The organism is Roseobacter sp. FCG-D35, assembly GCF_033436665.1.
In the GTDB taxonomy this organism is placed as follows: Bacteria; Pseudomonadota; Alphaproteobacteria; order Rhodobacterales; family Rhodobacteraceae; genus JAWQFO01.
Genome location: NZ_JAWQFO010000006.1, coordinates 111166 through 168220, shown reverse-complemented (window position 1 = coordinate 168220; position 57055 = coordinate 111166). Strand labels below are relative to the sequence as shown.

General features: G+C 66.2%; 49 protein-coding genes (2 of these 49 running past the window's edge). 28 read left to right on the top strand and 21 right to left on the bottom strand.

Annotated elements, in window-relative coordinates; all coding sequences use genetic code 11:
- The 6 genes from R5H30_RS15090 to R5H30_RS15065 form a co-directional block, all read left to right on the top strand.
- Nucleotides 1-918 carry the 3' portion of an ABC transporter substrate-binding protein gene (locus R5H30_RS15090; protein ID WP_318329327.1) on the top strand. 315 nt of this gene lie to the left of the window's left edge, so 918 of the gene's 1233 nt are visible here — the last part of the coding sequence; the start codon falls outside the window, past its left edge; it ends in the stop codon at nt 916-918.
- A gap of 81 nt (nt 919-999) precedes the next feature.
- A complete protein-coding gene (locus R5H30_RS15085; RefSeq protein ID WP_318329326.1) occupies nt 1000-2031 on the top strand; it encodes a carbohydrate ABC transporter permease in 1032 nt (343 codons plus the stop codon).
- A gap of 2 nt (nt 2032-2033) precedes the next feature.
- Nucleotides 2034-2915: a carbohydrate ABC transporter permease gene (locus R5H30_RS15080; protein ID WP_318329325.1), complete on the top strand. Its 882-nt coding sequence runs from the start codon at nt 2034-2036 to the stop codon at nt 2913-2915.
- Nucleotides 2916-2919: 4 nt separating this feature from the next.
- The gene (locus R5H30_RS15075; RefSeq protein ID WP_318329324.1) at nt 2920-4074 is read left to right on the top strand and encodes a nuclear transport factor 2 family protein; all 1155 of its coding nucleotides are present in this window, start codon (nt 2920-2922) and stop codon (nt 4072-4074) included.
- The gene (locus R5H30_RS15070; RefSeq protein ID WP_318329323.1) at nt 4061-5068 is read left to right on the top strand and encodes a nuclear transport factor 2 family protein; all 1008 of its coding nucleotides are present in this window, start codon (nt 4061-4063) and stop codon (nt 5066-5068) included. Before R5H30_RS15075 ends, R5H30_RS15070 begins: the two co-directional genes overlap by 14 nt.
- Nucleotides 5065-6054 carry a nuclear transport factor 2 family protein gene (locus R5H30_RS15065; protein WP_318329322.1) on the top strand — a complete coding sequence of 330 codons (990 nt, stop codon included), beginning with the start codon at nt 5065-5067 and terminating at the stop codon, nt 6052-6054. The genes R5H30_RS15070 and R5H30_RS15065 overlap by 4 nt, the downstream gene beginning before the upstream one ends.
- A gap of 16 nt (nt 6055-6070) precedes the next feature.
- Here R5H30_RS15065 and R5H30_RS15060 read toward each other — a convergent pair whose 3' ends face one another.
- The 3 genes from R5H30_RS15060 to R5H30_RS15050 all read right to left on the bottom strand — a co-directional run bounded on the left by R5H30_RS15060 (nt 6071) and on the right by R5H30_RS15050 (nt 9568).
- Nucleotides 6071-7507: an MFS transporter gene (locus R5H30_RS15060; RefSeq protein WP_318329321.1), complete on the bottom strand. Its 1437-nt coding sequence runs from the start codon at nt 7505-7507 to the stop codon at nt 6071-6073.
- Nucleotides 7508-7575: 68 nt separating this feature from the next.
- Nucleotides 7576-8589, bottom strand: a complete 1014-nt coding sequence (locus R5H30_RS15055) for a nucleotidyltransferase family protein (RefSeq protein ID WP_318329320.1) — start codon at nt 8587-8589, stop codon at nt 7576-7578.
- Between the two features lie 103 nt (nt 8590-8692).
- Nucleotides 8693-9568, bottom strand: a complete 876-nt coding sequence (locus R5H30_RS15050) for a LysR family transcriptional regulator (RefSeq protein ID WP_318329319.1) — start codon at nt 9566-9568, stop codon at nt 8693-8695.
- Nucleotides 9569-9662: 94 nt separating this feature from the next.
- Between R5H30_RS15050 and R5H30_RS15045 the strand changes: the two genes are divergently transcribed.
- From R5H30_RS15045 to R5H30_RS15030, 4 genes are all read left to right on the top strand, one after another.
- Nucleotides 9663-11222 (top strand): proton-conducting transporter transmembrane domain-containing protein, encoded by a 1560-nt coding sequence (locus R5H30_RS15045; protein WP_318329318.1) that lies wholly within the window; start codon nt 9663-9665, stop codon nt 11220-11222.
- Nucleotides 11223-11226: 4 nt separating this feature from the next.
- A complete protein-coding gene (locus tag R5H30_RS15040; RefSeq protein ID WP_318329317.1) occupies nt 11227-13620 on the top strand; it encodes a YbcC family protein in 2394 nt (797 codons plus the stop codon).
- A gap of 141 nt (nt 13621-13761) precedes the next feature.
- Nucleotides 13762-14898, top strand: coding sequence for an Acg family FMN-binding oxidoreductase (locus R5H30_RS15035; RefSeq protein ID WP_318329316.1), 1137 nt, complete (start codon nt 13762-13764; stop codon nt 14896-14898).
- Nucleotides 14895-15344, top strand: coding sequence for a MarR family winged helix-turn-helix transcriptional regulator (locus R5H30_RS15030; protein ID WP_318329315.1), 450 nt, complete (start codon nt 14895-14897; stop codon nt 15342-15344). Before R5H30_RS15035 ends, R5H30_RS15030 begins: the two co-directional genes overlap by 4 nt.
- A 79-nt stretch (nt 15345-15423) precedes the next feature.
- Here R5H30_RS15030 and R5H30_RS15025 read toward each other — a convergent pair whose 3' ends face one another.
- Nucleotides 15424-16446, bottom strand: coding sequence for a LacI family DNA-binding transcriptional regulator (locus tag R5H30_RS15025; protein ID WP_318329314.1), 1023 nt, complete (start codon nt 16444-16446; stop codon nt 15424-15426).
- 186 nt (nt 16447-16632) lie between these two features.
- Here R5H30_RS15025 and R5H30_RS15020 point away from each other — a divergent pair, with 186 nt between their 5' ends.
- From R5H30_RS15020 to R5H30_RS14980, 9 genes are all read left to right on the top strand, one after another.
- Nucleotides 16633-17955 carry an ABC transporter substrate-binding protein gene (locus R5H30_RS15020; RefSeq protein WP_318329313.1) on the top strand — a complete coding sequence of 441 codons (1323 nt, stop codon included), beginning with the start codon at nt 16633-16635 and terminating at the stop codon, nt 17953-17955.
- Between the two features lie 132 nt (nt 17956-18087).
- Nucleotides 18088-19035, top strand: coding sequence for a carbohydrate ABC transporter permease (locus tag R5H30_RS15015; RefSeq protein ID WP_318329312.1), 948 nt, complete (start codon nt 18088-18090; stop codon nt 19033-19035).
- The gene (locus tag R5H30_RS15010) at nt 19032-19970 is read left to right on the top strand and encodes a carbohydrate ABC transporter permease (protein ID WP_318329311.1); all 939 of its coding nucleotides are present in this window, start codon (nt 19032-19034) and stop codon (nt 19968-19970) included. The genes R5H30_RS15015 and R5H30_RS15010 overlap by 4 nt, the downstream gene beginning before the upstream one ends.
- Nucleotides 19967-20155 (top strand): hypothetical protein, encoded by a 189-nt coding sequence (locus tag R5H30_RS15005; protein WP_318329310.1) that lies wholly within the window; start codon nt 19967-19969, stop codon nt 20153-20155. Before R5H30_RS15010 ends, R5H30_RS15005 begins: the two co-directional genes overlap by 4 nt.
- Nucleotides 20156-20158: 3 nt before the next feature.
- Nucleotides 20159-21256, top strand: a complete 1098-nt coding sequence (locus R5H30_RS15000) for an ABC transporter ATP-binding protein (RefSeq protein ID WP_318329309.1) — start codon at nt 20159-20161, stop codon at nt 21254-21256.
- The gene (locus tag R5H30_RS14995; RefSeq protein WP_318329308.1) at nt 21249-22244 is read left to right on the top strand and encodes an ABC transporter ATP-binding protein; all 996 of its coding nucleotides are present in this window, start codon (nt 21249-21251) and stop codon (nt 22242-22244) included. The genes R5H30_RS15000 and R5H30_RS14995 overlap by 8 nt, the downstream gene beginning before the upstream one ends.
- 11 nt (nt 22245-22255) lie before the next feature.
- On the top strand, nt 22256-23878 hold the full coding sequence (locus R5H30_RS14990) for a dihydroxyacetone kinase subunit DhaK (RefSeq protein WP_318329307.1): 1623 nt from the start codon (nt 22256-22258) through the stop codon (nt 23876-23878).
- Between the two features lie 80 nt (nt 23879-23958).
- Nucleotides 23959-24306 (top strand): TraR/DksA family transcriptional regulator, encoded by a 348-nt coding sequence (locus tag R5H30_RS14985; protein WP_318329306.1) that lies wholly within the window; start codon nt 23959-23961, stop codon nt 24304-24306.
- Nucleotides 24307-24311: 5 nt separating this feature from the next.
- A complete protein-coding gene (locus R5H30_RS14980; protein WP_318329304.1) occupies nt 24312-24797 on the top strand; it encodes a flavodoxin family protein in 486 nt (161 codons plus the stop codon).
- A gap of 10 nt (nt 24798-24807) precedes the next feature.
- Here R5H30_RS14980 and htpX read toward each other — a convergent pair whose 3' ends face one another.
- Both htpX and R5H30_RS14970 read right to left on the bottom strand, forming a co-directional pair.
- Nucleotides 24808-25716, bottom strand: a complete 909-nt coding sequence (gene htpX, locus R5H30_RS14975) for a zinc metalloprotease HtpX (protein ID WP_318329303.1) — start codon at nt 25714-25716, stop codon at nt 24808-24810.
- Nucleotides 25717-25807: 91 nt separating this feature from the next.
- Nucleotides 25808-28891 carry a Hint domain-containing protein gene (locus R5H30_RS14970; protein ID WP_318329302.1) on the bottom strand — a complete coding sequence of 1028 codons (3084 nt, stop codon included), beginning with the start codon at nt 28889-28891 and terminating at the stop codon, nt 25808-25810.
- Between the two features lie 208 nt (nt 28892-29099).
- On the opposite strand from R5H30_RS14970, the gene R5H30_RS14965 reads away from it, so the two are divergent.
- Genes R5H30_RS14965 through R5H30_RS14950 form a run of 4 tightly spaced genes read left to right on the top strand, consistent with a single transcriptional unit; the run spans nt 29100 to nt 33282 of the window.
- Nucleotides 29100-29735 carry a paraquat-inducible protein A gene (locus R5H30_RS14965; RefSeq protein WP_318329301.1) on the top strand — a complete coding sequence of 212 codons (636 nt, stop codon included), beginning with the start codon at nt 29100-29102 and terminating at the stop codon, nt 29733-29735.
- Nucleotides 29702-30352: a paraquat-inducible protein A gene (locus R5H30_RS14960; RefSeq protein ID WP_318329300.1), complete on the top strand. Its 651-nt coding sequence runs from the start codon at nt 29702-29704 to the stop codon at nt 30350-30352. The genes R5H30_RS14965 and R5H30_RS14960 overlap by 34 nt, the downstream gene beginning before the upstream one ends.
- Nucleotides 30345-32711 (top strand): MlaD family protein, encoded by a 2367-nt coding sequence (locus R5H30_RS14955; protein ID WP_318329299.1) that lies wholly within the window; start codon nt 30345-30347, stop codon nt 32709-32711. The genes R5H30_RS14960 and R5H30_RS14955 overlap by 8 nt, the downstream gene beginning before the upstream one ends.
- 4 nt (nt 32712-32715) lie before the next feature.
- Entirely contained in the window at nt 32716-33282 is a 567-nt protein-coding gene (locus tag R5H30_RS14950; RefSeq protein ID WP_318329297.1) for a PqiC family protein, read from the top strand.
- Nucleotides 33283-33361: 79 nt separating this feature from the next.
- Here the strand turns inward: R5H30_RS14950 and R5H30_RS14945 are convergent, their stop codons facing one another.
- Entirely contained in the window at nt 33362-34489 is a 1128-nt protein-coding gene (locus R5H30_RS14945; protein ID WP_318329296.1) for a pyridoxal phosphate-dependent aminotransferase, read from the bottom strand.
- Between the two features lie 49 nt (nt 34490-34538).
- Between R5H30_RS14945 and R5H30_RS14940 the strand changes: the two genes are divergently transcribed.
- Nucleotides 34539-35291, top strand: a complete 753-nt coding sequence (locus R5H30_RS14940) for an N-acyl homoserine lactonase family protein (RefSeq protein WP_318329295.1) — start codon at nt 34539-34541, stop codon at nt 35289-35291.
- 7 nt (nt 35292-35298) lie between these two features.
- Here the strand turns inward: R5H30_RS14940 and R5H30_RS14935 are convergent, their stop codons facing one another.
- The 9 genes from R5H30_RS14935 to R5H30_RS14895 form a co-directional block, all read right to left on the bottom strand.
- Complete coding sequence (locus R5H30_RS14935) at nt 35299-36420, bottom strand: CaiB/BaiF CoA transferase family protein (protein WP_318329294.1); 1122 nt, start codon at nt 36418-36420, stop codon at nt 35299-35301.
- A gap of 354 nt (nt 36421-36774) precedes the next feature.
- Nucleotides 36775-38100, bottom strand: coding sequence for an aspartate aminotransferase family protein (locus tag R5H30_RS14930; protein WP_318329293.1), 1326 nt, complete (start codon nt 38098-38100; stop codon nt 36775-36777).
- Between the two features lie 19 nt (nt 38101-38119).
- The gene (locus R5H30_RS14925) at nt 38120-38473 is read right to left on the bottom strand and encodes a VOC family protein (protein ID WP_318329292.1); all 354 of its coding nucleotides are present in this window, start codon (nt 38471-38473) and stop codon (nt 38120-38122) included.
- The gene (locus tag R5H30_RS14920; protein WP_318329291.1) at nt 38473-39444 is read right to left on the bottom strand and encodes a C45 family autoproteolytic acyltransferase/hydrolase; all 972 of its coding nucleotides are present in this window, start codon (nt 39442-39444) and stop codon (nt 38473-38475) included. The genes R5H30_RS14925 and R5H30_RS14920 overlap by 1 nt, the downstream gene beginning before the upstream one ends.
- A gap of 21 nt (nt 39445-39465) precedes the next feature.
- Entirely contained in the window at nt 39466-40926 is a 1461-nt protein-coding gene (locus R5H30_RS14915) for a biotin carboxylase (RefSeq protein WP_318329290.1), read from the bottom strand.
- 21 nt (nt 40927-40947) lie between these two features.
- The gene (locus tag R5H30_RS14910) at nt 40948-43701 is read right to left on the bottom strand and encodes an aminotransferase class I/II-fold pyridoxal phosphate-dependent enzyme (RefSeq protein ID WP_318329289.1); all 2754 of its coding nucleotides are present in this window, start codon (nt 43699-43701) and stop codon (nt 40948-40950) included.
- A gap of 78 nt (nt 43702-43779) precedes the next feature.
- The gene (locus tag R5H30_RS14905) at nt 43780-44820 is read right to left on the bottom strand and encodes a carbon-nitrogen hydrolase family protein (RefSeq protein ID WP_318329288.1); all 1041 of its coding nucleotides are present in this window, start codon (nt 44818-44820) and stop codon (nt 43780-43782) included.
- A 180-nt stretch (nt 44821-45000) separates the two neighbouring features.
- Nucleotides 45001-47769 carry a TRAP transporter permease gene (locus R5H30_RS14900; protein ID WP_318329286.1) on the bottom strand — a complete coding sequence of 923 codons (2769 nt, stop codon included), beginning with the start codon at nt 47767-47769 and terminating at the stop codon, nt 45001-45003.
- 105 nt (nt 47770-47874) lie between these two features.
- Nucleotides 47875-48831 carry a TAXI family TRAP transporter solute-binding subunit gene (locus R5H30_RS14895; RefSeq protein ID WP_318329284.1) on the bottom strand — a complete coding sequence of 319 codons (957 nt, stop codon included), beginning with the start codon at nt 48829-48831 and terminating at the stop codon, nt 47875-47877.
- 457 nt (nt 48832-49288) lie between these two features.
- Here R5H30_RS14895 and R5H30_RS14890 point away from each other — a divergent pair, with 457 nt between their 5' ends.
- A complete protein-coding gene (locus R5H30_RS14890; RefSeq protein ID WP_318329283.1) occupies nt 49289-50914 on the top strand; it encodes an FMN-binding glutamate synthase family protein in 1626 nt (541 codons plus the stop codon).
- Between the two features lies 1 nt (nt 50915).
- Here the strand turns inward: R5H30_RS14890 and R5H30_RS14885 are convergent, their stop codons facing one another.
- Together R5H30_RS14885 and gabT are read right to left on the bottom strand one after the other, a co-directional pair.
- Nucleotides 50916-51335 (bottom strand): DUF1801 domain-containing protein, encoded by a 420-nt coding sequence (locus R5H30_RS14885; protein WP_318329281.1) that lies wholly within the window; start codon nt 51333-51335, stop codon nt 50916-50918.
- Between the two features lie 165 nt (nt 51336-51500).
- A complete protein-coding gene (gabT, locus tag R5H30_RS14880) occupies nt 51501-52823 on the bottom strand; it encodes a 4-aminobutyrate--2-oxoglutarate transaminase (protein ID WP_412105144.1) in 1323 nt (440 codons plus the stop codon).
- A gap of 277 nt (nt 52824-53100) precedes the next feature.
- On the opposite strand from gabT, the gene R5H30_RS14875 reads away from it, so the two are divergent.
- Nucleotides 53101-53667 (top strand): cupin domain-containing protein, encoded by a 567-nt coding sequence (locus R5H30_RS14875; protein ID WP_318329279.1) that lies wholly within the window; start codon nt 53101-53103, stop codon nt 53665-53667.
- 3 nt (nt 53668-53670) lie between these two features.
- Here the strand turns inward: R5H30_RS14875 and R5H30_RS14870 are convergent, their stop codons facing one another.
- Both R5H30_RS14870 and R5H30_RS14865 read right to left on the bottom strand, forming a co-directional pair.
- On the bottom strand, nt 53671-54699 hold the full coding sequence (locus R5H30_RS14870; protein ID WP_318329278.1) for a YihY/virulence factor BrkB family protein: 1029 nt from the start codon (nt 54697-54699) through the stop codon (nt 53671-53673).
- Nucleotide 54700: 1 nt separating this feature from the next.
- Nucleotides 54701-54889, bottom strand: coding sequence for a PLDc N-terminal domain-containing protein (locus tag R5H30_RS14865; RefSeq protein WP_318329277.1), 189 nt, complete (start codon nt 54887-54889; stop codon nt 54701-54703).
- Between the two features lie 130 nt (nt 54890-55019).
- Here R5H30_RS14865 and R5H30_RS14860 point away from each other — a divergent pair, with 130 nt between their 5' ends.
- Nucleotides 55020-56276 (top strand): aminotransferase class V-fold PLP-dependent enzyme, encoded by a 1257-nt coding sequence (locus R5H30_RS14860; RefSeq protein ID WP_318329276.1) that lies wholly within the window; start codon nt 55020-55022, stop codon nt 56274-56276.
- 3 nt (nt 56277-56279) lie between these two features.
- On the opposite strand, the gene R5H30_RS14855 is transcribed toward R5H30_RS14860, so the two are convergent.
- The gene (locus R5H30_RS14855) at nt 56280-56735 is read right to left on the bottom strand and encodes a GFA family protein (RefSeq protein WP_318329275.1); all 456 of its coding nucleotides are present in this window, start codon (nt 56733-56735) and stop codon (nt 56280-56282) included.
- 125 nt (nt 56736-56860) lie between these two features.
- Here R5H30_RS14855 and R5H30_RS14850 point away from each other — a divergent pair, with 125 nt between their 5' ends.
- Nucleotides 56861-57055: the 5' portion of an acetylornithine deacetylase/succinyl-diaminopimelate desuccinylase family protein gene (locus tag R5H30_RS14850; RefSeq protein WP_318329273.1), read on the top strand. It continues 1095 nt past the right edge of the window; the window shows 195 of its 1290 coding nt (coding positions 1-195); the start codon lies at nt 56861-56863; the stop codon falls past the right edge of the window.

Sequence of the window (57055 nt, the reverse complement as noted above, 5' to 3'; positions counted from 1 at the left end):
CTTGTCGAGAAGTACGGCCAGGACCTCGCCAGGAACCAGCTGATCACCATCAACGGTCAGGTCATGGCCATCGCCTTCATGGCCAACGCCCAACACCTGTTCGTGCGCCAGGATATCCTCGACGAGGTCGGCAAGCCGGTGCCCACGACCTGGGAGGAAGTGGTCGAGACCGGTCAGGCGATCAAGGACGCCGGGATCATGGATCACCCCTTCGCCTTCCTGTCGATGTCCGACTGGAACCTCGGCGAGGAATTCGTGAACATGTACCTCGGCCACGGCGGCGAGTTCTTCAAGCCCGGCACCGCCGAGCCGTCGATCAACAACGAGACCGGCGTCGCCACGCTCAACATGATGAAAGAGCTGGTCAGCCTCTCCAACCCCGACTTCCTGACCTACAACACCGCGACCGTGGTGCCGATTTGGAAATCTGGCAACCTCGCCATCGCCCAGCTCTGGGGATCGAGCGGCGGTGAACTGGTCGGCGGCGAAGGATCCGAGCCGGGCGTGGCCGAGAACACCGTGCTTGCCGCAGCGCCTTCGGTCGGTGGCGGCTCGACTCCCTCCTCCACGCTGTGGTGGGACGGCTTCACGATCGCCAAGAACGTCTCTGACGAGGACGCCGAGGCGACCTTCAAGGCGATGGTCCACGGCATCTCGGACAAGATGGTCGAGGCCAACAACGACGCCGCGGTCTGGCTGATGGAAAGCTACAAGCCAGGTCCGGCGGCGGTCGGCGTGGCGGCGACAGCACAGGCCGGGGCCAAGCCCTACCCGATGCTGCCCTACATGGGCCTGCTGCATCAGGCATTCCAGGAAGAGCTGCCCGACTTCCTGCAGGGCAGCGAGAGCGCAGAACAGACGCTGCAGGACATCGAGGCCGCCTACACCACGGCCGCCAGGGAAGCGGGCTTCCTCTGAGCCGACAGATCCGGGGCCGGTCCGCCGGCCCCGGGATTTCGAACTTCCGACGACTTCACTCTGACACGGGGCGCGGGGCGCGTGAAACACAAGGCATTCCTCTGGTTCATCCTGCCGTCGCTGGCGGCGATGATCCTCTTCATCGCGCTGCCGATCGTCTCGGTCACGATCCAGTCCCTCTTCGTCGAGCACGAACAGGTGATGGTCGAGGTCGAGAATTGCGGCCCCTTCACCTGCGAGAAAGTTCTGCAGGTCGACCGGGCCGCCACCGAGGCGATCCGCGAGGAGGCGCCTCTGGGCCGCTTCAACGGGCTTGGAACCTACACCAACCGCAAGCACCTTGCCTTCGAGGAGGTCGGCGCGGCCTGGAACACCACGGAAAGCTGGGGTGCCTTCCTGGGCGAACTGCTGAACCTGCCGTTCTACAAGGCGCTGATCTTCACCCTGACTTACACCGCCGTCGTCACGCCCTTCGTCATCGTGTTGGGCCTTGCCGTGGCGCTTGCCGTCAACGGCATCCCGCGGGCCGTGAAGGGGCCGACCATCTTCGTGTCGCTGCTGCCGATGATCGTGACGCCGCTGATCGGCGCGCTGATCCTGTTCTGGATGGTCGATGCCGACGGCATCATCGGGGCGACGCTGCAACGCATCTTCGACGACCCCAACCTGTCGCTGAAGGCCTCGACGCCGCTGACCTGGACGATGCTGATCGTCTACGGTATCTGGAGCTCGATCCCGTTCAGCTTCATCGTCTTCTACGCCGGCCTGCAAACCGTGCCCAGCGAGACTCTGGAGGCCGCCAAGATCGACGGCGCCAGCCGCTGGCAGGCAGTGCGCTACGTCGTCGTGCCCTACATGATGCCGCTGGTGGTCTTCATCACGCTGATGCAGCTGATGGACAACTTCCGCGTCTTCGAGCCCATCGTCAGTTTCTCGGCCTCGGCCAAGGCGACGTCGCTCTCCTATATCATCTTCAACGACCTGCGCGGCGGTGACGTCCAGCTTTTCGGCTCGGCCGCCGCGACATCGATGCTGACGATCCTCGGCATCATCCTGCTTCTGACGCCCGTGCTGTTCCGCACCTGGGCCGACTTCAACCGCAAGAGGGTCTGAGAATGGCCAAGAGCATCAACAAGCGCTCGCCCGCGCTGACCTGGTTCATGACGAGCTTTGTCGTCCTGTGGGTCCTGATCGCCGCCGGGCCGTTCCTCTGGACCGTCTGGGGTTCGTTCAAGGTGCAGGCCGATTTCTTCTCGAAATCGGACTGGCGCAACGCGATCTACGGCGTGCAGACCCTTGCCGAGACCGGCGGGCGCTTTACCGGCGACGGCTACTACGGTGCCTGGGTTCAGCAGGAATTCTGGCGCAACACGCTCAACACTTCGATCGTGGTGTTCTTCACCGTGCTGATCTCGCTGACCCTTGGCACCCTTGGGGGCTACGCGCTGGCCCGCTCGGGCTACCGCTATTCCTTCTGGCTTCTGATGGCGGCGCTGGTGTTCCGCGCGATGCCGCATATCACGCTGGTCTCAGGCTATCTTCTGCCCTTCTTCGAATGGAACGTCTGGGGCCATCTCGCCACGACGATCATCGTGCTGGTGGCGATCAACCAGCCCTTCACGCTGTGGATGTTGCATTCGTTCTTCCTCAACATTCCCAAGGACATGGACGAAAGCGCGATGGTCGACGGCTGTACCCGCTTCCAGGCCTTCCGCCACGTGATCATCCCGGTGATGTGGCCGGGCGTGATCACCACCGGGCTTTTCAGCTTCCTGCTGGCTTACAACGACTTCGCCGTGACCTCGATGCTGCTCAATGCCGAGAACCAGACCATGATACCGCGCATCGCGAGCTTCCTCGGGACGGTGCGCGAGACCGGCGACGTGATGTTCGCCGTGGCCGCCGTGGTCAGCGCGATTATCCCGCTCTTCTTCCTCATCCTCTTCTTCCAGCGACAGATCGTCAGCGGACTGACCGCGGGAGCCGTGAAAGGATAAATCCATGAGTTTCAAACACCCCGAGCCCCGCGCCTCCCACCACCCGGCGCGGGCCCTCACCCGTGCGCACATGCCGACCGGGTTCGACATCTCCCTTGCCGACTACACGGACGGCCGCACCGTGCGCATTCCGGACGACTTCGGGCCCGCGCAGAAGCTCGAAGGGTTCGACCCGGAGTATCGCAACATCGTCGATTACATCGTGCGCATAACCTACAAGATCTGGGAGACGGACAAGGCCGGCGTGGAATATATCCTCGATTGCTACGCGCCTGACAGCCTGGTCTTCGACGACTACGGGTTGCAGCGCGGCAACGAACGCATCGTCGGAGACACCCACCACACCACCGGCGCGTTCGAGGACATCATCCTCGACGCCGAAGAGGTGATCTGGGCCGGTGACGACACGGTCGGGTTCCACACCTCGCACCGGACCCGCATCCTCGGCACCAACACCGGCGACAGTCGCTACGGCCCGGCCACCGGGGCCAAGGTGGATGTGCTCGTCATTGCCAACTGCGTGGCGCTCGGCAACGACATCTTCCTCGAGCATGTGCTCTACAACACCTCCGCGATGCTGATGCAGCTCGGGCTCGATCCCTGGGCGGAGGCCGAGCGCCTCGCCGCCGACCCGCAATCCGGCTGGCCGCGCACGGCCGAGGTCTGGGACGCATTGCGCGAAGGCGCACGGCCCGCCAAGCCCTTGTCAGAGGCCGAACCGGTGAACGGTTTCGATCCCGACAGTTTTGCCCGCGCGGTTCACGACGACATCTGGAACGGCGACGGCGCCCGGATCGACACCGACTACGCCGAGGACCTGCCCTTCGAAGGCACCTCGACGCGGGCGTTCACCGGGCGCGACGCCTATCGCGCCTACGTGGCCGAATTGCGCGCCGCCTTTCCGGACCTCGCGTTGCAGGTCGACGAGGTCTACTGGATGGGCAACGAGACCGATGGCTACCTCGTCTCGACCCGCTGGAGCGCCGAGGCCACTCACTCCGGCGGCACGCTCTACCGCGAACCCACCGGTGCGCACTGCCAGATCTGGGGCATCACGCAATGGGAGGTCCGCGACGGCCGCGTGATGCGCGAGTGGCAGCTTTTCAACGAGTTCGACCTGATGATGCAGATCGCCAAGGCCCGACATGACGCAAACTGACTTCCAGGCCGAGAAAAAGATCGTTCTCGACTACACCCGGGCGCTCGACGCCGCCACGCCCGAAGCCGTCGCAGATACATTGACGGCACACACCACCCCCGGATTTCGCTGGCGCGGCGTGCATCCCTTCAACGAATTGCCTGATGCCGCTTCGATCGCCGACCGCCTATGGAGCCCTCTCAAGGAGGCGATCGGCCCGTGGCAGCGTCGCCCGGATGTCTTCTTCGCGGGGCAGAACATCCTCGACGACGCGGGCGGGGTCTGGGTCGTCGAGATGGGTCACCTCATGGGCCTGTGGGAACGGCCCTTCCTCGACCTCCCCCCGACGCGCAAGATCGCCTTTCTGCGCTACGCCGAGTTCCATCGCGTCGAAGATGGCCGGATCGCAGAGACCGTGAGCTACCTCGACCTGCTGCACCTGATCCACCAGGCCGGGCTGCGACCCTTCCCCGGCCAGACCGGGGCCGACATCCTGACGCCCGGTCCGCGCACCCACGACGGGTTGCTCCATGATCCGCAGGACCCGGAGGACGGCCACGTAACGATGCAGCTCATCATGGACATGGTCGAAGAGTTGCGCAGCGCCGGGGTCAGCTCACCCGCCGATCATATCGACCGGTTCTGGACACCCGACATGTGCTGGTTCGGCCCCGCCGGCATCGGCGCCAGCGCCTTCCGCGACGGCTACCGGCGCGGCCACACCGGCCCCTTCGAGGCGGGACTCGAATTCGTGCGGTCCGATGGCCACGGGGCCGAACTGGCCGAAGGCCGCTACGGCGGGTTTTTTGGCTACCCGTCGATCACGATGCGACCCACGGGGGGCTTCATGGGCATGCCCGCGAACGACACCGAGGCCGAGATGCGCATCGTCGACATCTACCGCCGCGACGGCGACAAGCTGGCCGAGAACTGGATCTTCATCGACATGCTGCATTTCTTCGCAATGCAGGGGCTCGACGTATTGGAACGCCTCAAGAAACACCCACGAACATGACCGACCTGCAATCCGCCAAGGCGCTCGTCCGAGAGTTTCACGCAGCACTCGACCGCGACCCGGCCCACGCGATGCGCGACTTCTGCGCCCCCGACGCGCTCTGGCGCGGCTTTCATCCCTTCAACGAGATCCGCAAACCAGCCGCAGTAGCCGACACCTTCTGGATTCCGCTGCAAACCTCCCTGACCCATCTGCAACGGCGCATGGACGTGTTCATGGCCGGCGACAACGGCCTTGCCGACGGCGGCACCTGGGTCTCGTCGATGGGTCACCTGATCGGCCTTTTCGACGCGCCATTGCTCGGCATTCCGCCAACGGGCAAGATCGCCATGCTGCGCTATGCCGAGTTCCTGCGGGTGGAAGCAGGCCGGATCACCGACACGGCGATGTTCTTCGACCTGCCGCACCTGATGCTGCAGGCCGGAGTGAACCCGTTTCCGCCCCAGACTGGCGCACATCTGGTGCAGCCCGGTCCCGCGACCCATGACGGTCTGATGTACGTTCCGCAGGACCCTGCCGAGGGTCAGCGCACGCTCGACGCCATCGAGCGCATGATCGGCGACCTCCGGACCTGGAAAGACCGGACGGAAGGCGGATTGCTCGAAGAATTGCCGCGCTCGTGGCACGACGACATGATCTGGTGGGGCCCGGCCGGGATCGGCGCGACCTACACCATCGAACGCTACGCGCGCCAGCATGCCGGGCCGTTCCGCCAGGGCTTTGCCGATCGCAGCTTCAACGGCCACGTCGCCCGCATCGCCGAAGGCCATTACGGCGGGTTCTTTGGCTGGCCGAACCTGACCCTGCGCCCCTCGGGCGGGTTCATGGGCATGCCGGGATCGGAACAACCCTCGGACATGCGCGTGATCGACATCTACCGGCGGGACGGCGACAGGCTGGCCGAGAACTGGATCTTCATCGACATGCTGCATTACCTTTTGGGACAGGGTCTCGACGTGCTGGCACGGCTCGACCCCATTCCTTGACGCGCAACATCGGCGCTCAGCTTGCGGCGACCGTTTCCGGGTCGACCAGCATCCAGGCGCTGAGCGCGCTTGCCGCCGACAGCGCCGCCCCGGCCCAGGCCGCGGCGGCGAACCCCGCGGTAAGGCTGTCCGCCGAGCCGATCAGAACCACGCCCAGCAAAGCGGTCGCAATCAGCCCCGCGATCCGCGAGATCGCGTTGTTGACGCCCGAGGCGACGCCCGAATACCTGTCTCCCGCGCTGGCCAGCACCGCCGAGGTCAGCGGTGCGACGCAGGCGGCCATCCCCAGCGCCAGGACGCTTAACGCGGGCAGGATGTCGCGCCAGTAGTTCACGTCCTCCGCCGGAACCCGCGTGAAGAGCAAAAATCCGCAACCGACCAGCAGCGAGCCCACGGTCAGGATGCGGCGGGTGCCGACGCGGTCGGTCACGACGCCTCCCACCGCTCGCGACAGCAGCCCCAGGATCAGCGGGAACGGCAGGATGGCGGCCCCTGCAGCCGTCGCGCCGTAGCCGAGATCGCGGATCAGCACGTAAGGAAGCAGGACCAGCAGGCCACCGAGGGCCATGTAGAGAAACAGCGTCAGCAGCGAGAGTCCCGAGAAGGTGGCGCTGCCGAAGAGCCGCAGCGGCGTCATCGCGGCATCGCCCTTGCGATATTCGACCGCGAGAAAGGCCGCCACCAGCACGACGCCGCAGGCCCCGGCCGCCATCACGGCGGGGGTGGCCCCACGCTCGGGCAGGGCGATCAGCGCCCAGATCAGCGCCAGTAGCCCTGCCCCGATCAGTCCCGCCCCCAGCCAGTCGAGCGGCGCGCGATCGTCGCGCGCGGCGCGGCTTTCCCGGACCGAGCGGCGGGCCACCCACAGCGCATAAAGCGACAGCGGCATCACCGCCGCGAAGGCCCATCGCCACCCCGCGACGTCGACGATGAGCCCGCCGACAAGCGGTGCCGCTGCCCCCGCGGCGGCCCCGGCCGCGGCCCAGGTGCCGATGGCCTGCCCGCGCGCGCGGCCCGTGAAGCCGTCGGCGATGATCGCAAGCGATGTCGGCGCGACCATTGCCGCGCCGATCCCTTCCAGCGCGCGCCCGATCATCAGGACCGGAAAGCTCCAGGCCACGGCGCACAGAAGGCAGGCAGCGGTGAACACGACCAGACCCGCCTCGAACACCCGCTTGCGCCCGTAGTGATCGCCCGCGGCCCCGCCGATCAGCACCAGCGCACCAAGCGGCAGCAGATAGGCGTTCACGATCCATTGCGCGCCCGTCGCGCCTGTTCCGAATTCATCCTGCATCGCCGGCAGGGCGACGTTGATGATCGAACCGACCACGAAGGCCAGGCTCGACCCGAGGATCGTCGCGACCAGCGTGCCGCGCTGGTCCGGGCAGCCGGCATCCTGCGCGTCGCGTCCGCCGCGGCGGTCCGGACAGGGCATCGGCAGGGCGTTCGACATCGGCTTTTTCCTTCGGTTCTGCGCGACTATCTTGCGCGGTAGCGCGGCACGACCAGCCCCGTGCCCGCTCAGAGCGCGTCGAGCCGGCGCGCTGTCTGCGGCATCCGCGCAAGGCTCGCGGCGATGCGCGTCCGCCAGGCGGGCCCGCTCTCCAGCGCCGTCTGGTAAGCGTCGGCCAGTTCGACGGGGCGCTCCTCGGCCAGCACCTCGACGAGAAAGGCCGCCTGCGCACGGTCCTTGGCGGCCTTGCCCGAGTCCGGTCCGTCGCGCCTGCGGTCGGCCACGATCAGCTTGTGAATGGCAAAGCGTTCGGGCCGCGGCACCTGCACCAGCGATCCGTAGCGGTAGAGGAACGGAACCTGGATCGGTTCGGCGATCAGGTAGTTTAGGTGATGCAACCCTTGCGCGCTGACGCCCAGGGCCTCCAGCGTCCGCAGCCCCTCGTCGCCGCTGAAGGACGGGGTCAGGAACTCTACCATGGTCTGCCGGTCAGTCTGCCGCCAGCGCCAGACGTGGCGCCGGTCGAGCGACGGCACGGGATCGAATTTGAGATCGCCGAAGACCTGCGCCAGCGGCGTGTCGACGCGGTCCTCGATGACCAGCGACAGGCGCTCGAAGCTGGCGATGTCGATATCGTCGGTCTGCGCCGCCGCGTCGAAGCCGATCCGCACGCCAAGCTCGCCCTCGTAACACAGGAAGGCGGTCGTGCCGACAAGCGTCCCGCCCAGCCGGAAAACCCCGGTCTTCGCCATTGCCGAGACGATCTGCCCGGTGTTGACGTCCGACATCCGGAACCCTTCGGCGCGCAGGATCCGCATCAGCCGCGCGCGTGTGCGTTCGCGGGTCTTTTCCTCCGCCGCCAGCTTCCGGTGACGTGCCAGCCGCGCGCGCAGCTCATCGCTGTCCTCGCCGATGTAGCGATCGACCGTCCGGCTGCCGAGCCGGTAGTGATCGTACCAATACTGCCGCGCCCCGACCGTCTTTTTCTTCGGCGTCCCGATCAGACCGGAGAGCGCGCTGTCCTTGAGCGTGCGCAACAGATCGATCCACGCGCTGCGGCCCACCGCGCTGAGGGTTTCCATCGCGTCTGCCCCACAAAAAATTTTCCGTGGGGTATCCTATCGCGAAGCGACCTACCCCACAACTTATTTTCTGTAGGGTATGACGCCGACACGATCGTCCGCCTCAGCCCGTTCCCAGAACCTCGGAAAGCAGCGGGTTCGGGAATTTCCGGGCGATCGTGACGGCCGAAAAAACTTCGCGAACATCTTCGAGACGGGCGAACTCGGTCAATCTACCGGCCTTCAGCTCGTCCTGGACGACGATGGGCGGAATGACCGCAACGCCGGCATCGGCGCGGGCGAGCAGGCGCAACATGGCCATGTCATCGGCTTCGGCCGCAACCCTCGGGAAGATCCCGAGCCGCTCCAGAAGGGCGTCGAACCCGGCCCGCATCGACGTCTCCGGCGTCGGCAGGACAAGCGGTTCGGTGGCCAGGATGCTTGCGATGTCGAGGGTCTTCCCGGACATCCTGTTCGGCGCGCCGACAAGGCTGACGGGTTGCTCCGCAAGGGCGTGGACAAGATAGGGACTCGACGCGTCCCGGGCCGGAACCATGTTCGTCAACACGATGTCGAGCGCGTGCGCTTCGAGACCGCGCAGCAGAGCGTCCTGTGTGCCCGACCGCAGGATGACCTCGACATCGTTGCGCCCGATGATCGGGTCGAGGAACCTCATCTGGAAATTGCGGGACAAGGTTGCAAGCGCCCCGATCCTCAGGACACGTCGCTTCGCCTCGGCCCGCTTCAGTGTCGCGGTCAGGTTCTCGGCCGCGCGAAAGATTTCGTCGGCGTGATCGAGCGCGATCCGCCCCGCTTCCGACAGGACAAGGTTCCGACCGCGCCGTTCGAAAAGTTGGTGCCCAAGGGACTCTTCCAGTGCCTTGATCTGGGTCGAGACTGCCGACTGAGAGATGTTGAGCGACCGCGCAGCGCCTGTCAGCGTGCCGTCCCGGGCGACGGCACGGAAAAGGCGCAGATGATGAAGGTTGAGATTGGACATACTTCTACAAAATCGAACGTTATATCGCAATATATGTAATTTTATTGAACTCTGCCACGGCGTATCCGGTTTCCGATCAGGATCGGAGACATCAATGGACTTTTCGCCCAGTTTTCTCGCCCCCGGCGTCCTCGTGGCTGCCGCCGTTTATGCCTGGCGTCACCCGGGCCGCAGACCTGAAAACGTTCCACGCATCGCGGAATTTGCAAGCCTTGGCGGCCTTGCCCTTGCAATACTTGGTCTCGTCCAGGTCGCGACCGGCGGTCCCACAACCGTTTCGGCATTCGACGGGATCGCGAACCTGGCGCTCGAGGCCACCCTCGTGACGTCCTCTCTGGCGGTGCTGGTGGCCTTCATCGGCTGGATCGTGATCCGGTACAGCCGCACCTATCTCGACGGCGAGGCGCATGAAGGCCGGTTTCATGCACTGATGCTGGCGACGCTGGCCGCGGTGTTGCTCTTCGTCCAATCGGGCAGCCTTTCGATGCTCATCGCGTCGACCGTCCTTGTCGGGCTTGGCCTTCGGCAGCTTCTGCTGTTTTACGGCAACCGCCCCGAGGCCCGCCGGGCCGCCACGAAGTTCGCGCTGGTCTGGCACGGATCGGACGCCGCCCTTGTCGTTGCCGCGCTCCTGCTGGCCGCGAGTTACGGTACCGGGAACCTCGGCGAGATCGTGACGAGAGCCGGCACCGAAGGCCTGACCCTGGCCGCGACGTTCGGGATTGCGTTTATCGTTCTTGCGGCCATCTTCAAGACCGCGGCCTTTCCGTTGCACGGCTGGCTCACCGAGGTCATGGAAGCCCCGACCCCGGTCTCGGCCCTGCTTCACGCCGGCATCATCAACTCGGGTGGCGTGATCCTCATTCTCCTCGCCGGTCTGGTGCAACTCAGCCCCGGGGCCATGGCGGCGCTTGTCATGATCGGCGGGTTCACGGCCCTGTTCGGGGCGGCGGTCATGCTGACGCAAAGTGCCTTCAAGACCGCGCTGGCATGGTCGACGGTATCGCAGATGGGGTTCCTCCTCTTGCAATGCGGGCTCGGTCTCTGGGCGCTGGCACTTCTGCATATCGTGGCGCATTCGCTCTACAAGGCGCATGCCTTCCTCAGTTCCGGCGGCGCGATCCAGTCAGTGGCCAGCCTCAGGCGTCCCGGTCCGATCGCGGTGCCGAGCGTCGGTGCGGTGCTCAAGTCCTTCGCCCTGGCGCTTGTCCTCTACGCCGTCATCGCCGTTACCTTCACCGCGCTCATCGGTCCGAAGTCACCGCAGGCGCTTGGCATCGGCGCGATCCTGATCTTCGGCGTCGCCTACCTCGTAGCGCAGGGCCTCGCCGATCTCGCACCCGCGGAGTTGACCAAACGCACGGCAGTGGCCTCGCTCGGCGCCGCGATCGGCTACTTCGCCTTTCAGGCCACGGCACAGGCCATCTGGGGGCCGGGCCTGCCGCCGGCACCGGCACCCGGTCCGCTGGAATGGGCTCTGATCGTCCTCGCCGTCGCCTCCTTCGGCCTGGTGGCCTTTGCGCAGGCGCTGTTTCCGCTCTGGGCGCATCACCCGTCGACCGCCGGGCTGCGGGTACACCTTGCCAACGGCTTTTACCTCAACGCCCTGCTTGACCGCGCCATCGGCGGTTTCCGCAGCGCAAAGATCAACTGAGATCATGGAGACCGAGATGTTCATGAAACATGCGCAGATCGAACCTGCCTTCGTATCGGCGATACTGAAGGCCGCCGAAGACGCCGCGCGCCGCATCCCACCTGCCTTTCCGCTCGACGCGACCGTCGCGGTCAATCCGTTTCTCGGACAGACCGGCGAGGATCTCGCCACCGCATCCGCGCGGCTGCAACGAGTCGCGGGGGTCCGGGCGACCCGGACGGGCGCGGATTTCTCGGCGGCCGTCGAGGCCGGAGAGTTGACGGACGCGGATCTGGAAGCGGCGTTTGCGGCATCGACCTCGCCCTTGAAACCGAAGGATGTCTCCGCGCTTAGGGCGGTCCTGGAAGCTGCGCAAACGCCTGCTCCGGCGGCTCTGCCGACCGTGGCGGAGCTTGCCGCCGAAGCAACGGGCACGGACTGGCCCTCGATCATCGAGAAGTCCTTCGGCACATGGGCCGCCGGACATTTCGACCGGGGCCAGGCGCTCTGGTCTCCCGCTCCCGGCGCCGAAACCTTCGCATCCTGGCGCGCTTGGGCCACTCAGGATCTTACGCCGGAGATTGCCGGTCTCACCGGGTTCTGTGCCCATGTCGCCGGGGCACCGGACACGCCCGAGCGCGCGATCATCCGGGCCGCCGAAGCGCTCGGCCTCGACCCTGCGTCATCCGAAACCGCCTTTCATCGCCTTTACATGGACCTCGGGGGTTGGTCCCAGCATGCGCGCTGGCTGCTCTGGCAAGCCGAACTTGCCGGCGGCACAGACCAGACGCTGCTCAGCCTTCTTGCGATCCGCCTGATCTGGGAAGAGGCGCTTTTCGCGCATGTGCCCGACCTGGCGGAGAACTGGGCAGAGGTCGTCGCGAAGCACAGAGCGCCGGTCGAACCTTCGGAGACGGATATTGCCCTGACGATCCTGCAGGACGCCGCTGAGAGGGCGCACCAGCGCCGGCTGGCCGCAGTCCTCTACGGAGAATCCAAGTCCGGAACCAGGGCCGCGCTTCAGGCCGCCTTCTGCATCGACGTCCGTTCGGAAGTCTTCCGCCGGGCGCTGGAAAGCGTCGACCCGACGATCGAGACGATCGGCTTCGCGGGTTTCTTCGGCCTGCCGCTGGCGCACAAGGCACAGGGTTCGGATGTGGTGGAGGCGCATTTGCCGGTCCTTCTCAACCCCGGCATCGAAACGACAAGCCATGCCGACGCGATGCACGAAAGGGATATCCGCATCGCCGCCAGAACGACGCGGGCCTGGGGACGCTTCCGGCAGGCCGCCGTGTCGTCCTTCGCCTTCGTCGAAGCGGCAGGGCCGTTTTATGCCGGCAAGCTGCTGAAAGACGCTTTCGGGGTGAAAAGCAGAACGGAAATGATCGCCCCGGTCCCGCAAGTCGTTGGCGGTCTCGATGCGACGGCCAAAGCCGAGACGGCCGCGACCGTTCTCGGGGCGATGAGCCTGACCAAGGGCCACGCAGAGATCGTCCTTTTGCTTGGTCATGGCGGTCAGGTCACCAACAACCCGCATGAAAGCGCGTATCACTGTGGCGCCTGCGGCGGGTACACCGGAGAGGTTTCGGCGCGACTGCTCGCCGTGCTGCTGAACGATCCCGAGACCAGAGCAGGTCTTGCCGAGCGCGGCCTCCCGCTGCCGGACGACACGCTTTTCGTCGCCGGTCTGCACGACACGACGACCGACGAGATCGCGATTTTCGACGATGGGCTTCCCTCGGATCGGGCCGAAGACATTCGCCGCATGAAGAGCTGGCTAACGCAGGCCGGCAAGATCGCGCGGACCGAGCGGGCAGCGACACTGCCCGGGGCGAACCCGCAAACGGTTTCGGACCGCGCCCGGAACTGGGCCGAGATCCGGCCCGAATGGGGTCTGGCCGGATGCGCCGCCTTCATCGCCGCACCCCGCGCGGCAACCCGCGGCAAGAACTTGGGCGGACGATCTTTTCTGCACAGCTACGACTGGAAGCTGGACGAGGACTTCCGGACGCTCGAACTCATCCTCACGGCACCCGTCGTCGTGGCAAGCTGGATCAGCCTGCAATACTACGGATCGTCCGTCATGCCGTCGGTCTTCGGCGGGGGCAACAAGCTCATCCACAACGTCGTCGGCGGGATCGGCGTCATCGAGGGCAACGCGGGAAGGCTCAGGCCCGGCTTGCCGTGGCAGGCGGTTCACGATGGCGAGTGTCTGCGGCACGAACCGCTCCGGCTGTCGGTCATGATCGAAGCACCGCGCCAGGCGATCACCGGCGTGCTGGAGCGGCATCCGGAAGTCCGCGATCTGTTCGACAATGGCTGGCTGCACCTTTTCACGTTGCAGGGTGGCAGGATCGATGCCCGCTACCGTTCCGGCTTTCGCTGGAATGAAGAGAAGTGCGGCGCACTTGCCGCATGATATTTTCATCGTGTTTGGCCAGAGAATGATTTGGTAGAGACCGCGGTTCCGCCTCGCCGGGGCCTGTCGTTTCGATACGAAGCCGCTTGACTAGTTCTACATCGAACCATTATAGTTCGATGTAGAACTAGGAGGCTTATCATGAACCGCAGAAAATTTATCAAGCTCGCCGGTGGAGGCGTCGTCGTCGCCGCAGGCTCCGCCGCAGTCTTTGCATCGACACGCACCCCGTCCGCGGCACTCGCCCCGTGGAGCCTGGCCGGCACCTATGACGATCCGCGAATGAATGCCCTGTCCCACGCGATCCTCGCGCCCAATCCGCACAATCGGCAGCCGTGGCTCATCGAGCTGGTCGGTGACGACGCGTTGACCCTTTACTTCGACACCGACAAGCAGCTGCCGCACACCGACCCGTTCGATCGGCAACTCACGATCGGACTTGGTTGTTTCCTCGAACTGATGCGGATGGCCGCCAATGCGCAGGGCTACAGCGTCGACGTGGACCTGTTCCCGGAAGGAGAAGACGAGACCGGTCTGGACAGCCGCCCGATTGCACAGGTGACCTTCGCCGAAGCGCCCGCGGTCGACGATCCGCTGTTTGCGCATGTCCTGAAACGTCGGTCCAACAAGGAACCCTACGATACCTCGCGCGCCGTTCCGGCCGATGCGATGGAACGGATCCTGAAGGTTGGAAGGCATGCGCATCTCGGCGGTGCGTCCAGTGACGAGGAGATCGCATTCTGGCGCGAGCTGACCACGAAGGCGTTGATGATCGAGATCGAAACGCCGCGCACCTACAAGGAAAGCGTCGACCTGATGCGCATCGGCAAGGCCGAAGTGAACGAGAACCCCGACGGCATCGATTTCAGCGGTGCGATGTTCGACACGCTCGCATTGACAGGGATAATGACGAGAGAAGCCTCGCTGGACACCAGCTCCACGGGCTTTCAGGAAGGCATCAAAGCGGTGATCGCGAATACGGAAACGGCCATGGGACACCTGTGGATGGTGACACCGGGCAATTCCCGTCGAGACCAGATCGCCGCGGGCGCCGATTGGCTCAGGGTCAATCTCGCCTGCACGGCAGAGGGGCTGGGTTTCCAGCCGCTGAGCCAGGCCCTCCAAGAGTATCCCGAAATGGCGAAACTTTACGCCGTGACTCACGAACGCCTGGCGCCGGACGGCGGCACAGTTCAAATGCTGGCGAGGATCGGCTATGGTCCGGAAATTCCGGTCAGCCCGCGGTGGCCGTTAGACGCCAAAGTTGGAAACGTGTGAAAACAGACGACGACACAGCGCTGGAAGTCTTCGGCTTCTTCAACGAGATCGGGATCATCAATCAGCTTTCGACGACGATGCTGGCAAAAAGCCTGCCAGACGGGATCCACCCGTCGCACTTCTCGATCCTGAACCATCTCGTGCGCATGGGTGACGGCAAATCGCCGCTGCGGATCGCCTCGGCGATGCAGGTTACGAAGAACACGATGACCCACTCGCTCAAGGTCCTGCAGGATCGCGGCTACATCGGCGTGGAGCCCAATCCGGACGATGGCCGCGGCAAGCTGGTCTACCTGACCGACGCAGGCCGCGTCTTCCGCGACCAGGCCATTCTGCGGGTCACGGATGCGTTCGGCGACGTCATCGGACCGGACCAACTGTCGATCATACGCCGCATCCACGGCGATCTGGAACTGATCCGCGCACACCTCGACCGTAACAGATGAGGCATGGTCGGCGCCGTAACCCGCCGGCCACCCCTCCTTGCCAACAGAGCGCCGACGCGGGCCCGTGAGACTGCGGCGATCAAAGGTTCTCGGCGATGAGGATCTCGGTTCGAATCCGTTCCTGAGAGGCCAGCGTGCTGCGGTTCTCGCACTTGGCGCGCAGAATCCGGATGGCGCTGCGGACCAGGTGGCCGGGGTCCTGGTGCACCACCGCGTCAATCTCGCCACGGCGCAAGGCGTGCTCGGTCGCCGTCGTGCGCTCGTGCGCGATCAACACCCGTCCCGCCAGTGCCGACAGGTCGCGGGCAATCTCGATCGGGATCCGCGCATCCGCACCCATGAAATAGAGGCCTACGACATCGCCATGCGCGGCGAGCACGTTGTATAGGATCTGTTGTGCACGCCCGGCATCGCCGTGGGTCTCCAGCGTCGGAAGGGTCCTGAGCCCGGGATAATCGGCGTTGAGGACCGCATCGAAGCCCAGGCGCCGCTCGAGGCTGCTTCTTGCCTGGATTGTCTCGGCCAGCACGGCGATGGTGCCGCGCGCGGGACCGAGAAACCGCGCCATGAGCCGCCCGGCTGTGGCCCCGGCGGCTCGGTTGTCGATGCCAACGAAGTCGAGGCCCTCCTCCTCGGGCTGGTTAGAGACGAAGGCGATGGTATGAATGCCGCGCTCGCGGACCCGCCCGATCGCATCGCGCACCTGCGGCGTCTCCGGCGCCATGATCGCGATGCCGTCATGGGTCTCGGGAGACAATCGTGCCAGCGCCCGGGCAATCCCGTGCGGATCCTTGTCGTCTAGGTGCAGGATCGGGGTCTCGATCATCTCGGCCCGGCCAGCGCGCTCGAACTCTCGGATGCGGGCGGTGATCTCGTCGAGAAAGTCGCCACCCGCGCGCGGTAGGGCAAATCCGAACCGATAGGCGCGCTGCCGCGCCAGCGTGGCAGCCACCTGGTTGCGTTCGAAACCGATCTCCTCGATCGCCTCGTTGACCGCGTCCACCGTCTTCTGCCGCACCCCGGCCCGGCCGTTCAGAACCCGGTCGACCGTGGCAAGGCTCACGCCCGCTGCTTTCGCGAGATCCTTGGTGGTTGGCCGCATTGCCCGGAAAACCCACGTCCTGCCGTCACTTGCCGCCCAATATGTCAACGGCGCGAAGGCGCGGCAAGAAATTTTGAGGTACGTACCTCAGTTTTTCGTTGATCTGATGTGCGTACCTCATCTAGCGTCGTGTCAGTCGAGTCGCGGCAGCGAATCCGCGACGGATCACATGGGAGGATGTCTGCAATGAAAGTGAACCGTTTCACGTCCGTGGCTGCCTCGGCGCTCTGCGCCGGCGCGATCGGGACCGCGGCTGCCGCCGAGGATCTCACGCTCTGCTGGGCCGCCTGGGACCCGGCCAATGCGCTGGTCGAACTGTCCAAGGATTTCGAGGCCGAGTCCGGGCACACGATGAGTTTCGAATTCGTGCCCTGGACCTCGTTCGCGGACCGCATGCTCAACGAACTGAACTCGGGCGGGCAGCTCTGCGACCTGATGATCGGCGACAGCCAGTGGATCGGCGGCGGGGCTGAAAACGGCCATTACGTCAAGCTCAACGACTTCTTCGACGCCAACGGGATCGACATGGCCGACTTCATCCCGGCCACAGTGACCGGCTATGCCGAATGGCCGAAGAACACCCCGAACTACTACGCGCTGCCGGCCTTCGGCGACGTGGTGGGCTGGACCTACCGCAAGGACTGGTTTGAACGCCCCAAAATCCAGGAGGCTTTCCAGGCCGAGTATGGCCGCGAACTCGCCGTGCCGGCCTCGCTCGAGGAACTGAAGGAAATCGCGCAATTTTTCCAGGGCCGCGAGATCGACGGCAAGACGGTCTACGGGGCCGCGATCTATACCGAGCGCGGCTCGGAAGGTGTCACGATGGGCGTGACGAACGCGCTCTACAACTACGGTTTCCTCTACGAGAACCCCGATCAGCCCTACGAACTCGACGGCTTCGTGAACTCGGAAGGTGCCGTGGCGGGGCTTGAATACTACAAGGAACTCTACGACACTGCGGTGCCGCCGGGGTCGTCGAACTGGTACATGGGCGAGAACATCGACGCCTACAAATCGGGCCAGGTCGCGCTGCAGATGAACTTCGCCTTCATCTGGCCCGGCGTCGAGGCCGACCCCAACGTGGGCGGCGGCAAGTCGGGGTATTTTCCGAACCCTCCGGGTCCGGCGGGCCAGTACGCCCAGCTTGGCGGGCAGGGCATCTCGGTCGTGGCCTATTCCGACAAGCAGGACGCGGCGCTTGAGTACATCAAGTGGTTCGCCCAACCCGAAATCCAGGCCCGCTGGTGGGAACTCGGCGGATATTCCGCTCTACGCGCCGTCGTCGAGGATCCCGGCTTCGCCGAAAGCCAGCCTTATGCGCAAACCTTCCTCGACAGCATGGCGATCGTGAAGGACTTCTGGGCCGAGCCCGCCTATGCCGACCTGCTGCTGCCGATGCAGGAACGCATCCACAACTACGTGGTCGCGGGCGAAGGCACGGCGCAGGAGGCGCTGGACGGCCTGGTGCGCGACTGGACCGAGGTCTTCGAGGACGAAGGCAAGCTCTGACGCCCCTCCCCGTCCGAGCCTTCGGGGTCACCTGACCGCCCCTGACACCTCCCGGCCGCCACGGTCGGCCGGGAGGATCTCGCCCGCGCCCCAGACCGGCGCCACGGGTCCGACCGCCACGGGACACGCCCAATGACCAGAACCGCACTCGACAGGGTCGCAGAGGCCACGCCGCAGCCGATGGCGCGGCGCATCCGGGGGCTCTCGGACCGCAGCATCGCCTGGATCTTCGTCGCGCCCACGATCTTCCTGCTGCTGGCGGTCAACATCTTCCCGCTGATCTGGACGATCCGGCTCAGTTTCACCGACTACCGCGTCAACCGGCCAAACCGCGAGGTCGAATGGATCGGCCTGCGCAATTACGAACGCATCCTGTCGGACCCGGACATCTGGCAGACCATGCAGGCCACCGCGCATTTCCTGATCTGGACCATCGTCCTGCAGGTGCTGATCGGCTTTGCGCTGGCCTACCTGATCAACAAGAAGTTCCGGGGCAACGATCTCTGGACCACGATCATCGTGTTTCCGATGATGCTTTCGCCGGCGGTCGTCGGCAATTTCTGGACCTTTCTCTACCAGCCGCAGATCGGCCTCTTCAACTACGTCGTCGCTTTTTTCACCGGCGCCGACCCGGCCAGCTTTTCGATGATCGGGGACGTGCAGCTTGCACCCTGGGCCATCGTCATCGCCGACACCTGGATGTGGACGCCCTTCGTGATGCTGATCTGCCTGGCCGGGCTGCGTTCGATCCCCGACAGTATCTACGAGGCTGCCGAATGTGACCGGGCCAGCCAGTGGCGCCAGTTCTGGACCATCACCGTGCCGATGGTCCTGCCCTTCCTGATGCTGGCGGTGCTCTTCCGGGGCATCGAGAATTTCAAGATGTTCGATCTCGTCGTGCAGCTGACCGGCGGCGGGCCCGGCAACACCACGACGCTGACCTCGATCGACCTTAAGCGCGAAGCCTTCGAGAAATGGCGCACCGGCTATTCCTCGGCCTACGCGGTCATCCTTTTCGTCACCGTCTTCGGCCTCGCCTCGATTTACGTGAAGGCGCTCAACAGGGTGAAACAGCGATGAGCTTTTCGGTCACTGAACCCGCACGCGCCACCAAGTGGATGGCGGGCATCCTGGTGGTCGGCTACGCGCTGATCACGATCGCCCCACTGCTTTGGATCATCGCCACCGGCTTCAAGTCGGGCCCGGATTCCATCGCCTACCCGCCAAAGCTGGTGTTCGAGCCGTCGCTCGAGGGCTACGTCAACCTTTTCACCGAGCGCACCCGCGCCACCGAGGACATGCTCGAGGCCGCGGGACCGCCGGAGTCCTGGGTCGACGAGGTGGCCCGCGCGCAGGGTACGATCATCACCGGCGCCTCGCGCTACGGCGAACGCTTTCTCAACTCGGTCATCATCGGCTTCGGCTCGACGGCGCTGTGCATGATCCTCGGCACGGCCGCCGCCTACGCCTTCAGCCGCTTCCGGGTGCCGCTCAAGGACGATCTGCTGTTCTTCATCCTGTCGACCCGGATGATGCCGCCCATCGCCGTGGCTATCCCGATCTTCCTGATGTTCCGGCAACTCGGTCTCAGCGACACGCATTTGGGCATGATCCTGCTGTACACCGCGGTGAACCTGTCGCTGTCGGTTTGGCTGCTGAAGGGCTTCATCGACGAGATCCCGGTCGAGTACGAGGAGGCGGCGCTGATCGATGGCTACACGCGCTTTCAGGCCTTCTACAAGGTCGTGCTGCCGCAGGCCGCGACCGGCATCGCCTCGACAGCGATCTTCTGCCTGATCTTCGCCTGGAACGAATACGCTTTCGCCGTCCTGCTGACCTCGGGCACGGCGCAGACCGCGCCGCCGTTCATCCCCACGATCATCGGCACGTCCGGCAAAGACTGGCCCGCCGTCGCCGCCGGCGCCACGATCTTCCTCGTGCCGGTCATGGTCTTCACCATCCTGCTGCGCAAGCATCTGCTGCGCGGGATCACCTTCGGAGCGGTTCGGAAATGAACAATTTTCTCGCCGGACTGCTGCGCCTGCGGCGCGGCCCCTGGGAACTGGTCGCCTCGGCTCTCATCGCGCTCGGCGTCGTGATGCTGATGCAGCCTTTCGTTCTCGCGCTCTACAGCTGGTCGTTCCTCGTCACCCTGACCGGCACGGTGATGTTCGTCATCGTCAGCCATTTTCCGGAGTAGCCCATGGCGCAGATCAGGATCGAAAACCTGCGCAAGGATTTCGGCGCCTTCACCGCGGTCCGATCCTCGAGCTTCACAATTGAGGACGGCGAGTTCTTCATGCTGCTCGGCCCGTCGGGCTGCGGCAAGACCACCACGTTGCGCATGATGGCGGGACTCGAGCTGCCGACCGCCGGGCAGGTCTACATCGACGGCGAGGAGGTCGGCCAGAAACCGGCCAGCAAGCGCAACATCGCCTTCGTGTTCCAGATGTTCGCGCTCTATCCGCACATGACGGTGCGTGGCAACATCAGCTACCCGCTGAAAAGCCAGGGCATGGGCAAAGCGCAGATCCGCCAGAAGGTCGGCGAGGTCGCCGAGATCCTCGGCATTACCGCGATCCTCGACCGCCCGGTCGGAGGCCTTTCGGGCGGCGACCGGCAGCGTGTTGCGCTGGGGCGGGCGATTGTGCGCGACCCTAAGGCGTTCTTCATGGACGAACCGCTCGGCGCGCTCGATGCCGAGTTCCGCGAGCACATGGCCGGAGAGTTGCGCGCGCTCCATGACCGGATGGAGGCGACGACCGTCTACGTCACACACGACCAGCTCGAGGCGATGCAAATGGGCGACAAGATCGTCGTGATGAACCACGGCGTCGTCGAACAGTTCGGCGTTCCGCAGGACATCTACGACTGGCCCGCGACGCGTTTCGTCGCCGAGTTCATCGGCTCGCCGCCGATGAATTTCCTCGACTTCGAGGGCATGATCGGCGCCGGACAGGATACGGTCCGGCTTGGCGACACCACGCTGCAGGTGCCGCGCAGCATCGACGGCGCCAACGGTCGGCTGAGTTTCGGCGTGCGCCCAGAGCATGTCCGGCTCGACGACGCCGCGCCCTATCGCGGGCGGGTCGTGGCCACCGAGTACCTCGGCACCACCCAGATCGTGACGCTGGACACCGCGCACGGAGCGCTCAAGGCCCGCGTCGCGAGCAACGTGCCGGTCCGCGTCGGGGCCGCCGCGGGCCTCGCCTTCGACGCGCAGAGGGTCACGCTGTTCGAGAACGCGCACGGCCATGCCCTGCGGTCCGAGGCCAACAGGGGAGTGCTGGGCGATGGCTGAGATTCGGCTCGAGGGTATCGCGAAATCCTTCGGCGCGGATGTCGCTCTTGACGACGTGACGATGACCGTGGGCGACGGCGCGTTCGTGGTCCTGCTCGGCCCGACCGGCGCCGGAAAAACCACCACGCTACGCGTGGTCTCGGGGCTCGAGACCGCGGATCGCGGACAGGTGCGGATCGGCGGGCGCGACATGGCCGGGCTGACGCCGGCGCAGCGCGACGTCGCCATGGTCTTCCAGCAATACTCGCTTTATCCGCACCTGTCGGTGCGCCAGAACCTCGAGTTCCCGCTCAGATCCCCGATCCTGAAAACGCCGCAGGACGAGATCGACCGCAAGGTCGGCGCGGTGGCCGAGGTGCTGCAGATCTCGCACAAGCTCGACAACAAGGCCACGGCCCTTTCCGGCGGCGAGATGCAGCGCGTTTCGATCGGCCGGGCACTGGTGCGCGACCCGTCGGTCTACCTGATGGACGAACCGCTCAGCTCGCTCGACGCCAAGCTGCGCGCCGATCTCAGGATCGAGCTCAAGTCGATCCAGGCCGATCGCGGCGCGACCCTGCTCTACGTGACCCACGACCAGATCGAGGCGATGACGATGGCCACCCATATCGGCGTGCTCGACCAGGGCCGGCTGGTGCAGTTCGGCGTGCCCCGCGCGATCTACGAGGATCCGGTCAGTGTCTATGCTGCCAGCCGCCTCGGCCAGCCACGCATCAACGTCCTGCCCGCCGATGTCTTCGGCGGCGCGCCCGCCGCCGCACGGTCGATCGGCCTGCGCCCCGAGCAGATCGTGCAGGGCGAGGGCGAGGACAGCTTCGTCCAGCGGGTCGAGCATCTGGGCGACCAGACCCGCCTGCACCTGACCTTCAAGTCGCACGAGATCGTCACCGTGACCGACGCCCACACGACGCTGAGATCCGGCGACGTGGTGAAGATAAGACCCCAGAATCCATTCTACTTCGACGCCACCGGCGCGCGTGTCGCCTGAGAGAGGACAACATGGCCCAGTTCATCAACGACAAGGACAAGACCGTCACCGAAGCCATCGACGGCGTGGTACGGTCCTCGGGCGGAGCGCTGGCCCGCATCGACGGGTACCCGCACATCCGCGTGGTCGTCCGCAGCGACTGGGACCGGTCCCGCGTGGCGCTGGTCTCGGGCGGCGGGTCGGGACACGAACCCGCCCACGCCGGTTTTGTCGGCGCCGGGATGCTGACGGCGGCGGTCTGCGGCGACGTGTTCGCCTCGCCGTCGGTGGACGCCGTTCTCGCCGGTATCCTCGCCGTCACCGGGCCGGCGGGATGCCTGCTGATCGTCAAGAACTACACCGGCGACAGGCTGAACTTCGGGCTGGCGGCGGAACGCGCCCGGGCCTTCGGTCTGCGGGTCGACATGGTGGTGGTCGATGACGACATCGCCCTGCCGGACCTGCCGCAGCCGCGCGGCGTGGCCGGCACGCTATTCGTCCACAAGATCGCCGGGGCCCTGGCCGAGGACGGCGCGTCGCTGGACGAGGTGACCGCCGCCGCCGAGCGGGTGATCGCGGGCACGCGCTCGATCGGCATGTCGCTCGACACCTGCACCGTGCCCGGCTCACCCAAGGAACACCGCATCGCCGAAGGCCGGGCCGAGCTTGGCCTCGGGATCCACGGCGAGGCCGGGGTGAGCCAGATCGACTATCACAACGCGGAACAGGCGATGGCCGCGGTCACCGAGCGACTGGCCGCGGTGATGGAAAAGCGGCCGCATGTCGCGCTGCTCAACAACCTCGGCGGCGCCTCGGTGCTCGAGATGTCGATCCTCGCCAACGACCTCATCAACTCGTCCATCGGCGGCGATCTCGAGCTGATGATCGGACCCGCCGCGCTGATGACCTCGCTCGACATGCGCGGTTTCTCGGTCTCGGTCTATCCGCTGGATGACACAGACCGCGACTGGCTCGCAGCGCCCTGCGCGCCCTCGGCCTGGCCGGGCTGCAAGAAGATCACGCCCGTCAACACCGTGGCACTGCCCGACGGGCTGCGCCCGATCCGCCCGATGCCCTCCGAGCATTCGGAAACCGCGGCCTTCCTGACGCGATGCTGCGAGGTGCTGATCGCCGCCGAGGCCGACCTCAATGCGCTGGACGCCAAGTCCGGTGACGGCGATACCGGCTCGACCCTGTCCGGGGCGGCCCGCGCGCTGATCGGCGCGCTCGACCGGCTGCCGCTGGCCGATCACACCCAGCTGTTCCGCGCCATCGGGCAGGAATTGACGCAGACGATGGGCGGGTCTTCCGGCGTGCTTCTGGCAATCTTCTTCACCGCGGCGGGCGATGCTGCGGCCAGCGGTCATGGCATGGTCGCAGCCCTTCAGGAAGGTCTGGCCCGGATGCAGCGCATCGGCGGCGCCGAGCCCGGGGACCGGACCATGGTCGACGCGCTCAAGCCCGCGCTGGAAGCCCTTGCCGACAGAGGTCTGCCAGCAGCCGCCGAGGCCGCGCGGCAGGGCGCGGATCACACCGCCACCATCGTCAGGGCCAAGGCCGGGCGCGCCTCCTACATCAGCGCCGACCAGCTCAAGGGCCATGTCGATCCGGGTGCCGAAGCCATTGCGCGCCTGTTCGAGGATCTCGCCCGATAACATGTCCTCGATAGGGCCCCCTTCCCGACACCGCCGGCCGCCTGACTTTACGCAACTCGCAGGCCGGCTATAGTCGGCGGATGCAGGAGAACGTCCCTACAAGCGACCGGGACAGTTATCGCGCCCGGCTTATGGCCGAGCGGGCCGAGTTGCTGGCGGCCTCCGAAGAGACGGCCGGGGCACGGCGGCCGGTGGAACTCGACCAGCAGAGCGTGGGACGGCTGTCGCGTATGGACGCGATGCAGAACCAGGCGATGGCCAAGGGGGCCGAGGCGCGCCGCGCAGCGCGGTTGCGCCTGATCGAGAGCGCCCTGGCGCGGCTCGGGACCGAGGACTTCGGCTTCTGCGACGATTGCGGCGAAGAGATCGAAGCCCGGCGGCTCGACCTCGACCCGGCGCTTCTGCGCTGCCTGTCCTGCGCGCGCTGACCGTCGTGGCGCGCCTTCTGATCGTCTACCATTCGAAGACCGGCGGCAGTCGGCAGATGGCCGAAGCGGCGGCAGAGGCCGCGCAGGCCGAAACCGAAACCGCCTTGGTGACGGCACAGGACGCCGGGCCGGATGACCTGCTTGGGGCCGACGGCTATCTCTTCTGCGCGCCGGAAAACCTCGCCGCCATCGCCGGTGTGATGAAGGATTTCTACGATCGCAGCTACTACCCGGTGCTCGGGCGGATCGAGGGGCGGCCCTATGCCCAGATGGTCTGCGCCGGATCGGACGGCGAGAACGCCGCACGCCAGACCGCCCGGATCGCCAAGGGCTGGCGGCTGCGCGAGGTGCAGCCGCCGCTGATCGTCTGTACCCATGCCCAGACGCCCGAGGCGATCTTGGCAGAGAAAACCATTCCGCCGGAGGATCTTGAACGATGCCGCGAACTCGGCGCCGCGATGGGCGCGGGGCTGACCCTCGGGGTGTTCTGAGCGGACAGGCCTAGCCCCACGGACCCTGCCCTGGCTGCTCGCGCCGTGTGCGCGGGCGCGGGCTCGGTTGCGGCGTGCTGCCGGCCTCCTGGGCCATGCGCTGCAAGGCCGCCACGCGGTTCTCGGTCGCGGGATGGGTCGCGAACAGGCTGTCGCGGGCATGGGCGTGCAGCGGGTTGATGATGAACATATGCGCTGTCGCCGGGTTGCGTTCGGCGGCGTCGTTGTCGATGCGCGTGGCCCCGGCCTGGATGCGTTGGAGCGCGCTGGCCAGCCACAGCGGCTGACCGCAGATCTCCGCCCCCGACTTGTCGGCTGCATATTCGCGGGTGCGGCTGATCGCCATCTGCACCAGCGCCGCGGCCATCGGCGCCAGAAACATCAGCGCGATGGTTCCGATCAGCCCCGGGCCGCTGTCGCGCCGCCCCCCGAACAGCAGGGCGAAGTTGGCCAGCATGGTGATCGCGCCGGCGAAGGTCGCCGTGACCGTCATGATCGCGGTGTCGTGGTTTCGGATGTGCGCAAGCTCGTGCGCGACCACGCCCGCCAGCTCCTCGCGCGAGAGGCTGTGCAGCAACCCAGTGGTCACCGCCACCGCGGCGTTCTGCGGATTGCGCCCCGTGGCGAAGGCGTTGGGTTGCGGCGTATCGATCAGGTAGACGGCCGGGGTCGGCAGCCCGGCGTTCCGCGACAGCTCTGCCACCATCGCGTTGAGACCGGTTCGGTCGTCCGCCCCCACGGGGCGGGCGTTGTGCATCCTCAGCACCATCTTGTCGGAGTTCCACCAGGTGAACACGTTCATCGCAGCGGCCCCGAAGAACGCGAAGATCGCGCCACCGGATCCGCCAAGCAGATATCCAACGCCCATGAACAGCGCGGTCATGGCAGCCATCAGAAGGGCAGTCTTTGCGTATCCCATCGCGTCGATCTCATGTTGCGTGCCGATGCCAAGGATATAGGTCGGCCTTTCGGCGACACAATCGCGCCCACACGCCGGAAAACGCGTAGGGCTAGTGCAGCATTCCCCGACACTCGAACGACCGGACCATGCGGCGCGCGGGGTCTCCGTAGCCCGTCTCGGGATCGCCGCGCAGTTCCGGGAACAGCGTCAGCAGTTCCTCGCGCTGGTCGGGGTCGATCGCCTCGAGACCGCAGGCGCCGGGATGCAGGCTTTCCGCGGCGACCCCGTTCGCGAACACGATCTCGTGCCGGTCGAACAGCAGGTGGACATATTCGATGCACGTGAGCCGGGTGTCGACGAACACCCCGTCGCCGTCGACGAGATGCTTGGCCGCGCCCAGCACCTCGGGCTCGCCGAACCACAACTCGGCGCGCCAGTCCGAAAGCAGCAGGCGGTGCTGTTGCGACACCAGAAGGTCATGCGTGGCACCGAAGCGGCCGGCCTTGATGCGCACGGGCGCGAGGTTACCCCTCGCCGGCACGATGCGACGCCCGATCCAGCGCACCGGCTGCGGGCCGTGGTCCAGCGTTTCGACCATGTCGCCCACGTCAAGCGTCTCGACGGGGCGCGCGCCGTCCGGCGTCGCGATCCGGGTTCCGGCGGCGAAGCAGACCACCTGTTCGATTTCGGAAAAGTTCGTCACGCTGAGCACCGACCCGTCCGGGTTGAAGAAGGTGACGGTGCCACTTTCCGTCGCCGGGTCGTTGCCGGTGTAGTTGATGCGCCAGTTGGTGCCCGAGATCACGACCTGGTCGAAGTCCGACCCGCCTTCGCCGCCCGTGATGATGTCCGAGCCGTCTCCGGCGATGACAAAGGTATCCTGGTCGTCACCGCCCTGCAGCGTGTCGTCCCCGGCCCCGCCCTCGATGGAATCGTTGCCGAAACTGCCGTCGATACTGTCGTTTCCATCGCCGCCCAGTATGGTGTCGTCGCCGGTGAACGCGGTGATCGTGTCACTGCCGTCGCCGCCGTCGATGAAATCGTCGTTGGCCCCGGAATCGATCTGGTCGTTGCCCTCGCCGCCCTCGATCGTGTCGCGCGCGTCGCCGGTCTGGATCGTATCGGCGCCGCCGCCGCCACGCACGGTGTTCAGCGAATTGGTGCCGTCGAAGACCGTAATCGAATCGTTGCCGTCGCCGCCTTCGGCCAGGACGGTGGAATTGTCGCCCATGAAGACATTGAGCGTGTCGTTGCCAGTGCCCCCGTCGAGGGTGACGGTCTGGCCACCCGCGCCGGTCTGCTGGATGAAGTCGGCCCCTGCCCCGCCCGACAGCGCGTTGTTCCCGGCGAAGTCCTGGATGTTGTCGTTGTCGTCGCCACCCTGAACCGTGTCGTTGCCAAGTCCGCCCTGCAGCGTGTCGCTGCCAGCCCCGCCGTCGATGGAATCGTCGTCCTCGTTGCCGTCGATCGAGTCCGCTCCAATGCCGCCGAAAAGGGTGTCGTTACCAGTGCCCCCCAGGATCGTATCGGCTCCGGCGCCGCCGTCGACGCTGTCTGCCCCTGCCCCTGCCAGGATCGAATCGTTGCCCGCCGGCCCCGTGGCCGACGGTGTGACGGCATCGAAGAAGATGTCGGTGATCTGCAGCGCGTGCGTGCCCGGGTCGCGGCTGGCGTAGTCGAGCCGGATCTGCGCGACGGGCCCCTCGATCGTCACCAGCACCGAGGCGTCTGGATCGGCCGACGAGGTGCCGCCGCGTCCGTCGATGGCCGCCGCGGTATCCGCTCCGAGAATGCCGTCGGTATCGGTCAGCTGGATATCCTGCCCGGCGCTCAGGCTGACCCGGACCGGGTTGCCCGCGGCATCGAAGGCAAAGACGCCGACCTGGTCGAGAAAGGCGCCTTCGTCGATGTCGTTGAGGCGGAAGGTGACGTTGCGCACCTCGTTGGCGATCCCCGACTGGTTTGCCGTGAAATCGAAAGTGAGCGTCGAGGTGTCGCCGCTGCCGAACCCGCGCAACAGACCGGCGCTGTTGGCTCCCGGGGCTTCGGTTCCGCCGGGGTTCACCCCGGTTGTGATCTGTGTCTGGTTGTCGAACTCGAACTCGGCGCCGGCCTCGATGGCGGTGAAGGTGACACCGACGTCGATCAGGCCGGTATTCTGCGTGAAACCGCTCGGATAGTCGTCGCCGTCGTCGATCTGGCCGCCGTCGTCGGGGTCGGGCACGACATCCCACTCGAAGGACTGCCGCGTCAGCGTCGGGGCCGCCTCGCCGCCGTCTCCGAGGATCGTGTCGGCGCCATCGCCACCCAGTATGATGTCGCTGCCGTCGCCGCCGGTTATGCTGTCGGCCCCCGCCCCGCCGTCGAGGCTGTCGGTTCCGAGCCCGCCCTCCAGCGTGTCGGCACCCCCGCGACCGAAAAGCGTGTCGTTGCCAGCCCCTCCCGACAGGCTGTCGGCTGCCGAATCCTCGCTGCCGCCATCCAGAACGTCGTTGCCGGCGCCTCCGAGAAGCGTGTCGGCCCCGGCATTACCCGTCAGGCTGTCCGCACCGCCCTCGCCGGCGATGAAATCGTCGCCGGTGCCGCCGGTGATCGTGTCGTTGCCGTCGGCGCCGTATGCGGTGTCGTTGCCCGCCCCGAGGCTGATGTTGTCGAACCCGCCGCCCGATTGCGCGAGATCGTCGCCCGCTCCCATCGACCATGTCTTGGGATTGAACGCGGCGGGATCGTTGAGAATGAAGGCGTCGTCGCCGTCTGACGCGATCTGGCCATACTGGAAGTCGCCCTGGGCGACGTTCTGCAACACGCCATTGCGGTTCTGGATGTAGTCGAACCCGGCGTTCGGCTGGAGCGGGACAAAAACCCGGAAATCATTCGAGCCGTTATCGATCTCGAACCAGATCCCGAAGATGGGTGTTCCCGAAGCATCGTTCAGCGTCGCGGTGCCGCGGTTGGCGCCGTCGATGGAGGTATAGGTGACGTTCAGGTCCGGCTCGTCCGCGCGTCCCCCGATGACCTCGTTGAACGCTGTTATCGTATAGGTCTGTGCGAACCCCAGGTCGGTCGAGTCGCGGTTGAGGAAGTTGTCGGAATCGTCGTCGGTGATCGTGATCGTCACCTGATCCCAGAGGATGTCCGAATTGTTGCCGGCAACTTCGACCACGACGGCATTGGTGAAGGTGTACGTCGCCATCTCGCATTCCCCGATAGCCCCGGCCCGGCACCTTCGTTGATACCCGCAAAGCCGCCCGGATTCCATCTTGGCGCGCACGTCGGCGACGTTTCATCCAATGGGGGCAAGCCGCGCCATCGAGGCGCGCAAGGGTTGTGAATTGCGGCTGCTGGCAGACGACGCGTTTTGCCCCATGTATGTCGGCAGGCAAAAAGGTTAGCCTGCGTCGATGAATCAGAGCACTGCCACACCGAGGACCGACCTGATCGTCTGTCCGCATTGCGACGCGACCTTCGCGCTGCAGCGTCCCGAAAAGGGCGAACGCGCGGTCTGCCGGCGCTGCGATACCGTCCTGATCGAGCCGCGCCACAAGGCCGGCAAGCAGATCATCGCGGTCTCGCTGGCCGGCGTCATCCTGATCGTCGCGGCAACGGTCTTTCCCTTCCTGACGATCCACACCTCGGGCGTGGGCAACTCGGTCTCGATCCTCGACGCCGCGCTCGCCTTCAGCGACGGCCCGCTGATCGTCCTGTCGTTGCTGACCGCGGCGCTGATCGTGTTCCTGCCGCTGACACGGCTGCTGCTGTCGCTTTACGTGCTGATCCCGGTGGTACTGGACCGTCCTCCGGCACCCGGCGCGCTGCGCGCCTTCCGGCTGGCCGAGGCGATCCGGCCCTGGTCGATGGCGGAAATCTTCGCGATCGGCTGCGCCGTGGCGCTGGTCAAGATCTCGGATCTCGCGCAGGTCACGATGGGTCCGGCTTTCTGGATGTTCTCGGTGCTGGTGGTTCTGGTCGTGGTGCAGGACAGCTTCATGTGCAGGTGGTCGGTATGGAATTCGCTGGGCAGCCAGACAGGATCCTGAGCGCCAAGGAACTCGGCCTCGTCTCCTGCACGCGCTGCGCCCAGGTCTGGCCCGAGGGAACCGAGCATTGCGGGCGGTGCGGGCATCGCCTGTCCCAGCGAGATGCGCACAGCCTGCAAAAGGTCTGGGCCTTCTGGATCGTCGGCATCATGGCCTACATCCCGGCCAACCTCTACCCGATGCTGCAGACGCGAACCCTGTTCTTCGTGCAGGAGAACACGATCATCGGCGGTGCCGTGGAGTTGATCGAGTACGGCAGCTGGGTGGTGGCGCTGATCATCCTCTTCGCCAGCGTCGCGATCCCGATCGGCAAGTTCGTGGCCATCGCCTACCTGGCGATTTCGGTGCAGTACCGCTCCACCGCCTCCTATCGGCAGCGGCATATCCTCTACGAGGTGGTCGACTACATCGGGCGCTGGTCGATGATCGACATATTTGTGGTTGCCATCATGTCCTCTCTGGTGCAACTCAATACGCTGGCAGCGGTAAACCCCGGCAAGGCCAGCCTGTATTTCGCCCTGTCGGTGATCTTCACGATGCTGTCCGCGCAGGCCTTCGACAGCAGGCTGATCTGGGATGCCCAGGCGCAGGAGGAAGGAACGTCTCGGAATGACTGACGGACCCTCGCGGGTAGACATCGAACCTTCCCGTCCGAGCCTCTGGCAGCGGGCCTCCGCGGTCTGGATCATCCCGGTCATCGCCCTTGTCGCAGCACTCGGCGTGGCCTGGCAAAGCTACAACGACCGTGGCCCGATCATCTCGATCATTTTCGAGAACGGGGCCGGCATCAAGGCCAACGAGACCGAGCTGCGCTACCGCGACGTGACCGTCGGCCTGGTCGAGGACGTGGACTTTTCCGCCGACCTGTCCTCGGTCGTCGCCCGGGTGCGCATCGACAAGGGCGTGGCCCCCTTCCTCGATGCCGGCGCCACCTTCTGGGTGGTGCGCCCCGAGGTGACCACGCGCGGGATCACCGGGCTCGACACCGTTTTGACCGGCGTGTTCATCGAGGGCAGCTGGGACAGCGAGATCGGGCCGCGCCGCGAGGAGTTCCGAGGTCTCTCCGAGGCGCCGCTCTACCGGCCCGGCGACGCCGGCCTGCAGATCGCCCTGCGCTCGATCCCTGGCCAGTCGCTGGCCCATGACGTGCCGATCCTGTTCCGCGGCATCGAGGTCGGGCGCGTCGGCAAGGCCCGGATCTCGCCCAACGGCAATTTCGCCATCGCCGAGGCGCTGATCTACGAACCGCACGGCCGCCTGATCACCGCCTCGACCCGGTTCTGGGACGTCTCCGGCTTCACCTTCTCGGTCAGCCCCTCGGGGGCCGAGATCGACTTCAGCTCGATCGCCACACTGGTCAGCGGCGGCATCACCTTCGACACCTTTGTCTCCGGCGGCGAGCGGGTATCCGACGGCTCAACCTTCGACGTCTTCCCCGACATCGACACGGCCCGCAACTCGGTTTTCAACGCCTCCGAGGTCGCCGAACTGCAGGTACGCGCGGTCTTCGAGGACAACATCGCCGGGCTCGCCGTGGGCGCCCCGGTCGAGCTCAACGGCCTCAAGATCGGCACCGTTCAGTCTGTCAACGGCATCGTCGACGCCGATGCCTTCGGCGACAACCGCGTGCGGCTCAACGCGGTCCTGGCGATCCAGCCGGCCCGGCTCGGCCTGCAGGGCGAGGTCACGCCCGACACCGCGCTGGCCTTCCTCGACAACCGCGTGCGCGAAGGGGTGCGCGCGCGACTGGTCTCGGCCAGCATCCTGACCGGCGGGCTCAAGGTCGAACTGGTGCAGCAGGACAATCCCGAAGATGCCGAGATCGAGGTGCCCGACACCGGCGGACCCCCGGTCGTGCCAACGATGGAGGCCGAGGTGTCCGACGCCGCGGCGACGCTGGAAGGCGTGTTCAACCGGGTCAACAGCCTGCCGATCGAGGACCTGCTGCAAAGCGCCATCCGCTTCATGGACAACGCCCGCGCCCTGATCGGCAGCGAGGAAATCCGCGAGACCCCGGCCGAGATCCGCGGCCTGATCGGCGATATCCGCGCCGTGGTGCAGTCCGAGGAGGTGCAGCAGATCCCGGTCACGCTGAACGCCGCCATCGCCCGCATCGAGACGGTGATCGGCCAGATCGAGACCGAGCAGGTGGTACGCAAGGTGACCGAGGCGCTGGACGAGGCGGTGCTGGCCGCCGCCAACATCCGCACCGGAACCGAGGGCGTGCCGGCGCTGGTCGACGAGCTCAACAGGCTCGCCGCCAATGCCGCCGACCTGCCGCTCGACCAGCTGGCGCAGGAGGTGACAGACCTCGTCGCCTCCGCCGAGGCGGTGATCGGAACCCCCGCGGCGCGCGAATTGCCCGCCGATCTCGGCGCGGCGCTCGACGAGATCAACGCCACGCTGCGCGAATTCCGCGAGGCCGGCACCGTGGCCAAGATCACCGCGACCCTCGACGAAGCGGTGGCCGCCGCCGCCAATATCCGCACCGGCACCGAAGGCGTCGGCACCCTGGTCGAGGAACTCAACGCGCTCGCCGCCAAGGCCAACGACTTGCCGCTCGATCAGCTGACGCAGGAGGTGACCGACCTCGTCGCCTCTGCCGAGGCCGTCATCGGCACCCCGGCGGCGCGCGAACTGCCCGAGGATCTCGGCCAGGCGCTGGAAGAGATCAACGCCACGCTCGCCGAGTTGCGCGAGGGCGGCGCGGTGGGCAACATCAACGCCACGCTCGGGTCGGTGCGCAACGCCGCCGACCGCATCGCGGTGTCCGCCGACGACCTGCCGGCTCTGGTCGCGCGCATGACCCGCGTGCTCGACCAGGCCTCAAACACGATCGCCGGCTACGACCGCGGCGAGGCGCTCAGCCGCGATGCCCAGGCCGCGCTGCGCGACATCTCCCAGGCCGCTGATGCGTTGACCTCGCTGGCGCGCATGCTCGAACGCAATCCAAGCTCCTTGATCCGGGGACGATGACCAGATGACTGCTGCAAAGACCATCCTTCTTTCCGCGCTCGCCCTGTTGCTCGCCGCCTGTGGCGCCGGGCCGGAGCGCTACGCGGTAACCCCGCCGCCCGTGACCCAGCCCGTGGGCATCGCATTCCGCTCGGTCGAGGTGCGCCAGGTCTCGCTGCCGACCTACGCCGCCTCGGACGAGATCACCACGCAGGAAAACGACGGCACGCTGGTCAGCGACACCAGCGTGCTCTGGGCCGACAGCCCCGAACGCGCCGTCGGGCTCGAGCTCAGCCGCCACCTCGCCCGCCTCACCGGGCGCCGGATCGCCTCGGAACCCTGGCCGTTCGAGTCCTTCCCCGACGCCCGGCTCGAGGTGCGCTTCGAAAGCCTTCTCGCCGGCCCCGACGGCCAGTTCCGCGCCTCCGGCCAGTATTTCGTCGCCGTCCCCGATGGCGGCCGCGAACGCTCCGGGCTCTTCGATCTCGCGGTCCGCTTCGATCCGCGGGGCGGCCCGCAGTCGATCGCCGCCGCCCGCGGCCAGGTCATCCTCGACCTCGCCCGCTTCATCGCCACCAACGGCCTGCGCTAGGCACGCCCGGCCCTCTCTGGTTCGAAAATATCTCCGCCGGAGGCTCCCGCCCGTGCCGCTCGCGCGCCGGGCCGATCCGTCACTCGGGCCAGTCCCGCAGCGCCTCTGACAGCCGCTCCAGCCCTTGCATCAGGTTCGCCTCGGCACCACCCCCAACCCCCAGCCGGATATGCCCCGGCAGACCGTAGGCGCTACCCGGCAGAAGAAAGGTGCGGTAGGGCGGGTCCAGCAGGCGCCGGGCCAGCGCGTCGCCGTCGATCCCGTCCCCCAGCCGCCCAAGCCCGATCAGCCCGGCCTCGGGCGGGATCCAGCCCAGCCGCGTCTCGCCGCGCACCCAGTCGTCCATGCGGCGCAGATTGGCGCGACCCTCGGCCCGTGCCCGCGCCAGCCCTGCGCGGTATCGGTCGGGACGCAGGGCGATCTCGGCAATGGCTTCGCCCATCACGTTCATGATCTCGCTCGAGTTCTCGCGCAGGATCACCGCGTCCTGCACCAGCCCGGCATCGCGGCAGATCAGCCAACCGGTGCGCAGCCCCTGCAGCCCGAGCGCCTTCGAGACCGACCCGGTCGTGATCCCGCGCGCATACATCCCGGCCACCGAGGGCGCGCGCGGGCCTTCCCATTCGAGCCCGGCGTAGACCTCGTCGATCAGCAACCAGGCGCCCACGCCATCGGCAATGCGCACGATCTCCTCCAGCTCCGCCCGGCCCAGCATTCGTCCTGTCGGGTTGTTGGGGTTGGTGAGGAATATGAGTTTCGTGCGCTCGGTCACGGCCGCAGCCAGCCAGTCGAGCGGCAGCGCCCAGCCGTCCTCCTCGACCCGCGCCACCGGCACCACCCTGGCCCCCTGTGCCGCGGCGAGCACCGGCGCCTGCGGCCAGCCCGGGGTTTCGACGACGATCTCGTCGCCCGGCTCGAGCAGCTGGCGCAGCACCAGGTAGTTGGCCTCCGCCGCCCCGGCGGTGACCAGCACGTCCCGAAGATCGCAAACCTCCTCCAGCCCGGCCTGCCGCAGCACATGGGTCCGCAGTTCCGGCAAGCCGCGGAAATCCCGGTTGTTCCAATCGAGCGACATCGCAGGGTCGAGATCGTCGAGGAAGTCTCCGAGGCGCGGCGAGGCGGCGAGCGAGAAGCCGACCACCGCCTCGGGGTCGGCGGCAGTACTGTCGAGCAGCACCTCGAACAGCCGGTGCATCTTGACTTTCATGGCCTGCCTCCCTCTCCTCACCGGCGAGAAAAGAGGTGATCGAGGCGACATGCAACCCCTGCTGACGGGCCGACCGGAGCGCTTGGCGATACTCGACTACGGCCTGTTCGAGGTTAATGCCGGGCCGCGCACCATCGGCATCTGCGGCTACGCAATCCGCACCGATGCCGGCGAGGTGGTGCTGATCGACACCGGCTTTCCCCCGAAATACGCCGCCGATGCCGAGGCCGCCACGCGCGAGGACGACCTTGGCAGCTTCGGGCGCGTGCTGTCGATCACACCGGAGAACATGGCCCCGGCGCAGCTCGACCTTCTGGGCATCACGCCGGGTGACGTCGACCTGATGATCCAGACCCACACCCATATCGACCATATCGGCCACATGGACGGCTTTCCGGGTGCGCCGATCCTGATCGCCGCCGCCGAACGTGCCCTGCCCCGCCCGCTCTACTGGTCCGGCAAGCAGATGATGGACTGGCCCGAGGCCGATTACCGGCAGGTCACAGGTGATTTCGATCTGGGGCCGGGGTTCGAAATCCTGCTTGTGCCGGGCCACGCACCGGGCCAGTTGGCCATGCTCATCGAGCTGCCGCAGACCGGACCAGTGCTGCTGACCTCGGACGCCATCAGCCGCGCCTCGGAGATCGACGAGCAATTCGCGGGCTCCTGGGACGAGGATCTCGCCATCCGCCACGGCGCGCGCCTCATGGCGCTGGCGAAAGACCGCGGGGCCTGGGTGATCTACGGCCACAGCCCCGAGCAATGGCCCAGGTTGCGCAAGGCGCCGGAGTGGTATCTCTGAGCCGCGCTCAACTCAACGCCCCCGCCGCCCGCATCCGCGCGATATCTTCCCCGGAGTATCCCAAATCGCCCAGCACCGCCTCGGTGTCCCCGCCCGGGGCACCGGGCGGCGTCGGATCGTCGGGAACCGATCTCGAAAAGCGCGGCGCGGGGCTGGCCTGCGTGACGCCCCCGATCTCGCGGAACGTTTGCCGCTCGGCGTTCTGCGGATGCTTCGGGGCCTCTGACCAGTCGAGCACCGGGGCGACGCAGGCGTCTGTTTTCTCGAAGATCACCGCCCATTCGTCGCGGGTTTTCGTCGCGAAAAGCGCTGCATAGCGCGCCCGCTTTTCCGGCCAGGTTTCGCGGTCGTTCTGGGTGGCAAGCTCGGTTTCCGGCAGGCCTGCGCCGCGCACCAGTTCCGCGAAAAATTGCGGCTCAAGCGCACCCACGGCAATGTAGCGCCCGTCGGCGCAGGCGTATGTCCGGTAGAACGGCGCCGCCCCGTCGAGCCAGTTCTCCTCGCGCCTGTCGGTCCAGAATCCGCGCGCGATCATACCGTGGATCAGGCCCGTCATCGCCGGCACGCCGTCGGACATGGCGGCATCGACGACCTGCCCCTTGCCCGACGTGGCGCGTTCGACCAGCGCCGCAAGCAGCCCGAGCAGCAGGAACATCGTGCCGCCGCCAAAATCCGCGACGAGATTCAGCGGCGGGGCCGGGGGCCGGTCGGCGGGTCCCATCGCCTGCAGCGCCCCGGTCAGGGCGAGGTAATTGATGTCATGGCCCGCGCGCTGCGCCAGTGGCCCCTCCTGCCCCCAACCGGTCATCCGCCCGTAGATCAAGGCTTCGGGGCAATCGCCGGGGCCGAGCCCGAGACGTTCCATGACCCCGGGCCGGAACCCTTCGATCAGGATGTCAGAGGCGGCGATCAGCCGACGCGCGGCAGCAAGCCCCGAAGCCCTCTTGAGGTTCAACGCAACCGAGCGCTTGCCGCGCCGGTTGACGTCCGTGGGATCGGCCGGCCCCGCGGCGCGGTCGACGGCCACCACCTCGGCCCCGAGATCGGCCAGAAGCTGCCCGGCCAGCGGCGCGGGGCCCAGCCCGCTGAACTCCACCACGCGCACACCCGCGAGCGGTCCGCGCCGCACAGGTTTTCGTTGCGTAGCGATGTCCCCGTCCTCCCCATTGTTCGGCGCGAGGATATCCGGGCCTTACGCAATGTCCACGGGGCAAAAAGAAACCGCCGCCGGGAGCATGCTCCGGCGGCGATCACCGCATGAATTGCGTTCCGTGAGTCGGCTGGCATGTGTGTTTACCGTCGCCGTCCGTGTCGGTCCCCAGGTACCGACCCTCCGTGGGTGAGGGAATTCACCTATGGGTAGAATTACACGCAATCGTGGAACGCCGTCAAAGAAAATCGTCCCAGCGTGTCACGAACGCGACTTTGGTCTGTAGAGCGGTGGAAACGATTCCCTGCCGCGTGGGGCACTGTATCGCATGGCTCAACCCGCGAGCGCGGCGTCGAGTCCGGCCCCGAGCTTGTCGACCAGCTCCCCGATCTGGTCATCCTCGATGATGAAGGGCGGGGCAAGCAGGACGTGATCGCCGGTCCGGCCGTCGATGGTTCCGCTCATCGGATAGCAGATCAGCCCGGCCTCGAACGCGTGCTTCTTGATCTTGCCGGCGATGCCCCGGGACGGATCGACGGGCGCCTTGGTCTCGCGGTCGGCGACAATCTCGATGCCCTGGAACAGCCCGCGCCCGCGGATGTCGCCGACATGCGGGTGCTGACCGAACCGCTCCCTGAGCGCCTGCATCAGCTTCGGCCCCTGCACCCCGACGCGCTCGACGAGCCGGCGTTCGATCAATGCCGAGACCACGGCACGACCGGCAGCGGCGGCGGCGGGATGGCCGAGATAGGTGTGCCCGTGCTGGAAAAACCCCGAGCCGTCGCGGATCGTGTCGTAGATCCGCGCGGAACACAGCATCGCGCCGATGGGCTGGTAGCCCGCGCCCAGCCCCTTGGCGATGGCGAGGATATCGGGCGCCACGCCGTCCTGCTCGCAGGCGAAAAGCGACCCGGTACGTCCCATGCCGCACATCACCTCGTCGAGGATCAGCAGGATGCCATGCGTGTCACAGATCTCGCGGATGCGTTTGAAATAGCCCGGCGCCGGGGTCAACGCGCCCGCCGTCGCCCCGACCACCGGCTCGGCCACGAAGGCAATGACGGTCTCGGGTCCGACGCGCTGCAACTCCTCTTCCAGCAGGTTCGCGGCGCGCAGCCCGTAGTCCTCGAGGCTCTCGCCGTCGCCCCGGTAGCGGTATTCGTAGCACGGGTCGATGTGACTCACGTCCATCAGCATCGGGCCAAACTGCTGACGCCGCCACTCGTTGCCGCCCGTGGCCAGCGCGCCCAGCGTGTTGCCGTGGTAGCTTTGCTTGCGGGCTATGATGCGTCCGCGCTGCGTCTCCCCGCGCTCGACATGATACTGCCGCGCCAGTTTCAGCGCGGATTCCATCGCCTCGGACCCGCCGGAGACGAGGTAGACGCGGTCGAGATCGCCCGGCGCATGTGCTATCAGAAGGTCGGCAAGCTCTTCGGCCGGTTCGGACGTGAAAAACCCGGTATGGGCAAAGGCGAGCCGGTCCATTTGTTCCTTCACAGCCCCGATGATGGTGCGGTCGCCGTGGCCAAGACAGGACACCGCCGCCCCGCCCGAGCCATCGAGGTACTTCTTTCCGGAGGCGTCGATCAGGTAGCAGCCCTCGCCGGACACCGCGACCGGCGGCAGGGACTTGGTGTGGCGGGGAAAGACGTGTGACATGGGCGCTCCTTTCCAACTGTCAGGTCTGCGCAGGCTCCCAAAGCTCGATCGGGTTGCCCTCGGGGTCGTGGATACGGGCAAAACGGCCGATCTCCGAGTCCCATTCGGCCTTGGTGGTCACGGCGATCCCCTTGGCCTGCAGGTCCGCGATCAATCCGGCAAGGTCGGAGACGCGGAAGTTGAGCATCCACTGCCGCGAGGGATCGCCGAAATAGTCGGTGTCGGCGGCGAAAGGCGCGAAGACGGCAACGCCTTCGTCCGGACGCCACGTGCCGGGGCCGGTGATGCCGAGATGTTCGGCGTACCACGCGGCCAGTTTCTCCGGGTCATTGGCGCGGAAGAAAAAGCCGCCGAACCCGTTCACCTGTCCCATCAGGCCGCCCCCGGAAGCTGCACGCGCCGGGCGCTTTCCTCGAAGTCGGTCAGCGACAGCGGCCAGACAGTCCCCGGCCAGCGCAATTCCATCTGCTTTTTCCGCGGCCGGTAGACGGCGGTGTAGAGCGTGCCGAACCCGGCGTCGAAGGCAGTCGAATATAGCGGGGGCTTGAGGAAGGCGCCGATGAAATGCTCCTCGGTGTCGCGGTGCAGGGTCAGGCGCTGCAACAGGTAGCGTTCACGCTCGACCGTGGCGGTAAAACGTGCGTGGCTGACCCATTCGACGTTTTCTTGGTGATTGGTGGCGACGGCGGCATGGGTGAGGACCGCGGGCCGATCGGGACCCATCATCGCCGTAAGATAGTTCCGCTTTTTGTCCAACACCGTGACGTTGTAGCTCATGTGCGTCGGCACGCGCGCCAGCGCCTCGCCCGCCTCCTCGGCGGTGCCGCAGGTCTGCAGGACGTAGCGCAGGATGATCGGTACGCCGAAGCCGGTCCCGACCACGCGCCGCCCGCCGAAGGTGAGCGAGATCGCAAGTCCGCGGTCGTTGAGCCCGTCGACCAGGCCCCAAAGACCGTCCGAAGTGCCCATGACCCGCCTCCCCTGCCATTTGGTGCGCATCACAAGGCTGTCGAAGGCATTGGCGTTGTAGTCGTAGTTGCGCACCATCACCGGCTCGCGCCCGGTCCAGATCGCCTGGCTGCACCCGGCGAGGTAGGGCGGCGGCCCGTAGAAGCTGAGAAACCGGGCCGCCTGGTCGCCGCCGCCGGCAAGCTCGGTGAGCTCTTCCCAGAGCGGCAGGATCTCGGGCATGTGATCCTTCATCGCCCGGCGCGACTCGGCATAGGTCGGGCGCGCGGCCTCGCCCTCCTTCAGCCACCAGCTCCGGTAGTGCGGCCAGTATTCATGGAAAAGCCCGGCCCAAACCGGGCCGGGCTGGTCTTCGGTGATGGCACGCCAGTACATGGCCGCGCGGTCCTTTCTCCTTCAGAGGATCTTGAAGGCCGGGTCCGCAAGGGCTGGTCCGGCCTCGGCCTGGGCAAGGGGCTGACCCTCAACGCCCTGCTTGATGCCGTGGATCCATTTCTTCGCCCGCTCGTTCAGCTGGAAGCCTTTCGTCATCGACCGTCCGCGCGTCACGAGGATGCCGATGTCGGCCCCCTCGTAGCGATAGTCCCCGGGTCCGAGGATGCGCAGGAAGAAGGCTTCGTTCTCGCTTTCCACCGCGCGGCGGTGATAATCGAAGCGATCGAAGACCACCCGCCCGTCCTCGAGCATCTTGTAGATGCCGGTTTCCGGCGAAGCCGTGCAGATGTCCACCGTGTCCTCGGTGTGCTTGATGACCATCTGGCTCCAGCTGTCGATGTTGTCCGGGTCGGCCCAGCGGGCATTGAGCTCGTCCACGTCCAGCTTGAACTTCTTCTTCGAAAACTCGAGCAGGTGGAAAAGGAAAAGCGGCGCATCTGCATGGGCAAAGGCAGCATGGTTGGTCATCGACGACGCCCCGGTGATTCGCGGGTTCAATTCGCCCAGCCACAGCTCGCCGGTCTTCTTGTCGATCAGGAAATCGAGCTCGAAATAGCCCCGGTAGCCTTCCTTGCGCAGCTGTTCGCCGAACTTGAATGTGAGATCCCGCGCCTGATTGCGGACCTTCGGCGGAAAGGCCGTCGACAGGATCTCGTTGCCGCACCAGCCGCCGCGATAGGGCGTCAGCTCCTTGAAGCCGACAAGCTCGGTCATCAGCGGGCCGACGATCGTGCCTTCCTTGGTGGCACAAGCCTCGATCGCCGAGCCGCGGCAGTCGATGCGCTTCATGATCTTGATCTCGCCCTCGCCGACGATCTCGTGCTCGTGCCGCCGGAAATCGGCCTCGGACTTGATGAAGAAGGTCGTGTGCCCGGAATCCCCGAAGGCCGACTGCAGCACCAGGTCATGGCCGATCCCGGCCTTCTCGCAGGTCTTCTTCAGATCCTCGTAGCTTTTCACCTCGGCCAGCACGTTCGGCACCGAGGGCACGCCGGCCTTGTTGCCGATGCGCACGGTCTCGATCTTGTTGTCCATCGAGGTGCGCAGCTTGGCCTTCGGGAACCAAACCTCGGCGCCAAGCTCTTTCGAAAGCCGCTCGGTCTCCTCGTCGAACATCAGGAAGACGAACTTGGGCTTGCCGCCACGGCGCTTGATGAAGTCGATGACCTCCTTGTGCTGCAGCAGGTAGTTGTTGATGTCCTCGATCGACTGGAACTCCGCATGCGGCTGTTCGGAGGGGCAGAACACGTTCGGATGCTTGCCGCCATAGCAGTCGATGTAACAGATGTACTTGAAGTTCTTCACCCACTCGTCGAGCCCGAGCAGGTTGAAGTTCGTGGCGGAGATGAAGTAGATCGGGTCCTCGTTGCGGTGGAAGTATCGACGGATTTCCGAGATGTTCTTCAGAACCGTTCCAACCATTGGTGTCTCCTCTCTGTCCAGTTATTCCGCCACGTGGGCGAGTTTCTTCATGTGCGGCTTGGCCTCCACCAGCTTCTGCAGGCTTTCGGCGGTAAACACGCGCAGGCCGAGATCCGGCCGGTAGCCGTGGATCTCGCTCACGTCGAGCGCGAGCATGAATTCGAGAATTTCCTCCGACACGACCTGCCCCGGCACCAGGATCGGGAAGCCCGGCGGATAGGGGATGATGAAGCTGGCCGAGACCACCGTCTCGCCGCTCTTCAGCGCCTTTTTCAATGACCCGTCGAGGTCGAGGTAGTCGCAGTTCTTCTCGTCATAGGCGAGGAAGAAGGCCGTGCGGATGTCGCCCTCGCCGGTTTCGCCCTCGGCAAGGAAGGCGTCGTGGAACCGGCTGAAATCGGGCAGCGGCGGCAGATCCTCCATCAGGTTCTTCACGCGCTTGTCGAAGGCGAGCCGTTCCATCCGGCTGGCGTCGTCGAGCAGATCGTCGAGCGACTTGGCAATCTCTACCAGCACCTCGATCAGGTAGGCGACCGAAGACCGCGTGGTCCCGATGTTGGTCATGAACAGGACCGTGTTGCGCGAGGTCTTGTTGATCTGGATGCCGTACTTGTCCATCAGGATCTGGGTCTTGAACGTGTCGCCGTCCCAGCCCGTGCCGCCCACGGCCAGCGTCACCCGCGTCGCGTCCAGCACGAAGTCGTCCTGTTCCCAGCAGTCCCACATGTCGGTCACGCCCTGCTCGGCGTCGTAGTAGCTGGTCACGCCGCTCTGCCGGTACTCGTCCGGGATCATGTCGCCCGCGGTCAGCACCTTGAAGTAGCGTTTGAGCAGCGGGTGCGTGCTGATCGCACGACGCATCGACATCGCCGCCTCGATCTGGCGCTGGACAAATTCGAACCCTTCCAGTTCGACCTGCCGGCGCCCGACATCGAGCGAGGCGATGATCTGGTAGTTCGGGCTGGTCGAGGTGTGGGTCATGTAGGCTTCGTGGAAGCTCTGCTCGACCTCGCCCTTGAAGTCCTGGTCGTTGACATGGATCATCGACCCCTGCCGCAGCGAAGTCAGCGTCTTGTGCGTCGACTGCGTGGCATAGGCCCGGACCCGCGCGCGCGGCGGCGGGATCAGCCGGGTCTTCAGCAGCGTCGCCTCGTCCGCGTCCTTCAGCTTGTCCTGCTGCTTCTCATAGGCTTTCTGGTGCTCTTCACTGCGCAGCTTGTGGCGCAAGCTGTTGGCCGCGCTCATCGCCGTGCGCTGGCGGTAGGTCGGGTTGAAGCGGGCAAAGGCGAACCAGGCCTCGTCCCAGAGGAAGATGAGATCAGGCTTGATGGCGAGGCATTCCTCCATCACCCGCTCGACGTTGTAGACCAGCCCGTCGAAGGTGCAGTTGGTCAGCAACAGCATCCGCACCCGGTCGAGCTTGCCTTCCGCCTTCAGCTTCAGAAGCTCGTGCTTGATCTCCTTGAGCGGCACCGCCCCGTACATCGAATATTCGTTGAGCGGGTAACTGTCGAGGTAGCGCACCTGCGCGCCGGCCAGCACCATGCCGTAATGATGCGACTTGTGGCAGTCGCGGTCGACGAGAACGATGTCGCCCGGCCGGACCAGCGCCTGCACCACGATCTTGTTGCAGGTCGAGGTGCCGTTGGTGGCAAAGAACGTCTGTTTCGAGCCGAAGGCGCGTGCCGCAAGTTCCTGCGCCTCCTTGATCGGCCCGTGCGGTTCCAGCAGCGAGTCGAGACCGCCGGACGTGGCCGAGGTCTCGGCGAGAAAGATGTTGGGCCCGTAAAAGGCGCCCATGTCCTGGATCCAGTGCGACCGCGTGATCGACTTGCCGCGGCTGATCGGCATGGCGTGGAACACGCCCGTCGGCTGCTTGGAATAGTTCACCAGCGCCGTGAAGAACGGCGTCTTGTTGCGCGCCTGCACCCCGCGCAGGATGTTGAGGTGCAGCTCCATGAAGTCTTCCTGGTTGTAGAAGACGCGCCGACAGATGCCGAGGTCGAGCCCGGCGATGTCCTCGACCGAGCGTTCCGTGACAAGATAGGCGTCGAGTTCGGGGCGCACGCGGGCGATCAGGCGGCACAGCTCAGGCCCGTAATCCTCGGGGCGCATCGCCTCGATCTCCTCCTGCCCGCCGGCGCGGTTGAGGTAGCGGGCAAGAATTTCCTTGTCGACCTTGGACTTCAGCGTCAGCCCGGGGCGCACGACGATGGCCTGGATGTTGTGGTTGAAGAGCACGGCGACCAACGCATCCTCGATGGAGGGCACGACCACGGGTTCGTAGATGAACGGGTCCTCGGGCCGGCGCATCTGCGCGACGTTCGATTTCAGCCAGCGTTCCTGGTACTCGTTGACGTTGTCGACGATCAGCACCTCGAAATAGGGCTTGGCCAGCGCCCGCGCCTCGGGCGGCTGGATCGCCTCGTCATCGTGGTCGTCCTGCTCGCCGAGGTCACGTTCGAGCGGGATGTGCCGGCGCCGGTAGGCCCCGGTGGTCAGGGCGCGGGTCACGCGCCCCGCGGCATAGGCGAGGTCATCCCAGGCCCCGTGATCGAAGCGCCGGCGCATCAGGTCGAAGGCCGCCATGCCCGGGAAGGCCCAGTAGGGCTCGATCACGGACAGGGATTCGAAAAGCTCGGTCACGTCTTTCTTCAGCCGCGCGAGATCGCGCTGGTTCGGATCGCGCGTCAGCGCGACCGTGGCTTCCCGCAACGCGCTCCACCGGTCCGAGCGCAGCTGGATCGCCGAAGAATAGTCGTGAATCCCATGCATCGGTCGTTCTCCCTGTTTGCGGGAGCGACCGACACCTGTCGCGGCGGGAACCTTTCTCCGCCGCCCGGACCCGGTCGCCTACCCGCTTGACGTTTTTCCCGCCACCGGCGCCAGCACCGCGTTGTCGGCCTCGGGCCCGGAATAGCGGTGCGTGTCGTGGTGCGGATTCTGGCCGGACACGGTGTCGAGCCCCATGCCCTTGTAGGTCGGCGCCTGCCGGACGGTCTGGGCCGGAACCTCGACCTGCAACCCCGAGCGCGTGCCCTGGCGCGGCATTTCCAGCGGGCCGAGCGTGTCGAGGTAGCTCGCAGTGCCGCTGGCGCGGTCGTAGACCGAGAAATCGACGGACCGGTCGCGGAAACTTTTCAGCACCTGCCCGAGACCCTTCATGCCGGTCTCGCGCTGGCGGCGGACCATGTCCATGTCGACCTCGATCGGGAACATGTCCTCCTGCCCGGCGGACTGGTGCAGCACCATCGACGCCGGGTCGACCACGCAGGACCGGCCCACCCCGCCGGCTCCCAGCCCGTTGACGTCGAAGACATAGCACTGGAACTGCGCGGCGGTGGCGCGGGCGATGGCAAGCTCGGCGTCGCGGTCCGTGGTGCCGGTCAGAACCGGGTGCAGCAACACCTCGACCCCCTGCGCCGTCAGCTGGCGCGTGGTTTCCGGGAACCAGATGTCATAGCAGATCGACAACCCGAAGCGGCCCACGTCCGGCACGTCAAAGACGCAGAACTCGGTGCCCGCCGCGATCCCCGCCTCGTAGGGCCGGAACGGGAACATCTTGGCATAGCGCCGGACAATTTCGCCCTCGGGATTGATGACGACGGAGGTGTTGAAGATCTCGCCCGAGTCCGGATCGGTCAGAAACATCGAGCCGGGGATCAGCCAGACGCCGTGCTTGCGCGCCGCCTCGCAGAAACGGTCGATGGTCTCGTTCTCGGGCGACAGCGAGAACTTGTCCAGCGGGCCGAAGGGCGCAAGCTCCGAGAACAGCACCATCTGGGTCCAGGGGAAACGCGCCATTAGCACGTCGAGCCGGTGCAGCATCCCGTCGACGTTGGGCTGCAGGGCGTTCACGTACATCTGGACGCCGGCAATCGCAAAGGGGGTCATGTCACAACACTCCGTCGCGCCGGACCGGGCCGGGCTGGCCCTGTCGCAAATCCGTCGCGTCCGGATGAAATACTGCGTTGCGCGCCGGACTTGAACAGGCGAACGCACAATTTGGCGTCATTCCCGTGCGTCTCGGCCTGCCTGTGGCAGCTATTGCACATGCCTTGATCAATCCGTTCTTCAGGCCGCCGCCGTCTTGTGGCCCGTCTTTCCTGCCCGACCGCGCTGGAGCATGACGATCAGCCCCAGAACCAGCAGCGCCGGGATGAACATCCAGTACTTGCTGGGCTGGTCGACGGGCTTGAGCACCCGGATCACCTCCTGGTCCCAGTCGAGCCCGGCGTTCTGTGCTGCCGAATCGAACATCACGTCATCGACGAACATCTTGTCCTCTTCCACGCGCGTCAGCAGCCCGGCGTTCTCGAGCTTTTCCTCGCCCGTCGCACCTTCGCCCAGCGGCAGCAGCGCCACGAACTCGACCGGATCGCCCAGGTCATTCACGCCCGAGACCCGCAGTCGCAGGTTCTCGCCCTGCGGTGTGTCCGCCGCGGCCTGCACCAGCTCGGCCGGCGCCTCCTCGGTGTAAGGCGGTGACACCATGTCCATCCAGAAGCCCGGGCGGAAAAGGGTGAAGGCGATCAGCAGCAGCGCGATGGTCTCGTAGAACCGGTTGCGCGCCAGGAAGAAGCCCTGGGTCGCCGCCGCGAAGAGCAGCATGGCGATGGTCGCGACAATGAAGACGAATATGCCCTGCCCCCAGCCCACGTTGATGAGCAGAAGCTCGGTGTTGAAGATGAAGAGGAACGGCAAGGCCGCGGTGCGCAGGCTGTAGAAGAAGGCCACCACACCGGTCTTGATCGGATCCCCGCCCGAAACCGCCGCCGCCGCGAACGAGGCAAGCCCCACGGGCGGCGTCACGTCGGCCATGATGCCGAAGTAGAACACGAAGAGGTGGACCGCGATCAGCGGCACGATCAGCCCGTTCTGTTGGCCCAGTGTGACGATGACCGGGGCAAGCAGTGCCGAGACGACGATGTAGTTGGCCGTGGTCGGCAGACCCATGCCGAGGATCAGCGACAGCACCGCCGTCAGCAGCAGGATCGCCAGGATGTTGCCGCCCGACAGCACCTCGACCACGTCCGCCAGCGCCGAGCCGACGCCGGTCTGGCTGACGGCACCGACGATGATGCCCGCCGTGGCGGTGGCGATGCCGATGCCGATCATGTTGCGCGCACCGGTGACCAGCCCGTCGATCAGGTCGCCGAAGCCCGCCGCGATGTCATGCATCAGCTGGCTTTCGCCGCGGAAGATCGCCATCAGCGGGCGCTGGGTGACGAGGATGAAGATCATGAAGGACGCCGCCCAGAAGGCAGAGAGGCCCGGCGAGAGCCGGTCGACCATCAGCGCCCAGACCAGCACCACGACCGGCAGGATGAAGTGCAGGCCTGCGCGCACCGTCGGACCCGGCAGCGGCAGGTGCGTCACCGGCGCGTTCGGATCGTCGAGCTTGAGCTCCGGCTCCTTCGACGCGACATAAAGCAGCCCGACGTAGACCGCCGTGAGCAGCGCGAAGACGATGTACCCCGCGGTCGCCGGGAAGGCCGGGCGCAGCCAGCCCATGCCGTAGTACACCGCCATCGATACCGCGCAGATCACCACGATGGCAAAGGCGATGCCGATCAACCGCTGCACGATGGGCTTGGGTTCGTAGGCGCGCGGCAGGCCTTCCATGCCCGCCTTCATCGCCTCGAGATGCACGATGTAGACCAGCGCGATGTAGGAGATCAACGCCGGCAGGAAAGCGTGCTTGACCACGTCGAAATAGGGAATGCCGACATACTCGACCATCAGGAAGGCCGCGGCCCCCATCACCGGCGGCATGATCTGCCCGTTGACGGACGAGGCGACCTCGACCGCGCCGGCCTTCTCGGAAGAAAATCCGACCTTCTTCATCAGCGGGATGGTGAAGGTGCCCGTGGTCACCACGTTGGCAATCGACGAGCCCGAGATCAGGCCGGTCATCGCCGAGGACACGACCGCCGCCTTGGCCGGTCCGCCCCGCATGTGGCCCATCAGCGAAAACGCGACCTGGATGAAGTAGTTGCCCGCGCCCGCCTTGTCCAAAAGCGAGCCGAAAAGGACGAAGAGGAAGACGAAGGAGGTCGAGACGCCCAGAGCGATGCCGAAGACGCCCTCGGTGGTGATCCACTGGTGGTTCACGATCTCCGACAGCGAGTTGCCCTTGTGGGCGATGATGCTGGGCATCTGTGGCCCGAGCACCGTGTACATCAGGAACACGCTCGCCACGATCATCAGCGCCGGCCCCAGCGCGCGGCGCGTGGCCTCGAGCAGGATCATCAGGCCAGCGACCGCGACCACGAAATCCTGCAGGATCGGCGCGCCGACCCGGCTCGAGATGTCGACGTAGTAGACGAAAAGATATAGCGCCGTGGCCGCGCCGACGATGGCGATCGCCCATTCCCAGACCGGGATGCGGTCCTTGGGCGAGCCCAGCAGGATCGTGGCGACCATGCCGGCGCCGATCAGCGGAATCCACCAGACCGGCGTGTCGTCCTTGGCCCCGATCATGAAAAGCGCCGTCAGGATCACCGGGATGGCAATGCCCAGCACCATCTGGAACGGCGTGCGCGCCGCCGGAAAGGCGGCGATGCCCAGAAATACCGCGAAGGCAAGGTGGATCGAACGCGCCTCGGTGTCGTTGAAGACACCGGCGCCGATCATGAAGGGAAAGGGTGAGGCGATCCAGAGCTGGAACAGCGACCAGGCCAGTGCCACGAGCATCAGGAAGGTGCCGACCGCGCCCTTGGCGGATCGTCCGCCAGTGTCGGAAGAGGCGACAAGCTCGTCGAGTTCCGCCTGGCTCAGCCCACCGTGTCCGGATGCTGCCGCCTGGACGGCTGCCGCTTTCTGCTGGTCCTTGTCCGACATGTCTGGTCCCCCTGCCCGCCAGCCTGTTCCGGCTTTCGCGGCCCTGTTTGATCCTTGCGCGGCGGCGGATGTCCCGCCGCCGCGCCTGTCAGAAGCGTGACCGGATTACATCCAGCCCTTTTCCTTGTAGTACATCTCGGCGCCCGGATGCAGCGGAGCCGAAAGCCCGTCCTTGATCATTTCCTCTTCGGTGAGGTTGGCGAAGGCTGGGTGCAGCTTCTTGAAGCGGTCGAAGTTCTCGAAGACCGCTTTCACGACTTCATAGACCACCTCGTCCGGCACGTCCGCCGAAGTCACGAAGGTTGCCTTGACCCCGAAAGTCTCGACGTCCGCGTCATTGCCCGCGTACATGCCGCCCGGCACGGTCGCCTTGGCGTAGTAGGGGTTTTCCGAGACCAGCTTGTCGATGGCCTCGCCGGTCACCGGCACCAGGCGCGAGTCCACCGTCGACGTCGCTTCCTGGATCGACCCGTTCGGGTGGCCCACGGTGTAGATGATCGCGTCGACCTTGTTGTCGCCGAGCGCCGCCGACTGCTCGGCCGGCTTCAGCTCGGAGGCGAGCGAGAAGTCGTCCATGCTCCAGCCCATCTCGTTCAGCACGACTTCCATCGTCGCACGCTGGCCCGAGCCGGGGTTGCCGACGTTCACACGCTTGCCCTTGAGGTCCTCGAAGCTCTCGATGCCCGAATCCGCGCGTGCGATCACGTTGAAGGGCTCGCCATGCACCGAGAAGACGGCGCGCAGCTTGTCGAACTTGTCGCCCTCGAACTCGGACGAGCCGTTATAGGCATGGTACTGCCAGTCGGACTGGGCCACACCCATATCCATGTCGCCGGCCTTGATCGCGTTGATGTTGGCGATCGAGCCGCCGGTCGAGGGCGCGGTGCACTTCAGACCGGTCTCGGCGCTGTCGCGGTTCACCAGCCGGCAGATCGATTGACCGACGACGAAGTAGACGCCTGTCTGTCCACCGGTGCCGATGGTGATGAACTTCTCCTGCGCGACCGCGGCGGTACCCGCAATCATCGCACCGGAAACGGCGAGTATTTTAAACATTTGCATAGATGTCTCCCTTGTCAATTTTCAGCCGGGGAAAGTGCAGGCCCCGAAGGACCGGCGTCGGACGTTTGGTGCCGTCTGCGCCTTCGCACGCGCGCCTTCGCGGCGCGGGATCGGAAGGCTGATGCGGGGCCACCGGGTCCGATCAATTGGAACTCGCGACGTCGCTCCCCCAAGCTATTGTGTTTAAACGGACCCGCCGCAGCGGATCCGCGAATGCACGCAGACCGTGCCTTCTGCAAGATTCCTGCAGAAAGCCTAGGAGGCTTTGATCCGTTGTTCAAGCACTATGGTAAAAGACACAATTCCGGGCGATGTTCGCGGCATATCGCGTCGCTTTCGCCTCGACTTCGGGCAGAACCGGAACCGTCGCCTGGGCAAGGCTGTTTAAAATATCCAACAAGGGCGGGTGCGCTTGTCGCCATGCCGCCGCACCGCTCCGGGCCCGCTGGGAGGATACATGCCGGATTTCAGCTCTCTGACACGTTTCGCGACACTGGCCGGCGTTGCCTTCGCCGCCCTGCTCTGCGCCCTCGCCCTGCCTGTCCTCGGTGCGTGGATGCTGCTGCCGCTCGCGGCCTTCGCCGCGCTCACCGCGCTCGGCCTGCATGACCTCTGGCAGCCGCACCATTCGATCCTGCGCAACTATCCCGTTCTCGGGCACATGCGCTTTCTCTTCGAAGGCATCCGCCCCGAGATCCGCCAGTACCTGATCGAAAGCGACCAGGACGAGGAACCGTTCAGCCGCGACACACGCTCGCTGGTCTACCAGCGCGCCAAGGGGCAGGAGGACAAGCGTCCTTTCGGCACCCGCGAACGGGTCTATGACGCGGGCTATGCCTGGGTCACCCATTCCGCGCGCCCGATCCACATCGAGGACAGCGATTTCCGCATCGAGGTCGGTGGGCCGGGCTGCACGCAGCCCTACAGCGCCTCGATCTACAACATCTCCGCGATGAGCTTCGGCTCGCTGTCCGGTAACGCCATCCGCGCGCTGAACACCGGGGCCAGGCTCGGGCGCTTCGCCCATGACACCGGCGAGGGCAGCATCTCGGACCATCACCGCGCCGGCGGTGGCGATCTGATCTACCAGGTCGCCTCGGGCTATTTCGGCCGCCGCACCGAGGACGGGCGCTTCGACCCCGACCGCTTCGCCGAGATCACCGCCGACGATCAGGTCAGGATGATCGAGATCAAGCTCAGCCAGGGTGCCAAGCCCGGTCACGGCGGCGTGCTGCCGGCCTCCAAGATCAGCCCCGAGATCGCCCGCACCCGCGGCATACCGATGGGGGTCGACTGCGTCTCGCCGCCCGCGCACTCCGCGTTTTCCACACCGCTCGAACTGGTTGATTTCATCGCCGAGCTGCGCCGTCTTTCGGGCGGCAAGCCGGTGGGCTTCAAGCTCTGCATCGGCCACCGGCGCGAGTTCATGTGCATGGTCAAGGCGATGCTCGAACGCGACATCACCCCGGATTTCATCGTCGTCGACGGTACCGAGGGCGGCACCGGGGCCGCCCCGCTGGAGTTCGCCAACCATGTCGGCATGCCGATGGTCGAGGCGCTGACCTTCGTGCACAACACCCTGCGCGGCGCAGGCCTGCGCGACCGGATCAAGGTCGCCGCCGCCGGCAAGGTGGTCTCGGCCTTCGATATCGCCCGCGCCTTGGCGCTCGGCGCCGACTGGTGCAACTCGGCGCGCGGCTTCATGTTCGCCATCGGCTGCATCCAGGCCCAGGCCTGCCACACCAACCATTGCCCGGTCGGCGTCGCCACCCAGGACCCGGTGCGCCAGCGCGCCCTCGACATCCCCTCCAAGGCCGAGCGCGTGGCGCGCTTTCACACCAACACGCTGAAGGCGCTGGCCGAGATCACCGGCGCTGCCGGGCTCACCGACCCGCACCAGTTCCTGCCGCGCCACTTCATGGTGCGCCAGCGCGACAACACGATGGTCACCGGCGACGAGGCCTACCCCTACCTGCCGAACGGGTTCCTGCTGGCCGGTGACCCTTCCGTCGCCCCGGATTACCAGCAACGCTGGGCCCGCGCCGATGCCGCCAACTTCGCGCCGCGCGACATGGAGGACTGACTCACCGCAGGTGATAGGTCAGTGCGCGCCCGATCAGCATCCGCAGGGCCGCCTCGTCCAACGCATCACCCGCCGGCAACAGCACCCCGCGATTGCCGTCATAGGCAAAGGCGTCCGGGAAGATCGCCCGAAACTCGGGCACCACACGGGTTTGACAATGGGTGAACACCGCCGCCGCGCCACCCTTGCCGAGACCCAGCCGCAGCGTCGTGCCCGACCGGCTCTCGGGCGTCAGGTAGGCCGGCTGACCCCATTTCAGGCATTCCGCGATCCGCCCCACCTCCGGACGCGCCGCCGCCACCTCGAAGACCAGCGCCCGGATCCCCAGCAGCCGGTCCCGCACCGTTTCCGGCATCCGGTCGAAGACTTCCGCAACCTCCGCCGGCACCGGCGGCACGACCGTATCGCGCAACTCACCCATGCGCTGATCCCAGCACGCCCCGCCCCCGGCGATCAAGCCCGCCCCTTCTCTGGTTCATAAATATCCCGGGGGAGTCGCGGCGCAGCCGCGGCGGGGGCAGCGCCCCCAAAAGCAAAACGCGCGAGCCGTCGCCCGCGCGTTTCCGCAAATCTCCGGTGGTGCGCGTCAGCCCAGCTCGGCCACCGCATCCGCAAGGGCCGCCTCGAAGATCTCGAGCCCTTCCTCGATGAGCGCGTCCGAGGCAGTCAGCGGCACCATGATCCGGATCGCGTTGCCATGCATGCCGCAGCCCAGCAGGATCAGACCGCGCTTCAGCGCATGGGCGCAGACCGCCTTGGCCAGGGCCGCGTCCGGGACTGCGCTGTCGAAATCCGTCACGAACTCGACCGCCAGCATCGCGCCGAGGCCGCGGATGTCCCACATCCGGTAGGGCGCCGTGCGCGCGCCGATCTCGGCGAACCGCGCCCGGAAATGCGCGCCCAACTCAGTCGAGCGTGCGAGCAGACCTTCGGCCTCGATCGCTTCGATCGCCGCCAGCGCCGCGGCGCAGGCCACCGGGTTGCCGCCGTAGGTGCCGCCCAGCCCGCCCGGGGCCAGCGCGTCCATCACCTCGGCGCGCCCGATCACGCCGGCGACCGGGTAACCGCCCGCCATCGACTTGGCCACCGTGATCAGGTCCGGCACCACGCCGGAATGCTCTATGGCAAACCAGGTGCCGGTGCGCCCGAACCCCGCCTGGATCTCGTCGGCGATCAGCAGGATGCCGTGTTCGTCGCAGATCGCGCGCAGCGCCTGCATCATCTCGGTCGGCACCGGGATGTAGCCGCCCTCGCCCAGAACCGGCTCGATTATGATCGCCGCCACCCGGTCAGGCTGGGCGTCGGTCAGGAACAGGGTCTTCAGCCCGGTCAGCGCATCCTCGACGGTGATCCCGTCGCGCACCGACGGGAAGGGCGCGCGGAAGATGTCACTCGGGAACGGGCCAACGTCCTTCTTGTAGGGCGAGACCTTGCCGGTCAGGCCCAGCGTCATCAGCGTGCGCCCGTGATAGCCGGCGCTGAAGGCGATCACACCCGGACGGCCCGTTGCGGCGCGCGCGATCTTGACCGCGTTCTCGACCGCCTCGGCGCCGGTGGTCACCAGCAGCGACTTCTTGGCGTGTTCGCCCGGCGCCAGCGCGTTCAGCTTCTCGGCCAGCGCCACGTAGCTTTCGTAGGGCACCACCTGGAAAGAGGTGTGGGTAAAGTGATCCTCCTGCGCCTTGGCGGCGGCGACCACCCGGGGATGGCGGTGGCCGGTGTTCAGCACCGCGATGCCCCCCGCGAAATCGATGAAGCGGCGTCCCTCGACATCCCAGAGTTCGGCGTTCTCGGCAAAGGCGGCAAAGACCGGTGCGGCCGAGGCCACCCCGCGCGGCACAGCCGCCTCGCGGCGCGCCAGCAGCGCGGCGTTGGTCTTGCTCTCGTCGCGCGAAGCGACAACCGCCATCTTCGGCGCCGCCTTGGCCGCCGGGGCAGCCGCGGCCTTCTGGCCCTGTGCCGCCGCGGGCTTGCGGGTCGTCTTCCGGCGGGTCGTGGACTTGACGGTGCTGGTCATCTGCGATTCCCTTTCGTGAACGGAATTTGGGGTGTTTAATATCTCAGTATTCCGTTTAATTTAATTGTCAATCGTGATTCTGCCCCCAACGGCGCACCGCGCCCTTTCGGGCGGGACCTTGATGCAACCGCCCCGGGCCGACCGCCCCCGATCCAGAAGGACACCGCGCGTGGACATCGGCAACAGACTGCGGGCGATCCGCGAATCCCGCGGCCTGTCGCAGCGCGAGCTGGCCGCCCGCGCCGGGCTGACCAACGGAACGATCTCGCTGATCGAGCAGAACAAGACCAGCCCGTCGGTCGCCTCTCTCAAGAGCCTGCTCGACGCAATCCCGATCTCGATCGCGGAATTCTTCGCGACTCTCGAAGAGGACAGCGCGCCCAGGCATTTCTACCGCGCCGACGAGTTCACCGAGATCGCCCCGCCCGAGATCGCCGGCGCCGCCGCGCAGCTTCTGTCGCTGCGCCAGCTCGGCGACGCGCAGAACCATTCGCTCCAGCTTCTGCACGAACGCTATGCCCCCGGCGCCGACACCGGGCCGGAGTTCCTCAGCCACGCGGCGGAAGAGGCAGGCGTGGTGATCCGCGGCCAGATCGAAGTGACGGTCGACGGCCAAATCCGCGTGCTCGGTCCCGGCGACGGCTATCTCTTCGACAGCCGCCTGCCGCACCGGTTCCGCAACACCAGCGACGAGGAGTGCGAGGTCATCAGTGCCTGCACCCCGCCCAGCTTCTGAACCTCAGTCGCGGTCCGTGGCCGCGCGATCGTCCGGGCCGGCGCTCTCGATCTCGGGAGCCTCGGCCGAGCCGGTCATGTCCGCCTCGGCCAGCGCCGGTCGCGTAGACCCGTCCAGGTCGCCGGCGCGTCCGGCCTCCTTCAGCGCCTGCCGGCTCACGTCGGGGGCCATCGCCTCGGCGGTCGCCAGCGGTTTCGGGATCACCTCGAGCTGGTTGTTCAGTACCGCGCCCACCAGCACCACCAGCGCGCTGAGCCACAGCCAGACCTGCATCGCGATCACCGCCCCGATCGAGCCGTAGACCTCGTTGTAATTGCCGAACTCGCGCACGTAGAAGGAAAACGCGACCGACATCGCCGCCCAGCTCAGCACCGCGAAGACCGCCCCTGGGCTGAAGAACGGCGGGCGCGCCCGGTGCCGGTTCGGCCCGTGCCGGTAAAGCAGGCCGATCCCGATGAAGATCACGGTGATCGCGATAACCCAGCGCAACAGCTCGATCACCGCCGCCGTCACCGACCCCAGCGGAACGAATTTCAGCGTCACCGGGATGATGATGACCATCAGCACCGCCACCAGCCCGACCCCGATCAGCGCGCCGGTCAGCCAGAGCGCGCGGATGTAGTGGCTGAGGCTGGTGCGCGGCGCATTGTCGAAGACGGTGTCGAGCCCGTTCATCATCGCCCCGACCCCGGTGCGCGCCGACCACATGGCCACCATCAGCGACACGATCCCGGCCCAGCCCAGCGTGTCGGAACTGGTGTTCACCAGCCCCACGATCTGCGTGTTCAGGATCTCGTAGACGTCGTTGGGCATCAGCTCGCGCACGTCTTCCATCTGCGTGACCACGATCTCTGGGTCCGCGATCAGGCTCAGCACCGCGATCAGCGCCGCAAGCGCGGGAAAGATCGACAACATGGAATAGAACGCCACCCCGGCCGAGATCAGCATCAGGTTGTCCTCGGCGATGTCGCCCACGCCGTTCCAGGCGGCCCGGGCATACCCCTTCAGCGAGCGATGATACCGCGCGGGCACCTCAGGCCCTGTTTGCCCTCGGTCCGATGATCAGCCAGATCACGAAACCGACGACCGGCAGCAGCACCACGAGCAGGATCCAGAGGACCTTCTTTCCGGTGCTCGCCGCCGAATTGATGATCGACACGATCGCCCAGACGTCGAGCACGAAGATCACGAAGCCCCAGAAGCCGGTATAGCCGTTCAACATCCCTGTCTCCTCTTGTTCGGTCGAAGTGTAGCCCAGCGGCGCGACCGCTCAAGCCCCGCGTGCGCGCCGCGCCGCGGCCATTGACACCGCCCCGCCGCCTGATACGCCGCGCGGGAACAGGAGACACGCCATGACCGCTTTCGCCCCCGAGCTTCTCGACACCATTCGCAGCCGCTTTGCCCATGTCGACGCCTGCCCCTTTCAGGGCCCGCGCATCTTCTTCGAGAATGCCGGCGGCGCGCTGACGCTCAACAGCGTCGTCGAGACCTCGGGGCGCTTCGCGGCCATCCCCGACAATCAGGGCCGCGACAACCCCGCGGCCAGGGCGCTGGTCGAGACGATCGCGCAGGCCAAGGCCGACATGGCCTGTTTCTTCAACGCGCCCGAGGGCCAGTTCTTCGTCGGCGAAAGCGGGACCGAGCTCACCTTCCGCCTTCTGCGCACCGCGATCATGGGCACCCGCCCCGGTGCCGTGATCGGCTCGAGCGTCGAACATCCCGCCTCGCGTTCCGCCGCGACGCATTGGGCGAAACTCGCCGGCAAGGAATACATCGCCGTGCCCCACGATGACGCCACCGGCGCCGTGACGCCCGCGGCCTACGCCGAGCGGATGACGCCGGAGGTGCGCGTCGCCACCATTCTGCACACCTCGCCGGTCACCGGCATCGCCAACGACGTCGCCGCCATCTCGGCGGCGATCCGTGCCGTGGCACCGCAGGCGATCATCTTCGTCGACGGCATCCAGCACGCCAGCCACGGCCATATCGACATCGCCGCCTGCGACATCGACGGCTACGTGATCTCGCCCTACAAGGTGTTCTCGCGCCACGGCTACGGCATCGCCTGGGCCTCGGACCGGCTGACCGCCCTGCCCCTCGAACAGCTCACCGGCGGGCCGGAGGCGAACTGGGAGATGGGCACCCGCGACACCGGCGCCTATGCCACCTTCTCGGACGTGGTGGCCTATTTCGACTGGCTCGGCGGCGAGGTCTCGGACGCCACCGACCGCCGCGCGCGGATCGAGGCGGCTGCGGCGGCCATCCACGATCACGAACAGGCGCTGACCGACGCCATGCTCCACGGCACCGGCAACCTGCCGGGTCTGGCCGAATTGCCGGGCGTCACCATCCTTGGCGGCTCCGACAACCCGCGCCGCGAGGGTCTGGTGACATTTGCGCTGGACTCCATCCCCGCAGCCGAGATCGTCGCAAAGCTCAACGACCAGGGCATCCGCACCCACATCCGCAAGGCCGACCACTATTCCGGCAACATCCTCGACCCCCTCGGCCTCGACGCCGCGGTGCGGGTCTCGCTTTGTCACTACAACAGCCTGACGGAGGTCGCGCGCCTGCTCTCGGCGATGAAAGACATGACGGACGCGAACTGATCCTCAGAACCAGGCCGCGAAGCCTTCGCCCAGCTTCGGGCGATCCTCCTTCGGCGGGAACTGCGGATAGCTCTGCTCGACCGGCAGGGTGACCCAGGGCAGCTTTTCCGAGGTCCAGGATTCGACGTAAGGCGCGAACCACGATGGATCGTCGAGCATCGTGGGCCGGACGTTCACATAGGCATCCGTGTCGCTGAACTGCGTGTACATCCAGCTCATGCACTCGGGGCAGAAGCGGTGGTCGATCTGCGGCCCCTTCAACCCGCCCTGCACGGTGTCGCCTTTCGTCACCCGGAAGGCGTCGCCTGCCACCATCATCGACAGCGAATAGGCGCTCGAGGCCATCTTCTGACAGCCGGTGCAGTGGCAGGCCATCGTCATCATCGGCGGGGCGGTGATCTCGAAACGGGTCGCCCCGCAGCGGCATCCGCCCGCCATCGGCAGGTCCGGTTTGGGCATGGCTGGTCCTTTCTCTGCTGCCGGGGCCGTCAGATCCGGGGCCCCGCCCCAAGACACGCCACCGCGCGCCGCGGATCAACCCCATTCGTCTTGCCAAGCGCGTCCCGGCGGCGGACACTCCGCCCATGCTCGACCGCACCTCCCTTTCGCAGGCCATCGACGCGCGCCGCGACGACCTGATCGCCCTGACCCAGGATCTCATCCGCATCCCGACGCTGAACCCGCCGGGCCGCGACTACCGCGCAATCTGCGAATACCTCGATGCACGCCTGTCCGCGGCGGGGTTCGAGACCGAACTCATTCGCGCCACCGGCACGCCG

Excerpts from the sequence above, each read along its gene's own strand:
- R5H30_RS15080 (WP_318329325.1), top strand. The coding sequence starts at position 2,034 with ATGGCCAAGAGCATCAACAAGCGCTCGCCCGCGCTGACCTGGTTCATG.
- R5H30_RS15075 (WP_318329324.1), top strand. The coding sequence starts at position 2,920 with ATGAGTTTCAAACACCCCGAGCCCCGCGCCTCCCACCACCCGGCGCGG.
- R5H30_RS15070 (WP_318329323.1), top strand. The coding sequence starts at position 4,061 with ATGACGCAAACTGACTTCCAGGCCGAGAAAAAGATCGTTCTCGACTAC.
- R5H30_RS15065 (WP_318329322.1), top strand. The coding sequence starts at position 5,065 with ATGACCGACCTGCAATCCGCCAAGGCGCTCGTCCGAGAGTTTCACGCA.
- R5H30_RS15060 (WP_318329321.1), bottom strand. The coding sequence starts at position 7,507 with ATGTCGAACGCCCTGCCGATGCCCTGTCCGGACCGCCGCGGCGGACGC.
- R5H30_RS15055 (WP_318329320.1), bottom strand. The coding sequence starts at position 8,589 with ATGGAAACCCTCAGCGCGGTGGGCCGCAGCGCGTGGATCGATCTGTTG.
- R5H30_RS15050 (WP_318329319.1), bottom strand. The coding sequence starts at position 9,568 with ATGTCCAATCTCAACCTTCATCATCTGCGCCTTTTCCGTGCCGTCGCC.
- R5H30_RS15045 (WP_318329318.1), top strand. The coding sequence starts at position 9,663 with ATGGACTTTTCGCCCAGTTTTCTCGCCCCCGGCGTCCTCGTGGCTGCC.
- R5H30_RS15040 (WP_318329317.1), top strand. The coding sequence starts at position 11,227 with ATGGAGACCGAGATGTTCATGAAACATGCGCAGATCGAACCTGCCTTC.
- R5H30_RS15035 (WP_318329316.1), top strand. The coding sequence starts at position 13,762 with ATGAACCGCAGAAAATTTATCAAGCTCGCCGGTGGAGGCGTCGTCGTC.
- R5H30_RS15025 (WP_318329314.1), bottom strand. The coding sequence starts at position 16,446 with ATGCGGCCAACCACCAAGGATCTCGCGAAAGCAGCGGGCGTGAGCCTT.
- R5H30_RS15020 (WP_318329313.1), top strand. The coding sequence starts at position 16,633 with ATGAAAGTGAACCGTTTCACGTCCGTGGCTGCCTCGGCGCTCTGCGCC.
- R5H30_RS15015 (WP_318329312.1), top strand. The coding sequence starts at position 18,088 with ATGACCAGAACCGCACTCGACAGGGTCGCAGAGGCCACGCCGCAGCCG.
- R5H30_RS15010 (WP_318329311.1), top strand. The coding sequence starts at position 19,032 with ATGAGCTTTTCGGTCACTGAACCCGCACGCGCCACCAAGTGGATGGCG.
- R5H30_RS15005 (WP_318329310.1), top strand. The coding sequence starts at position 19,967 with ATGAACAATTTTCTCGCCGGACTGCTGCGCCTGCGGCGCGGCCCCTGG.
- R5H30_RS15000 (WP_318329309.1), top strand. The coding sequence starts at position 20,159 with ATGGCGCAGATCAGGATCGAAAACCTGCGCAAGGATTTCGGCGCCTTC.
- R5H30_RS14995 (WP_318329308.1), top strand. The coding sequence starts at position 21,249 with ATGGCTGAGATTCGGCTCGAGGGTATCGCGAAATCCTTCGGCGCGGAT.
- R5H30_RS14990 (WP_318329307.1), top strand. The coding sequence starts at position 22,256 with ATGGCCCAGTTCATCAACGACAAGGACAAGACCGTCACCGAAGCCATC.
- R5H30_RS14985 (WP_318329306.1), top strand. The coding sequence starts at position 23,959 with ATGCAGGAGAACGTCCCTACAAGCGACCGGGACAGTTATCGCGCCCGG.
- htpX (WP_318329303.1), bottom strand. The coding sequence starts at position 25,716 with ATGGGATACGCAAAGACTGCCCTTCTGATGGCTGCCATGACCGCGCTG.
- R5H30_RS14970 (WP_318329302.1), bottom strand. The coding sequence starts at position 28,891 with ATGGCGACGTACACCTTCACCAATGCCGTCGTGGTCGAAGTTGCCGGC.
- R5H30_RS14965 (WP_318329301.1), top strand. The coding sequence starts at position 29,100 with ATGAATCAGAGCACTGCCACACCGAGGACCGACCTGATCGTCTGTCCG.
- R5H30_RS14960 (WP_318329300.1), top strand. The coding sequence starts at position 29,702 with ATGGAATTCGCTGGGCAGCCAGACAGGATCCTGAGCGCCAAGGAACTC.
- R5H30_RS14955 (WP_318329299.1), top strand. The coding sequence starts at position 30,345 with ATGACTGACGGACCCTCGCGGGTAGACATCGAACCTTCCCGTCCGAGC.
- R5H30_RS14950 (WP_318329297.1), top strand. The coding sequence starts at position 32,716 with ATGACTGCTGCAAAGACCATCCTTCTTTCCGCGCTCGCCCTGTTGCTC.
- R5H30_RS14945 (WP_318329296.1), bottom strand. The coding sequence starts at position 34,489 with ATGAAAGTCAAGATGCACCGGCTGTTCGAGGTGCTGCTCGACAGTACT.
- R5H30_RS14940 (WP_318329295.1), top strand. The coding sequence starts at position 34,539 with ATGCAACCCCTGCTGACGGGCCGACCGGAGCGCTTGGCGATACTCGAC.
- R5H30_RS14930 (WP_318329293.1), bottom strand. The coding sequence starts at position 38,100 with ATGTCACACGTCTTTCCCCGCCACACCAAGTCCCTGCCGCCGGTCGCG.
- R5H30_RS14925 (WP_318329292.1), bottom strand. The coding sequence starts at position 38,473 with ATGGGACAGGTGAACGGGTTCGGCGGCTTTTTCTTCCGCGCCAATGAC.
- R5H30_RS14920 (WP_318329291.1), bottom strand. The coding sequence starts at position 39,444 with ATGTACTGGCGTGCCATCACCGAAGACCAGCCCGGCCCGGTTTGGGCC.
- R5H30_RS14915 (WP_318329290.1), bottom strand. The coding sequence starts at position 40,926 with ATGGTTGGAACGGTTCTGAAGAACATCTCGGAAATCCGTCGATACTTC.
- R5H30_RS14910 (WP_318329289.1), bottom strand. The coding sequence starts at position 43,701 with ATGCATGGGATTCACGACTATTCTTCGGCGATCCAGCTGCGCTCGGAC.
- R5H30_RS14905 (WP_318329288.1), bottom strand. The coding sequence starts at position 44,820 with ATGACCCCCTTTGCGATTGCCGGCGTCCAGATGTACGTGAACGCCCTG.
- R5H30_RS14900 (WP_318329286.1), bottom strand. The coding sequence starts at position 47,769 with ATGTCGGACAAGGACCAGCAGAAAGCGGCAGCCGTCCAGGCGGCAGCA.
- R5H30_RS14895 (WP_318329284.1), bottom strand. The coding sequence starts at position 48,831 with ATGCAAATGTTTAAAATACTCGCCGTTTCCGGTGCGATGATTGCGGGT.
- R5H30_RS14890 (WP_318329283.1), top strand. The coding sequence starts at position 49,289 with ATGCCGGATTTCAGCTCTCTGACACGTTTCGCGACACTGGCCGGCGTT.
- R5H30_RS14885 (WP_318329281.1), bottom strand. The coding sequence starts at position 51,335 with ATGGGTGAGTTGCGCGATACGGTCGTGCCGCCGGTGCCGGCGGAGGTT.
- gabT (WP_412105144.1), bottom strand. The coding sequence starts at position 52,823 with ATGGCGGTTGTCGCTTCGCGCGACGAGAGCAAGACCAACGCCGCGCTG.
- R5H30_RS14865 (WP_318329277.1), bottom strand. The coding sequence starts at position 54,889 with ATGTTGAACGGCTATACCGGCTTCTGGGGCTTCGTGATCTTCGTGCTC.
- R5H30_RS14860 (WP_318329276.1), top strand. The coding sequence starts at position 55,020 with ATGACCGCTTTCGCCCCCGAGCTTCTCGACACCATTCGCAGCCGCTTT.
- R5H30_RS14855 (WP_318329275.1), bottom strand. The coding sequence starts at position 56,735 with ATGCCCAAACCGGACCTGCCGATGGCGGGCGGATGCCGCTGCGGGGCG.